53 protein-coding genes, 1 tRNA gene and 1 pseudogene (1 of these 55 running past the window's edge) are annotated in these 56,357 nt (G+C 65.2%); 9 read left to right on the top strand and 46 right to left on the bottom strand.

The window, feature by feature from the left end:
* Together N5D91_RS06050 and N5D91_RS06045 are read right to left on the bottom strand one after the other, a co-directional pair.
* On the bottom strand, positions 1-204 hold the 5' portion of the coding sequence (locus N5D91_RS06050; RefSeq protein WP_003050225.1) for a TIGR03758 family integrating conjugative element protein. 30 nt of this gene lie to the left of the window's left edge; 204 of the gene's 234 nt are visible here — the first part of the coding sequence; its start codon is at positions 202-204; the stop codon falls past the left edge of the window.
* Entirely contained in the window at positions 201-581 is a 381-nt protein-coding gene (locus tag N5D91_RS06045) for an RAQPRD family integrative conjugative element protein (protein ID WP_003158637.1), read from the bottom strand. The genes N5D91_RS06050 and N5D91_RS06045 overlap by 4 nt, the downstream gene beginning before the upstream one ends.
* A gap of 161 nt (positions 582-742) precedes the next feature.
* Between N5D91_RS06045 and N5D91_RS06040 the strand changes: the two genes are divergently transcribed.
* Positions 743-2,113, top strand: coding sequence for a hypothetical protein (locus N5D91_RS06040; RefSeq protein WP_003158636.1), 1,371 nt, complete (start codon positions 743-745; stop codon positions 2,111-2,113).
* Here N5D91_RS06040 and N5D91_RS06035 read toward each other — a convergent pair whose 3' ends face one another.
* From N5D91_RS06035 to N5D91_RS05870, 34 genes and pseudogenes are all read right to left on the bottom strand, one after another.
* The gene (locus N5D91_RS06035; protein ID WP_003158635.1) at positions 2,114-2,863 is read right to left on the bottom strand and encodes a TIGR03747 family integrating conjugative element membrane protein; all 750 of its coding nucleotides are present in this window, start codon (positions 2,861-2,863) and stop codon (positions 2,114-2,116) included.
* On the bottom strand, positions 2,860-5,046 hold the full coding sequence (traD, locus tag N5D91_RS06030; RefSeq protein WP_003158634.1) for a type IV conjugative transfer system coupling protein TraD: 2,187 nt from the start codon (positions 5,044-5,046) through the stop codon (positions 2,860-2,862). The genes N5D91_RS06035 and traD overlap by 4 nt, the downstream gene beginning before the upstream one ends.
* A gap of 4 nt (positions 5,047-5,050) precedes the next feature.
* Positions 5,051-5,599, bottom strand: coding sequence for an integrating conjugative element protein (locus N5D91_RS06025; RefSeq protein WP_003158633.1), 549 nt, complete (start codon positions 5,597-5,599; stop codon positions 5,051-5,053).
* Positions 5,596-6,201: a transglycosylase SLT domain-containing protein gene (locus tag N5D91_RS06020; RefSeq protein WP_003158632.1), complete on the bottom strand. Its 606-nt coding sequence runs from the start codon at positions 6,199-6,201 to the stop codon at positions 5,596-5,598. The genes N5D91_RS06025 and N5D91_RS06020 overlap by 4 nt, the downstream gene beginning before the upstream one ends.
* Positions 6,183-6,920, bottom strand: coding sequence for a TIGR03759 family integrating conjugative element protein (locus N5D91_RS06015; RefSeq protein WP_003158631.1), 738 nt, complete (start codon positions 6,918-6,920; stop codon positions 6,183-6,185). Before N5D91_RS06015 ends, N5D91_RS06020 begins: the two co-directional genes overlap by 19 nt.
* A 14-nt stretch (positions 6,921-6,934) precedes the next feature.
* Complete coding sequence (locus N5D91_RS06010; protein WP_003158630.1) at positions 6,935-7,576, bottom strand: hypothetical protein; 642 nt, start codon at positions 7,574-7,576, stop codon at positions 6,935-6,937.
* Positions 7,573-8,151, bottom strand: coding sequence for a PilL N-terminal domain-containing protein (locus N5D91_RS06005; protein WP_003158629.1), 579 nt, complete (start codon positions 8,149-8,151; stop codon positions 7,573-7,575). Before N5D91_RS06005 ends, N5D91_RS06010 begins: the two co-directional genes overlap by 4 nt.
* Before the next feature lie 233 nt (positions 8,152-8,384).
* On the bottom strand, positions 8,385-10,664 hold the full coding sequence (locus N5D91_RS06000) for a helicase-related protein (protein WP_003158628.1): 2,280 nt from the start codon (positions 10,662-10,664) through the stop codon (positions 8,385-8,387).
* A gap of 137 nt (positions 10,665-10,801) precedes the next feature.
* Complete coding sequence (locus N5D91_RS05995; RefSeq protein ID WP_003158627.1) at positions 10,802-11,113, bottom strand: hypothetical protein; 312 nt, start codon at positions 11,111-11,113, stop codon at positions 10,802-10,804.
* A gap of 100 nt (positions 11,114-11,213) precedes the next feature.
* The gene (locus N5D91_RS05990; RefSeq protein WP_254920059.1) at positions 11,214-12,359 is read right to left on the bottom strand and encodes a DUF6094 domain-containing protein; all 1,146 of its coding nucleotides are present in this window, start codon (positions 12,357-12,359) and stop codon (positions 11,214-11,216) included.
* 40 nt (positions 12,360-12,399) lie between these two features.
* Complete coding sequence (locus N5D91_RS05985; RefSeq protein WP_003158625.1) at positions 12,400-13,050, bottom strand: hypothetical protein; 651 nt, start codon at positions 13,048-13,050, stop codon at positions 12,400-12,402.
* Positions 13,051-13,132: 82 nt separating this feature from the next.
* Positions 13,133-13,534, bottom strand: coding sequence for a hypothetical protein (locus tag N5D91_RS05980; protein ID WP_003158624.1), 402 nt, complete (start codon positions 13,532-13,534; stop codon positions 13,133-13,135).
* 94 nt (positions 13,535-13,628) lie between these two features.
* On the bottom strand, positions 13,629-14,327 hold the full coding sequence (locus N5D91_RS05975; protein WP_003158623.1) for a DUF3275 family protein: 699 nt from the start codon (positions 14,325-14,327) through the stop codon (positions 13,629-13,631).
* A 54-nt stretch (positions 14,328-14,381) separates the two neighbouring features.
* Entirely contained in the window at positions 14,382-15,296 is a 915-nt protein-coding gene (locus N5D91_RS05970) for a DUF3577 domain-containing protein (protein WP_003158622.1), read from the bottom strand.
* 376 nt (positions 15,297-15,672) lie between these two features.
* Positions 15,673-16,485, bottom strand: a complete 813-nt coding sequence (locus tag N5D91_RS05965) for a hypothetical protein (RefSeq protein ID WP_003158621.1) — start codon at positions 16,483-16,485, stop codon at positions 15,673-15,675.
* A 279-nt stretch (positions 16,486-16,764) separates the two neighbouring features.
* Positions 16,765-17,043: a hypothetical protein gene (locus N5D91_RS05960; protein WP_003158620.1), complete on the bottom strand. Its 279-nt coding sequence runs from the start codon at positions 17,041-17,043 to the stop codon at positions 16,765-16,767.
* A 94-nt stretch (positions 17,044-17,137) separates the two neighbouring features.
* A complete protein-coding gene (locus N5D91_RS05955; protein WP_003158619.1) occupies positions 17,138-17,875 on the bottom strand; it encodes a hypothetical protein in 738 nt (245 codons plus the stop codon).
* A gap of 212 nt (positions 17,876-18,087) precedes the next feature.
* Entirely contained in the window at positions 18,088-18,480 is a 393-nt protein-coding gene (locus N5D91_RS05950) for a hypothetical protein (RefSeq protein ID WP_003158618.1), read from the bottom strand.
* 21 nt (positions 18,481-18,501) lie between these two features.
* Entirely contained in the window at positions 18,502-18,714 is a 213-nt protein-coding gene (locus N5D91_RS05945) for a hypothetical protein (RefSeq protein ID WP_003158617.1), read from the bottom strand.
* Positions 18,715-19,042: 328 nt separating this feature from the next.
* A pseudogene (locus tag N5D91_RS05940) lies at positions 19,043-19,273 on the bottom strand (hypothetical protein); the annotation flags it as partial.
* 539 nt (positions 19,274-19,812) lie between these two features.
* Positions 19,813-21,837, bottom strand: coding sequence for a DNA topoisomerase III (locus N5D91_RS05935; protein WP_003158613.1), 2,025 nt, complete (start codon positions 21,835-21,837; stop codon positions 19,813-19,815).
* A 269-nt stretch (positions 21,838-22,106) separates the two neighbouring features.
* Positions 22,107-22,547, bottom strand: a complete 441-nt coding sequence (locus N5D91_RS05930) for a single-stranded DNA-binding protein (RefSeq protein WP_003158612.1) — start codon at positions 22,545-22,547, stop codon at positions 22,107-22,109.
* A gap of 73 nt (positions 22,548-22,620) precedes the next feature.
* A complete protein-coding gene (locus N5D91_RS05925; RefSeq protein ID WP_003158611.1) occupies positions 22,621-23,148 on the bottom strand; it encodes a DUF3158 family protein in 528 nt (175 codons plus the stop codon).
* Positions 23,145-23,930, bottom strand: coding sequence for a PFL_4669 family integrating conjugative element protein (locus N5D91_RS05920; RefSeq protein ID WP_003158610.1), 786 nt, complete (start codon positions 23,928-23,930; stop codon positions 23,145-23,147). Before N5D91_RS05920 ends, N5D91_RS05925 begins: the two co-directional genes overlap by 4 nt.
* A gap of 317 nt (positions 23,931-24,247) precedes the next feature.
* Positions 24,248-25,492 (bottom strand): STY4528 family pathogenicity island replication protein, encoded by a 1,245-nt coding sequence (locus N5D91_RS05915; protein WP_003158609.1) that lies wholly within the window; start codon positions 25,490-25,492, stop codon positions 24,248-24,250.
* A 3-nt stretch (positions 25,493-25,495) separates the two neighbouring features.
* Positions 25,496-26,056, bottom strand: a complete 561-nt coding sequence (locus N5D91_RS05910; RefSeq protein WP_003158608.1) for a DUF2857 domain-containing protein — start codon at positions 26,054-26,056, stop codon at positions 25,496-25,498.
* 15 nt (positions 26,057-26,071) lie between these two features.
* Positions 26,072-27,700, bottom strand: a complete 1,629-nt coding sequence (locus N5D91_RS05905; protein ID WP_279907096.1) for a ParB family protein — start codon at positions 27,698-27,700, stop codon at positions 26,072-26,074.
* Positions 27,693-27,941 carry a hypothetical protein gene (locus N5D91_RS05900; protein WP_003158606.1) on the bottom strand — a complete coding sequence of 83 codons (249 nt, stop codon included), beginning with the start codon at positions 27,939-27,941 and terminating at the stop codon, positions 27,693-27,695. The genes N5D91_RS05905 and N5D91_RS05900 overlap by 8 nt, the downstream gene beginning before the upstream one ends.
* Positions 27,925-28,800, bottom strand: a complete 876-nt coding sequence (locus tag N5D91_RS05895; protein ID WP_003158605.1) for a ParA family protein — start codon at positions 28,798-28,800, stop codon at positions 27,925-27,927. The genes N5D91_RS05900 and N5D91_RS05895 overlap by 17 nt, the downstream gene beginning before the upstream one ends.
* Positions 28,801-28,842: 42 nt before the next feature.
* Positions 28,843-29,055 carry an AlpA family transcriptional regulator gene (locus tag N5D91_RS05890; protein WP_003158604.1) on the bottom strand — a complete coding sequence of 71 codons (213 nt, stop codon included), beginning with the start codon at positions 29,053-29,055 and terminating at the stop codon, positions 28,843-28,845.
* 118 nt (positions 29,056-29,173) lie between these two features.
* Positions 29,174-29,929, bottom strand: coding sequence for a hypothetical protein (locus tag N5D91_RS05885; protein WP_003158603.1), 756 nt, complete (start codon positions 29,927-29,929; stop codon positions 29,174-29,176).
* Positions 29,930-30,480: 551 nt separating this feature from the next.
* On the bottom strand, positions 30,481-32,409 hold the full coding sequence (locus tag N5D91_RS05880) for a tyrosine-type recombinase/integrase (RefSeq protein WP_003158602.1): 1,929 nt from the start codon (positions 32,407-32,409) through the stop codon (positions 30,481-30,483).
* Between the two features lie 241 nt (positions 32,410-32,650).
* Positions 32,651-32,724: transfer RNA gene (locus N5D91_RS05875), tRNA-Gly, on the bottom strand.
* Positions 32,725-32,839: 115 nt separating this feature from the next.
* Positions 32,840-34,675: an autotransporter domain-containing protein gene (locus tag N5D91_RS05870; protein WP_180854241.1), complete on the bottom strand. Its 1,836-nt coding sequence runs from the start codon at positions 34,673-34,675 to the stop codon at positions 32,840-32,842.
* 207 nt (positions 34,676-34,882) lie between these two features.
* Here N5D91_RS05870 and thiS point away from each other — a divergent pair, with 207 nt between their 5' ends.
* From thiS to N5D91_RS05850, 4 genes are all read left to right on the top strand, one after another.
* Positions 34,883-35,083, top strand: a complete 201-nt coding sequence (thiS, locus tag N5D91_RS05865) for a sulfur carrier protein ThiS (protein WP_180854242.1) — start codon at positions 34,883-34,885, stop codon at positions 35,081-35,083.
* A 117-nt stretch (positions 35,084-35,200) separates the two neighbouring features.
* The gene (locus N5D91_RS05860) at positions 35,201-35,995 is read left to right on the top strand and encodes a thiazole synthase (protein ID WP_010481470.1); all 795 of its coding nucleotides are present in this window, start codon (positions 35,201-35,203) and stop codon (positions 35,993-35,995) included.
* On the top strand, positions 35,995-36,729 hold the full coding sequence (gene trmB / locus N5D91_RS05855) for a tRNA (guanosine(46)-N7)-methyltransferase TrmB (protein WP_010481468.1): 735 nt from the start codon (positions 35,995-35,997) through the stop codon (positions 36,727-36,729). Before N5D91_RS05860 ends, trmB begins: the two co-directional genes overlap by 1 nt.
* Before the next feature lie 27 nt (positions 36,730-36,756).
* Positions 36,757-38,604, top strand: coding sequence for an SLC13 family permease (locus N5D91_RS05850; protein WP_110713387.1), 1,848 nt, complete (start codon positions 36,757-36,759; stop codon positions 38,602-38,604).
* 523 nt (positions 38,605-39,127) lie between these two features.
* Here the strand turns inward: N5D91_RS05850 and N5D91_RS05845 are convergent.
* On the bottom strand, positions 39,128-39,463 hold the full coding sequence (locus tag N5D91_RS05845) for a Rieske (2Fe-2S) protein (protein ID WP_012511947.1): 336 nt from the start codon (positions 39,461-39,463) through the stop codon (positions 39,128-39,130).
* A 178-nt stretch (positions 39,464-39,641) separates the two neighbouring features.
* On the opposite strand from N5D91_RS05845, the gene N5D91_RS05840 reads away from it, so the two are divergent.
* From N5D91_RS05840 to N5D91_RS05825, 4 genes are all read left to right on the top strand, one after another.
* On the top strand, positions 39,642-39,923 hold the full coding sequence (locus N5D91_RS05840) for a hypothetical protein (RefSeq protein WP_005410817.1): 282 nt from the start codon (positions 39,642-39,644) through the stop codon (positions 39,921-39,923).
* Positions 39,924-39,998: 75 nt separating this feature from the next.
* The gene (locus N5D91_RS05835) at positions 39,999-40,715 is read left to right on the top strand and encodes a fumarylacetoacetate hydrolase family protein (RefSeq protein ID WP_110713389.1); all 717 of its coding nucleotides are present in this window, start codon (positions 39,999-40,001) and stop codon (positions 40,713-40,715) included.
* Between the two features lie 55 nt (positions 40,716-40,770).
* Entirely contained in the window at positions 40,771-41,175 is a 405-nt protein-coding gene (gene mscL, locus N5D91_RS05830; RefSeq protein WP_153855661.1) for a large-conductance mechanosensitive channel protein MscL, read from the top strand.
* Positions 41,176-41,401: 226 nt separating this feature from the next.
* Positions 41,402-42,823: a M28 family peptidase gene (locus tag N5D91_RS05825; protein ID WP_180854243.1), complete on the top strand. Its 1,422-nt coding sequence runs from the start codon at positions 41,402-41,404 to the stop codon at positions 42,821-42,823.
* A gap of 146 nt (positions 42,824-42,969) precedes the next feature.
* Here the strand turns inward: N5D91_RS05825 and N5D91_RS05820 are convergent, their stop codons facing one another.
* From N5D91_RS05820 to N5D91_RS05780, 9 genes are all read right to left on the bottom strand, one after another.
* Complete coding sequence (locus N5D91_RS05820) at positions 42,970-44,421, bottom strand: alanine/glycine:cation symporter family protein (RefSeq protein WP_093999603.1); 1,452 nt, start codon at positions 44,419-44,421, stop codon at positions 42,970-42,972.
* A 10-nt stretch (positions 44,422-44,431) separates the two neighbouring features.
* A complete protein-coding gene (locus N5D91_RS05815; protein WP_180846454.1) occupies positions 44,432-45,424 on the bottom strand; it encodes a hypothetical protein in 993 nt (330 codons plus the stop codon).
* Between the two features lie 237 nt (positions 45,425-45,661).
* Positions 45,662-46,498, bottom strand: coding sequence for a TrmH family RNA methyltransferase (locus N5D91_RS05810; RefSeq protein ID WP_110713395.1), 837 nt, complete (start codon positions 46,496-46,498; stop codon positions 45,662-45,664).
* Complete coding sequence (locus N5D91_RS05805; RefSeq protein ID WP_164162783.1) at positions 46,499-48,010, bottom strand: alanine/glycine:cation symporter family protein; 1,512 nt, start codon at positions 48,008-48,010, stop codon at positions 46,499-46,501.
* Between the two features lie 206 nt (positions 48,011-48,216).
* Entirely contained in the window at positions 48,217-48,801 is a 585-nt protein-coding gene (locus tag N5D91_RS05800) for a GNAT family protein (protein WP_164162784.1), read from the bottom strand.
* Complete coding sequence (locus N5D91_RS05795) at positions 48,794-51,919, bottom strand: efflux RND transporter permease subunit (RefSeq protein ID WP_164162785.1); 3,126 nt, start codon at positions 51,917-51,919, stop codon at positions 48,794-48,796. Before N5D91_RS05795 ends, N5D91_RS05800 begins: the two co-directional genes overlap by 8 nt.
* Positions 51,916-53,022 carry an efflux RND transporter periplasmic adaptor subunit gene (locus N5D91_RS05790; protein WP_110713401.1) on the bottom strand — a complete coding sequence of 369 codons (1,107 nt, stop codon included), beginning with the start codon at positions 53,020-53,022 and terminating at the stop codon, positions 51,916-51,918. The genes N5D91_RS05795 and N5D91_RS05790 overlap by 4 nt, the downstream gene beginning before the upstream one ends.
* Positions 53,023-53,295: 273 nt before the next feature.
* The gene (locus N5D91_RS05785) at positions 53,296-55,359 is read right to left on the bottom strand and encodes a TonB-dependent copper receptor (RefSeq protein WP_180854244.1); all 2,064 of its coding nucleotides are present in this window, start codon (positions 55,357-55,359) and stop codon (positions 53,296-53,298) included.
* A 72-nt stretch (positions 55,360-55,431) separates the two neighbouring features.
* Complete coding sequence (locus N5D91_RS05780; protein ID WP_110713404.1) at positions 55,432-55,863, bottom strand: DUF2946 domain-containing protein; 432 nt, start codon at positions 55,861-55,863, stop codon at positions 55,432-55,434.
* Positions 55,864-56,357 lie beyond the last annotated feature (494 nt).

Raw genomic sequence — 56,357 nt, 5'->3', positions numbered from 1 at the left:
GTACATCGCGACGAAGCGGATGCAGACGCCGAGGAACTGGCGCTGGTTGAGGCGGCTCTCGGACCACCCTACGTAAGCCGTTCGGATGGCCCAGACGCCCCAGACGAGCAGGACCGCGAACACGACGCCGACCAGGACGGTCGCCATCGCGGAAGGCGCGATGCCGCTGTTGGCTTGAAATGCCGAGACTTGGGCGCCGTTCATGGCTTGGCCTCCGCGGTCGTCGGCGATGGCTCGACGGCCCGCTCGGTGCGGTAGTCGCCGGCCAGCTCGGCGGGGTCGCGCGGCTGAGCACGCGAAGGAGAGAGGTGCGCCTGGATGCCGGCGCGCACGCGCGCTAGGTCAGCCAGCAGCCGCGGGTAATCGAAGTGGTAGCGCTCGCCCGGCTGGACGGGAGCATGCGCGGCGCTGTCGGCGACGGTGCGCTCCAGCGCGTCGAGCTGGCGCAGCGCCGCGACCAATTCCTGACGCTGCGCGGGGGGCTCGGCCAACGCCATCGGGGACTGGCCCAGCAGGAGGGCCGTCACGAGAAAAGTGGGCACGCCGCGATGCGCGGCACGCAGCCAGGTTGAAGCCACCATCGCGCCATTCCTGTGTGATCAGCAATGGCTCGATCGTGGAGATCAGGGCTGCTTTAGGCCGCAAACAATAGGAACCCGCGGATGACCGGATTGATGGATGCCGAGGCTGTTGGTGTCAGCCTGGGCTATCCTGCGGTCAGAAGTAGATCGAGGAGGAATTTATGGGGCTAAAGACCGAGCTGAAAGCTCTGGTGGATGAGTTAGATCGCGTGCACAAGGGGGCCACTCCATGGTCCGAAGAGGCCGGCATTCCTGATTTCATCACCGCTGAGAACGGTATGCAGCGGTACTTCACCAAGAAGGCAAGAGAGGCGCTTGGGCAGTTCTCCAGCACCCTCCATCAGAATCGGACTCTGAACTCAGTGAAGATCGAACCCGAGGCCTTTCAGAAAATTGCCCGCCAAGCCGTTGCCGATATGCACGCCTCGGGTGAGCTTTCGGGGTTTGATGAATGCGATCAGGGCGGGCTGCTTCCCAAACTGAAATTGCTTATCGAGGAACGACTCGCAAGCATCACCAACGAACACACGCACTATTTCCCTGCCTGGACCCTGGGCATGGAGAGGAAGTCTCCGTTCTCCCTCGGCCCGGTGACATTCTTGAATAGGTCGGACTGGATAGATTCTGTAGATTTCCCTCAGCAGGGAAAGGATCACTATCTGAACCAACCAGAGGCGAACCACCGCTGGAAGGAAATTCTCAAGGATGCCTTGCAGAAGGCCAATGATGGCTCCTCCATCGAAGGGCTGGCCAACGCCGTCTACAGTGCGATAGTCGGATGTCCAGCCTTGGTCAAGGTAACAGTCCGTGGCTATGAGCGTGAATTCTCACGCAAGCTGGCGAGATTGGTTGGCAAGACAGCGCTTGACGCTATCTCTCTGGGCTTTGGAGCCCCCGAGTGCTTCCTGCAACAGGCGCTTCAAGACGAGCGCCTACCGCCTGCGGGTAGCGATCGCCTGGTCGAAACCAAAGGGTTTCTGTGGTTGCCTGGAAGCTCGCTCGGGAAGCGGATTCCTTCGCAACCTCCTGAACGAGTAAGGCAAGCGTTGGATGACATGACATCTATTCTTCCGGCATTCGCGGCGATCCTTGATGGGCTGCTTGATCCATCGAGTCACCCGCATCCCAAGCTTGCCAATCGATGGGCTACTGCGCTGGATTGGTTCGGCGAAGGAAACCGTGAGTTAAGCGATGCTATAGCGTTGGCGAAGCTCGGAACCTGCCTGGATGTACTGAGCTGCGGCGGCAGGAACGGCGGTATCTGTAAAATGGTCGTGCATCTGACCGGAACGAGTGACGACACGCAGGTAATACGAGGCAACCGTCCTCGCACGCTGAAGCAATTGGTCAAGGACATCTATGACCATGGTCGATCGCAGATACTGCATGGCACGCACTACGACAGACTGGAATCATTCGCGGCAGAGCGGCAGTATGCAGCCTACCTCGCACGGATCGTATTGATTGAGTGCGCAGTGCGACTACAGCGTTATGGTGGTCCAGATGATGACGGGGCGTTCAGCACAATATAGCTAGAGGTACTTTTTGAAGCTCCCCGCAGTCAGGGATATACCCAGTCCAAGCAAGGCGGTGCTCGGCAGCAGGATCAGCAGCGGATGCACCGATACCGGCAGCGCCAGGTACGTCACCCAAGGCAGCACGGCCAGCGGCATCAGGCTCGCCTTTGCGCGGTGGTAGATGAAGCCGGATTCCCGGCCCGCGCCGAAGCGCCGCACGTCACGGCGCACCAGGCCATCGATCAGACCTACGAATGCCGCCGTGAAGATCAGTGGCAGGGTGAGCACCAGGACCAACAGACGCACGAGAAAGGTCAGCGTCGTGAACGCTGCCGCAATCAGGTAGCTCTCGGTCCAAACATAGACTTGGCTGATGAAATAGCGGAAGTTGCGCGTCTGGCCCTGGCTCGACGCACGGGCGCGCTCGGCGGTCTGGCTCATGCGCTCCAGCAGCCCCGAACGCACGAACACCCATTCGTAGCCGGTATCTACCAACTCGTGCGCTGTGCGCCCCGGCTCCTGCACGATCACGCTGCGCGTGAAATGGCTAGACAGGTGCCCCAGCTCGTACTGCAGCATCTGCTGGGAGTGCCGCCAGCTTTGATCCTTCCAGAACAAGTGCATGCCCACGCACTCCATGACGATGGAGAACAGCAGCGAGCCGATCAGTACCCCAAGCAGCCGAAAAGGCAGCGTGATCGTGCCGATGACCAGACCCTGGCGGCGGCCTTGCTCCCTTCGTGTGGTGCCGGCGGCATCGCTCATGGTGCGGCCTCGTCTCTGGCCATATCGCCCGTGCCGGAGGCAGGAGCGTCGGCGGTGGCCACCTCATCGAGCAGGTCATCGGGCAAGGCCGTGTCCTGCAAGACCGGGGAACTGGTGAACTCCCACCACTGCGTGGCCTCACTGTAGCTCTGGCGCATGTAGCCCGCGAGTTGTTGCAGATCCTGCGGCATGACCTCATCGGGGTCCGGTGCCGGCAGCGGCATGCGAACCTTCCAAAGCTGGCCGCCCTGCAACAACGCGAAACACTGACCCTTGGGTAAGGCGACGACGTGCGACGGCTCGATCATCGGCACGCTGGACATGCTGATGCGGTCCTGCGTGTTGCTGGTGAAATCCGTCGCCCCGCGGATGTCGGAGCTGTCGGTCGCGCCGGAGACGATGGTGGTCGTATAGACCTCGACCTTCGGCAATTGCCGGGTCAGCAGTTCAGCGGTGGCCGTCTCGCGCACGCGCAGCATGAACAGGTTGTTGAAGTTGCCGATCACCTGACCGGCCTTCGCGCGGTTGCCGATGCGAGCCTCGATGTCCGAAAGGGTCTGGGTGTACGCGGTGACTTGCAGACCGGCGCCGCCGCCTTTGTTGATCAGCGGCACGAACTCGTCACCCATGAGTTCATTGAATTCATCCGCGTGGACGTTGATCGGCACGCGCGTGCCAGCCGATGCGCCCGGCAGGCCGTCATCGATCCCGTGCTTGTAGATATGGCCTGCCACCGAAACGAGATCGCTGAACATCGAGTTGCCGACCGCTGCGGCGACCTCGGCATCGGATAGCGCGTCCAGGCCCACATAGACGACGGCGCGCTTTCGGATGACCTGCATCCAATCGAAGATCGGGCGGGGGTCGGCCAGGTCGGAATAGTTCGGCGCCAGAAGCTGGGAAATCTTCCCGCTGGTGAGTTTCTCCAGCAGCGGCAGCAGCGATGCGACGATCTTGTCGAAATACGTCTTGTCGTAGCGAACCGCCGAGCGCAGGCCGTCGAGCACCGGGTCATAGTTACGGGCCTGGGAGAGGTACTGCTCCAGCGCCACCACGCGCTTCTCGCGCCCAATCATGTTGCGCGGGATGTTCTTCTCGTTGAGCTTGGCCTCGATCTGGACGATCACCTCCCAGGCCTTGGGCTCGGTCTTGGCGAAGTAGTGCTGGGCGTACTCGATGAACAGCGCGTCGATGTTGATGACGTGGCGCTGGATCAGCATGTAGTCCGGGCGCTGGCCCAGTTCCACCAGGGCGCGGGCGATGATATTGACGAAGCGCCACGCAAACTCGCGAAATGCCGCGCTGTTGCCTTCCCCGGAGAGCTGCCCTGCAACACGGGTGGCCACCTCGCTGATGCGCCCAAAGCGGCCCACAGCGTTGTAGCGCGCGGAAATGTCGGGCCAGCCCAAATGGAAGACATAGAACTCACCCTCACGACCCGCGCGTTTGGCCTCGACGTACACCCGCTTCAAAAGATCGGCATCGCCCTTGGGGTCTATGACGATGACGACCTCGTGCTCGCCGTCGGCGTTCTTGCGCCGAATGTCCTGGGTCACAAACAACTCGGCCAACCGCGTCTTGCCCACGCGCGTGGTGCCCAGCACCAGCGAATGCCCGACGCGCTCACCCAGCGGCAGGCTGACGTCCACCTCATCGGGTTCGATGCCGTGCAGGCGCGGCAGGCCGCCCACAGGCGGCAGCGGGCGCACCGGGTTGAAAGACACATCCCAGCCCGTGAGCGCGGGCAGCCGAGACAGCGGGAACGGCGCGAACTCCAGCCGTTCCTCCAGCCTGCGCGCCAGCCGGTAGGCCGGCGTCAACTCGACGTAGCGGCGAAATTCCGGTCGGTACGTCTGCATGAGCCGATGGGTGTGTTTCTGCTCCCACAGAAACCCGCGCCCCACGAACAGACGCTGCTGGCTGACCGGTACGTCCTTGCTGGTCATCACGTAGCGCGGCAAGCGGCGAATGTTGCGCCGGTAGCGCAGGATGACGCGGGCATCGCGGTAGCGGATGGCACCGTAGGCGCAGAACGCCAGCGCACTGCCGACGCCCATGGCCGGACTCAGCGCGAGCGACCACGGGGCCACCAGGGACAGAAACGCGGCGCCTGCACACGCCGCGACGGTATAGAACTCCACCGCTGGGCGCAGCAAAACCTCGACCGGCTGTTTCCCCGACATGGCTTCATTGCTCGATGCCGGTGGCTGTGATCAGCACCGGGTAATGTCGCAGAGCCAGGCGCTCGGCCAGGTCGTCACCGGCCACAGGCGCGAGGGCTACGCCCGGCACCAGGGCGCGCAGCCGTGCCAGGCCCTGCACGGTCTCGACGTTAACCACCAGGCCCACCGCGCCGCGCTGGCGCAGCGAGGCCGCCTGACGACGAAGCCAGGCGCGGGACGCCTCGTCGTCGCCGATGACCACAAAGGGCCGCAGGCCCGGCGCCTCTATCACCCGCCGCGCGACGGTGCCAGGTGTGAGCTTGGCACTGCGCACCGGCAACATCGCGGCCTCGTCCATGGGCGTGGCGGGCACCGGGAGCATTGGGATGGGCGGTCGGGCCGGCGCATCGGCGCGCGGCTGAAGGTTCAGAGCCTCGTAGTACGGCAGCGCCGACGCGCCGCCACGGTCTTCGACCACGATCAGCGGCTCGCCGGCACGCGAGGCCAGCGGCAGAGCCGCCAGCAGCACGAGCAGACCCTTCAGCGTGAAGTTGCTCAGAGGGAGGTTCGTCATGGGGATGTCTCCTGGCGCGCAGCGAGGGCCGCGGTGGTTGGGTGCGTGCCCTGCACACGGGCAAGGTGGCGCGACACGCTCCGCCTGTAACGGGCGGCAGGTTCTCCGCCCGCAGGACGGTGGTAGCGACCGATTGCCAGCAACCAGTCCTCGCCAGTGGTGTGCTGCTCTTTCAGGATTTCAGCGGCGATGGAAAGATTGCGGTACGGGTCGAGCAGGTCGCACGCGCTGGCGTAGCGCTGTTGGTGGTAGCCGAGGTTGATCTGGCCAAGGCCCGCGTCGATGCGCGTGTGCGGCGTGGCGCGCATCGCCTGCTGCAAACCGGCGCAGGCGTCGGCGCGTGTTGCGTAACGACGCGACTGGCCAGCGACGTTGAGCGACCACGGCCACGGGACGATGCGTCCATTGCGTCGGATGCCGCTCTCTTGCAAGGCTACGGCGTAGAGCACCGTCGAGGGGATGCCTGCGCGCTGTGCGGCAAGCTGGTAAGCCGGTGGCGGAAGCTCCTGGGCATGGGCGGCGCAGGCGCACAGGCCCGCCGCGATCACCAGTGCGCGCAAGCACTGCGAAACGGAGGTGGCCACTATGGCTGGCGCTGCCATTGACCGTTCACCTCGCGCACGACCGCAGGAAGGTCTCCGGGCAAGCTCAGCGACAGCCACCGCCCGCCATCATGGTTGAGCGTGATGCCACCGCTGCGCACGCGCGCCGGATCGACGTTCGCCCGCTTGGCCCAGTCGCGGATACGTGTGTCGTCCTGGCGGCTGCCGACCATGTACAGGTCGAACTCGGTACCAGAGGATTGCAGGCGCTGCACGAGCTGCCCGCAGGCCGCGCAGCCGTCCTTGATGAACACTGCCGTGCGGCCTGAACCGCGCAAGGGATTGGCGCTTGTGCCGGTGTCGGGCTTGTCGTCAGGCAGGTTCACCCGCTGCATGCCGGGATTCAGGCGCTGCCAGGCCTCGTCGTAGGCACGCTGGTAGGCGAGCAGCTTCTCGACACGGCGTGCCTCGATCTGTACCTGCAGCTCTGCGTAGCGGAGCCGTTCCTCGTCGGTGCGCGCCTCGATGCCCAGGGCGGACAGCGGGTCCAGGTTGGGTGAGTAGATACCCAGCGGCCCATCCATCAGTTCGCGATAGCGCGCCCACTCCTGCGGTTGCAAGCCCCAGTCGCTTGCCACCCGGTCGTCCAAGGCGCGAGTGACCAGCGGACGCTCCTGGCTCTGGGCATTGCCGGCGGGGGCCGTGGTCGGTTGCTGCGCCCAAGCGGACAACTGGGCAGACACCAGCAGAAGCGCGGAAAGGATAATGGCAGGCTTCATGTCATGTCCTCAGCTCAAGGGATCGCCACGCGACGGGTCTGGTCGCCGGCCTGAAACACGGCGGAGTTGCCCTCGACCGCCTGAAAGCGCCATGGGCCGAGCGAATCGCCGGGCAGCAGTACCTCAAGCTGGTCGGGCGTGAAGTCCCCGCTGCTCGGCGCGACGGACAGGCTGCGCTGGCCGGCGCGAAGTTCGGCGCCGACGATGCGGAACGGCAGTGGCAGCGGTTCCGGCTTGGCGTTAGGCCTGCGCGGTGTGCGCGGCTGAGCGGGTGCTGCGGTGCGCGCAACGGTCTGGCGCGTCTTGATTTGCTCGACCTCCGTGCGCAGCGCCTGAAGGTCGTCAGCAGCGGCATAGCCGCTCAGCGTTGTCTCGACCTGGGCAGCGCGTGCTTCCAGGAGTTCGCGGGTGTCTTTAAGGTCTGCCGCCGTTGCGACGGTTGGACGCTGCTGGATGGCCTCAATGGCCTCGGCCAGACCTACCGCCTGCGCTTCGAGACGTTGCAGGCGGGAATTAAGCAGCTCCTGGTCGACCTGCTCGTTCACCGCCTGGTAGCCGAGAGCGACGAAAACGCTGAGGCCGATCAGCCAGAGCCACATCAGGCTCTGCAACATCATGGCGGTGATCGGGCGACGGGGAGACTGCGCGGCATTCATGGCTGGCCTCCCGAAACCGAAGGCATCAGCGGAAACGTCTGCACCGCCTCGGCAGCAGGCGGTTCGTGTTCGTGCTCGGCGGTCGCACTGCCTCCAGCCTGCTCAAAGCAAATCTGCCGTGCCCGGTCATTCGCGTGCAGTTCCCAGGCCGGGCCAGCCAGGGTAAGCAGCGCATCGCGCAAGGTCATGGGGCCAAGATGCAGGTGCGCCGCCGGCAGCGGCAGCGCATACAACTCGGTCACGGCGTGGGCCATCTCGCAAAGCTGGTAACCACTGCGTTTGAGCACATGCCGCAGGCCATCGCCCACCGTGGCACGGGCATCCTCCGGCATGGACACATCGATGGTCTGCAACAGCAAGTCACGCTGCGCTGCCGAGGGTGCCAGCTCAACCAGCGTGTAGCGGCCATAGCGCACGACGGGAATGAACTCGGGTGCCTCGGGTTGGGGAACGGAGGCGATTTCCTCTATGGCGTCTGGTGCCAGTGGCGCGGTCGTGGTGGCGCAGCCGCTGGCCAGGGCAGCGGCCAGGAGACCAGCGCCGACCAGACGCCGGGATACATGGATGGCGGGCATGGCATCGGCTCTTCTGTTGCGATGCCGATACATTGGCGGCGCGATGCCGTGCGGTCAGCCAGGAATGCGAACTGGGTGGTGCCCGGTTTGCTGCCTTGGGCAAGCGCTCGGCCTTCACGGGAACACTTTGGAATGAGAGAAAAACGCAGCCCCGCCCACGAAGAACGCGGACGGGGCTGCAAGGTGGGAAGAACAGAAAGCCGGCGGCGCTAGGCCGGCTTGTGGCGTGGAAATCAGGCGGTGACCAATTGCCGGGCCAGCGCCACTTCGACGGAATCACCGTCCTGGTTCAGGACATCCAGCCCCGATTCGGGCACATCGCCCGAGGTGGACTGCGAGACCATGATCTTCTTGGCCATCAGTTCCAGGCAGGTCATCTGCGAGGAACCGGCATAGCCGAGGTAGATCACGCGCACGGGTTGCTTCTGCCCGATGCGCCAGGAGCGGCGTGCTGCCTGTTGGAGCGAGTACACGTTGTAGCCACTTTGCATGAACACAATCGTCGGGAACTCCAGCAGGTCCAGCCCCGTCTTGACCAGCTCGGGATTGGTGACGAGCACGTCGATGCCACGGTCCAGTTGCTCGGCGATCCAGTCTTCTCTGCGGCTGGCATCCACGCTTGCGCGCAGCACCGCCACCTTGAAGCCTTCCTGCTCCAGCAGCCCCTTCAGGCGCGACGTGGTATCGCGCGTGCCGGTATAGACCGTGTAGGCCAGAACCTTGCGGCCCTGTGTCTTCTCCTGCCTGCAGATCTCGATCAGCTCACGCTCCTTGGGGCTGATCTCGAACTCATTGAACTGAGCCGGGACAAACGCCAAGGTGTTGCGCGTGCGTGGATGCACCACGGTCTCCGACCGGAAGCAGCAATCCGGCCAGGCCAGCAGCACGTTGAGCACCACCCCCAGCAAGGTCGTATCGCGTCGCGCCAGAGCCTGTTTCAGCTCTGCGGTCAGCCGACCCGCCAAATCGCGGTAGGCCGCAGCTTGCGCCACGTCCATCTGGACTTCACGAAACTCCTCGTCATACGGTGGCAGGACGTTGCCACCGATGTCCTTGAGCTTGAGAAATATGGTGAACGGCAGGATGCAACGCAAGACCCCTTTCGGGCCGAAGCCGGGAGCCTTGACCGTGCGCACCGATACCTTGGTGCCCTTGGCCGTCTTGTGCGCCGTGCCGGCGCTCTCGGAGTAGATGTCCTTGAGGACGCCGTGATCGCGCATGAACGCCATCGCAGCCGAGGTCATGCTGCCGCTCGTGGTCGGGCGGTAGCCGTCTTCGATCATCCGCCCTGGCAGTGCCCGGAACAGCAGGTAGAACAGATCATCGCCGTAGCCGCCCATCAGCGTGCCGGTCAGCAGCAAGGTCTTGCGAGCCTTCGCCGCCAGCACGCCCATGGCCTGGCCCTGGGCACTGCCACCGTTCTTGTACTCGTGCGCCTCGTCGGCGATGAGCAGGTCGAACGTGCCTTGCGGCAGGTAGCGTTTGATGAACTCGGACGGTTGGTAGCCGCCCTCGCCAAAGCCAAACTCCATGTTGGCCATCGCACGTTCCATGCGCGTGGCCTGACGGTCGGAAAACACCAGCTCGCCATTGCCGTCCATCAGGTTGATGAACTCGTGGATGTTGTCACCCAGCATCGAGGCCAGGAAGCCGTCACCAAACTTCTGCATCAACTTCTGCGCGGTGACTTCCCCGATGGTCGGGATGCGCTTCAAGGCTTTGAGGACGACAGAGGACTGGTCACTGCCGGACAGACTACGCGGGCGGATCAGCGTCCACAGGGGCGCGGCGCAGTGGCTGCACTTCCTGCGGGACTCCTCGGCTTCGAGCGAGATCGGGTTGACCGGTTCGCCGTCGAGGTCCGTAATGACCGTGCCGCAGTTCGGGCATGCTGCCACGTCGCCGTGGCGGGTGCGCCGCTGGGTGAAGACCGGCTTCCAGTGGAACCCCATCCGCATCCGCACGCGCCCCAGGACGAAAAACTCCTGGCCCGTGGGCTGCACACCCAACTGCTCGCGCAGCTTGATGAGCTTGACCAGCGTATCCGGGCCATTGAGCACCCAGACCTTGGCGCCGGCCACCGTCTCCTGGATCTCGCGCCGCCACTTGTAGACCAGGTGGGGAGGCGAAAGTACCAGCGTGCGGCGGTAGCCTTCGGCGTTGAGCACCGCGGCCGTGGCGATGCCGACGGTCGTTTTGCCGCAGCCCATTTCGCCATTGACGATCGCAGCGCGTTCGCCTTGATCGACCAGCAGCTCGGCGGCAGCATGGACAACGTCGGCCTGGGCCTGGAACAGCTTGCGCTTGAGGCTGGCAACGACGAGTTGCCGCTGTGCTTGCGCTTGGCCGGTATAGACCGGCGGGTTGGCGCGGTTGAGAGAATCAAGCAGTTCGTCGCCGAACTCGCCGACAAAATCCTGAAGGCTCAGGGTCAGAGGGGATGATTCCGCTTCGAGCAGTTCGCCCGGTACGGGCGCTGCATTGCTGGCGGTGGTGTCGAGATCAACGGGCATGGTGATGCTCCATAAAAAGAATGGGGCATGCACCACCCCAGCGGGGCGATGACATGCCCCGTGGTGGGAAGAGAGACGGCGAACCGTCGGTGGTTGGACAGTACAGGCACTCCTTGGCCTGCGGTGACAACTCGCGGTCAGTACTCGTTGGGCAGCAACAGCGTGGTGACGCTGCGATCCCATTCGGTGATGATCCAAATCTTCAGGCCGGGTGTGACCTCGTAAGAAGAAAACAGACGATCCTCGCCGGACTTCAGCGCGGCATCGTTCTGCCGCCTGTCGCTGTCGTCGAGGTCGCCCCAATCGCCGCCGAGGTGGCGACGCAGGTAGGGAGTCGGGTTGAGCCGGCCCTGTCGGACCAGGTCATCGACGCCGCAGGTCATGACCACCTGGCCTGGCGAGAAGCGCAGGCTCGGTGTTTGGCTGATGGAAAGTGCTTGGGCTGCCATGGAAGGCTCCTGGATATGGAGGGGCCACGGCACCCCATCGGGGCGACTGGACCCCGGTAGGTGGAAAAATCGACGGCGAACCGTCGGCGGTGAAAAACAATCAGCGAATGGTCAACACCTCGCCCCGTGTCGGGGAATCAGGCGTCATGTCCCACGCGCGGATGACGGGAACAAACTTGTCGGTGAGGATGCGCGTCTCGGCGATCGAGCCGTCTTCGCGCTCGGTGAATTCCCGCTGGAGCGTCTTGTCCTTGTGGGTGTCACCTTTGACGACGAGCACGCGCCCCGTCTTGGATTGCACGACTCCCGAGATCGCGCCTGCGGCCAGAGCCAGGGCGAGATGCCAGTGGGACAAGGCCCGCGCCGGTGGACGTAGCGTCTGCTGCGCGGCCCCCAACTGCGTATCCCGCGACGGCCAGAGGCCTTGCAGTCTGCCAACCTCATCGGCGAACTGCTCCGGCTCCATCGTCACGCGGAAGAAATGCCCCGGCTCCGCCGGGCTGGCGGGGACGATGTACGGCAGGAACGGCCATTCGCTCGGCAGCTCCTCGGCTTCGATTTCGCCAAGCCCAATCTGCAGCAACAGACTGCGCACGGCCTTGACGGCATCGGGTGTCTGCTCACGCTGACGCACCCGTCGCCCGAAGATCACCACCTGCTTAAACTGCGTTTCCACCGCTCGATAGATCCGCAGGTCGGTGTAGTGGCGTGTCAGCCAGCCGACCAGCTCGGCATCGAGCACGTAGCCGGGGACGATGAAGACCAGCACGCCGCCGTACTGCAACAGGGGCAGCGTGCGCTGGTAGAACAGCTTTTCGAGGCGGGCTCGGCCCTGACCTTGATAGCCAATGTTGCCGTTGACGTCCTTGGACAGGTCGCCATACGGCGGATTGAGCCAGAGCAGACCGAAGGACTGCTTGGAGATCATCGTGTCCATCAGGTCCGCGTGCAGACAGTGATCGACCAGACCACGGGCATGGCGCGCCCGCTCTGCGTCGAACTCGACGGCGAACGCCTTGGCATGCTCGCGCCCCAGGGCATGAGCCGCTTCAGCGATTGCCACGCCTTCGCCGGCGCAGGGATCGAGGATGCACATCGGCCCATTGGATTCAGAGTTACTGGGCATCAATGCGTTGAGCGCTCTTTCGAGCGTGGGTTCGTCGGTCGGGAAGTACCCGTTTTTCACGAAATTGCGGGCGAGCCGCGGGAACATGAGAGCCATGGAAGTCTCCTGGTTGGCGGGGATGATTGGCGCAGGCACGCCTTGGCGTGCCTGCGCAGGTGGGTCAAGCCGCTACCGTTTCCGGCGTCCAAATCTTGGCCGGATAGGGATAGGCGGTGAGCACGTCACTGCGGATCAGCGAGCCGAGCGCCTGGGTCAGCGCCGGCACGTCGATGGCGAGCCGATGGCCCACCAAAGGCCCGAGGGCGAACGGCAGGCGGGTCAGCATCTCGCGGCTTTGCAGCAGTTCCAGCACGGTTTCGCGCCAGTGGTCGAGCAATGGCAGTGGGCAGGTGTCCTGCACCAACGTCCACAGGCGGTCAAGCCGGTGGTCGCTATCGCGGGGCAGCAATGCCAGTGCGCTGGCGTTGGCCTTGTCGGGCTTGACGCAGCGCCGATCGAACAGCCACACGTTGGACAGCGAACCGAACAGCGTTCGCCGGTAGGCGCGGGTCATGCGCTTTTCCAGGCGATCGACGTTGCCGACGAACACCGGGACGCTGCCGCCCTGGTCGGTGATGACGTGGAACTGCTCCAGGCCTTGCTCGTCACGCCCGAGGGTCAGGCGAGCAAGGAACTGCTGGACGGCGGTGTCCCGCGCCCAGATCGACAGGAAGATCAGATTGCCCTGGTCATCGCCGACGCAAGCGTCGGCCATCACGTCCGGGCATTCGTCGATGCGATACAGCGTGGTGGAAGAAGGGTTTGCGGGCATAGTGGTGTCCTCGGATAAGCGGGAACAGCAGCGCCGCTGGGGCAAGTGCTGCCCCTTGGGGTGGTAGGGCAAACGCCCTGGCTCAGGCCGTCAGCGTCGTAGCCGGGGCTGCTTTGGGTATGCGCCTCTGCGCGTGGTAGGCGCGAACGCCTGCACGCCAGTCGGCGGATTGCTCCGGTGCGAGATCCAGATAGGACAGCGGGCACGAGTAGTAGTACGGGTGCATGGATTCGTCCAGCGGCTTGTAGCCCCACTGGCCGCCGCTGCGTTGCAGCAGATCGCAGCGGATATAGCGCAGGGACTGACCTGGCGCGAGATCACGATGTACGCCGTCGGCTTTGGCCGTCACTTGCGTAACAGACCAGAGGACGTTGCCACGCAGTGCGTGGGCGATGACCTTCACGCTGGTGCGCTCGGTCTCTTGCGGTGTGATCAGTTCCGCGATCAGTTCAGACCGCGATTGGGGGGAGAAATACCAGCCCATGAGAGGCCTCCGGGAGAAATGAAGCCGGAGGCTTCCCCCGAGGGGAAGGCCCCCGGCGGGTGGGTGAGGAACACCGCAGATGCAGCGTTCCGTACTACGCGGGTTGCAGTTCGGCCTGGCGGCTCCACTCTTGCGTCTTGAAGTCCAGCGCATAACCCAGTTCGCTCAAGCGAGCGATCTGCGCGCGCAGGGTGCGGCGGTCGATGGTCGAATCCAGTTTCACGGACTCATCCAGCGGCCACAGCAGGCCGAACAGCGCGGCATCGCCCTCTTCGGTACTGCCGGAGGCAGTCGCCGTAGCGGGCGTCGGCGCATCCACACCAAAGGGGGTGGTATCGACCAGCGGGTCTGCGGATGCCTGCACAGGTGCGGGCTTGGCGGGCCTGGACGTTTTGGCTGGTTTGGCTGGTTTGGCCGGCGTTACCGCAGGCTGTTCGCCCAGCTCTTCATCAAGTGGATCGAGGTCCTGAGTGGCGAAGCTGCGTGCCTCGTCACGGCTCAGTTTGTCGATGTCGTAGAGCGTCATTCCGTCCAGACTGGCGCGGATTTCGAAACGCATGCCACCACCGACCGGGTAGGACTTCGGGAAGATGTACCTGATGATGAACTCCCCGTCGTACTTGCCTTCGGGGTATTGCTCCAGCTCCGGGTCCTTGACCTCGAACGTACCGAGGTGCGTGGCGAGGCGACCGACGGTGAAGGGGCCGTTCTTGCCGCGAATGGTGCGCAGCGTGAGTTGGCCGGGGACGACAATGGGCGAAACCGATTTATCGGATGCCGATGTGGCTGCCATGATGGTTCTCCTTAGCGATTGGGAAAACGACAAGGCCCGCGAGGGCCTTGCCGATCAGAACGAATCAGCCAATGCCGGCTCCTGCTTCTCGACTTCACCTTCGGGCTCGCGCTCGGCGGGCTCGGCAGGCTGATCGGCAGCGGGGCCGGCGTCCTCGGCTTCGGACGCGGATGCGTCCTGGGCTGGCGGCGTCTCGGCTTGCGCGGGGCTCGTCGGATAGACCTTGGTGCCGTCGATCTTGATCAGGCCGATGTGGATCAGCGTCGATTCCAGGCTTGCGGCCGGTTCCCCAGCGCGTTCACCCTTGGTGCGGATGTACGGATCGATCTTCATGTCGTTGAGACGGAAGGCGATCAGCACCTTGCAGTCCCCTTCGATGGCCTGCACGCACCGGCGAACCAGATGCTCGGCTTCAGGGGTGGTAACGATGGTGTCGAAGTACCGATACTCCGGTTCATCGACAGGCCCGGCCAGCGCGGCGACGGTGCAAGAGAGGAACGGGTCGCCATCTTTGGGCGTGACGTCCTTCGGACGGCTGAGGTAGCCGATGCCGCGGGTGATCAGCTCGTGATGCCTGATCGAAGCCAGTTCGGCTCGGTCAAGTGGCTCGGCCTTGAGCAGTCGCGCCTTGAGGGACGCGGCGGCTTGGCCTTTCTGCTCGCCCTTGTCGCGGATGTACGCATCGCCCCACAGGTCGCCGAGGCGAAAGCGCACCAGCGGGCGCTGCTTGGGATCGTCAACGCCGATGCAGCGCTCGACCAGCTTCTTGGCCTCGGCACCCGAGACCTTGACATCGAAATAGCGATAGCTGGGGTCCTTTGCGGAACCGACCAGCGCGGCGATGGTGCATGCCAGAAAAGGCTGCGCACGGCGGCCGCCCCGAACAGGCACTTCACGGACACGCTGGATGTAACCGATGCCCGAGGTGTGGAGGTCGAAATACGATTTCTCGTTGGACGTGGTGCTCATGGTGAATCTCCATAGGGATGAAGCGGAGACACGCCAGTCCCACGCTGCGGGGAAAGGTGCGTAACCCCGCGATGGGTTGATAAGGCGAAAGCATCCACCACCAGAGACTGGTGGCCGCTCGCGGATGGATGCGGTGCGAGCTGGCTCGGTCACGCAGTGGGAGCTGCGCCGCAACCTCGAAGACCGATGGTTGCCTGGCATGTCGCTGACAACGTCAGCAGGCATGGGCTCAGCATGGCCTCGCCTCGCGCGCGAGGCAGCCATCAATCGGCATCCGGGCGATTCCCTTTGATGAATCTCCCAGGCAGAAAAAAGGCCCTCCTTCCGAATGGAGGGAGAGCCTGTGGGGGCATGTCGCCTGGTTTTTTTCGTGGTGTCACGCAGGTACAGCGCGGCGCCGTCGGGACGTCTCCGCGCCGATCACGCTCACATCGATCAGACGCCAGCGTCCGTCGTCGATGAGCCGCTCCAGCACTTCGCCGAGCATGTCGAAGTACACCTCGTCGTGCCGATCGACCAACTCGCCGTCGCGGCGCAGCTCCACCGCATAGGTATCGCTGCCGCGCTGGTAGAGGATCGTCACCTGGCCGGCGAACTTCGCGGTCGAAACCGTGAAACTGATCGCCGGGGGCGTTTCGATGATCCTGGACGGCTTCGGATCGACCCAGGTGAAGTCGTGGGCGCCCGCATCGACCAGCATGTGGGTGATGCGCCGGAACCTGTCGGGCGCCGGCATTTCCTCCAACTGCTCGATGAGCTGACCCAGTTCCATGCACTGCGGCTCGGGAATGGGCAGCTTGGCCGGCGCGGAGCCGAGGATGTGTGTCTTGACGGTGTAGGGAGTGCCGTCGGACATCATCTCGGTGCGCTCTTCTGGCGTGTCCGCACGCAGGCCGTCGAAACGGCGACGGGCATAGGGTTGGACATGCACCTTGGTGCCCTCGCTGGGAACGGTGGTCACCAGGTTGGGATCGAGTACCGCGAACTCGCTGGGCTTGAGCTTGACGACGATGGCGTCTTTGCTGGCTGCTACCACCTTGCCGTCGAAGGGCTGGGGATCAATGACGAAGCCCAGTGTCGAGGACTGTGGTTGATCATCGAACACGCGGTACTTGAACGATCGCACGTTGCGCGGCACATGGCCTGCGACCAGCGAAGGCATCAGGGTCTTGATGAGAGAGCGATCCATGTGAATCTCCTTGAGGAAGAACAAGGGATTCCCGCCCGCAAGGGAGAGGTCCCTTGTGGGTGAATGGGCGCGATGCGTCCGTAGGAAGAAACAACCAGCACGGTTTCCCGCGCTTGCAGCCTTGAAGGTCTTGGCTGCCTGGGCATGTGTCGGCAACGCCGACGAACATGGGGTAAGGATGGCCCTTGAGTGAGCGGCCTGCGCTCAGCAAACCGCACCGCGCCGCACCCGCTTTCCTGCGCCGGGACAAGAAAAGGCCCCTCGAAAGGGGCTGGGTGGTCAGGCTTGGTACACGAAGTAGTGTTCGCGCTGACGTGGAAAGAACACGTGCTTCCACGTGTCGCCGCCGGTGTTGCCACCGTCGAAAACGACCATTTCGTAGTCGTCAATGTCGGTGTCGGCCAGATCGGCGCTGGCGATATGGCGCATGTGCAGCGTGCCACTCAAGCGCTCGAATACCAGGATCTGGCCGATGGCGTCGTCCTGGCCCATGGCGTTGACGCAGGCTCCAAGCTGATGCTCGAAGTCGCGTGCGGGCGAGATGAGGTCGGGGAACATAAAGTGCTCCTATGAAATTGGACCAGCCCGGCTCCTAGAAAGGAGACGGGCTGGCATGGAGGGCAAAGAGGAAGGTGGGCTCGTGGTGTGTTTGCTAGGACTCGGCCAGCGGCAAGCCCGGCAACACGGGCGCGTCGGCGTCGAGGATGAGGATGCGCACATCGGCCTGGCCAGCCAGTTCCAGGATGTTCGCCAGGTCGTCTGGCATGCCCTTGCTGCGGTGCTCCTGCCGAAGCTGCTCGGCGGTGATGCCATCGGCGTGCTCCAGGTTCTGGTCCGTCCAGGGCGTTGAGATCAGCTTGACGCCGATCGCCGGGCTGTACGGAACCCGAAAGGCGATGAACAAAAAGGCCTCCGGCGTGGCGAGGTCCGCCAGATTGGCGAGGTACTGGCCGGTTTCCTGGCTGATGTGCGCGCTGCTGATTTCCCAGCAGCGGCTGTAGTAGCCGGTCTCGAAACTCAGGCGCTGCACGATTTCCCGCGCGGCCTCGACCGAATAGCTGTCACCGACGTGGATCAGGCGATCGTCGAAGTCCTCGCCATGAATGGCATAGACCACGGCACCGATCACGCCTTCGCCGTTAACGCCCTCATCGGCATCGCATTCGGCCAGCACCTCGGCGCTTATAGGTTCAGAGCCGTTCGTGACCACCGCGAAATCGCTGGTGACGATGCAGGAAGATGAAATCAGTTCCTGGTCGGAAAGATGTTGCTGGCTCGGGTGGATATTTCGCCAGACATGCGGGCTTCCGTCCTCGTAGCTGATGGACAGCGTGCGGACGATTTTCAAGTTCCAGTAGCCGCGAACAAAGGGATTGGGATTCTGAGACATGGGAACGCTCCAGATTGAATAATGGAGCCAATTCCCGCCACCGGGAATTGGACCCAGTGGGTTGAAAAGGGAAAATGCGTCAGTCGGCGCTGATCGTTGGCTTTGATTCAGCCGCTTTACGCTGGGCTACGGAAAGGAAATCGAGGGACATGGCCGTGTGGACGCATGTCCCTCGTGGGGAACGAAAAGACGGGGGTGTGCCCGAAACGGGCTCACCAGCCGCTGTAGTTCACCATCAAGTCGGCGATGACCTTGCGGCGTTGCAGATCGAGGCCGTCGAAGTCCGACAGCCCGTCGAAGTGGCAGCGCTTGAGCATGGCACCGCCCTCGCGCGCGTTGTAGAAGCTGACCATGGCGGACAGGAACATGCGTTCGCCGCTGCTCAGGACGCCGAGGGCATCATTGAGCAGCAGCATGTTGGGACGCAGATCCCACTTGCTCTTGGCCTGGTTCAGACCTTCACGGGTGCCGTCGCCGAACCATTCGGGGCCAGCGATCTCGGCACCACGCTTCCATGCCTCGAAGAAGGCTTGGGGCGCGGCAGCGAAATGCTGCTCTTCCCGCATGATCTGATCGACGACTTCCTGCGGCAGCAGTTGATTCATGGCGTGATTCCTCCAGTTGGATCAGGGAATGGCGAGCTGGGACCAGCCGCCTCTTTCGAGGGCACGTTGAGCCGCCGCATGGCTGCGGAAGTACTCGTGCGATTCCCGCGAAACGGGACCTTCGGTATCGCGCGTGCCGATGTAGTGGCCGGCGGCGCTTTGCAGGACTTCGAGCGGCAGGAACTTGCCGCAATAGGTCAAGGCCAACTGGCCGAAAGAGGCTTTGTGGGACATGGGTAGGCTCCTTGGAAAAGCGAGGCCTTGTCCCTCACGGGATGGCAGCTCCCGCACGTGGTGGATAAAAAGCATCGGCGTCACGGGGACGCGCGTCCGCAGACTTGATGCGATACGGACTGGCGGGTTACGCGGGAAGAACCCACGGCAGCCTGGAACCCATGGCTGCTGGCATGTGCTGACGAATCAGCGAACATGCGGGCAGCTTCGTCCGGGAGCCTCGCTGCGTCAGTTGGAAAACGGCAATCGGCCCAGCCCGGATTGATGGCGCGGAGACAGAAAACCCGCATCGAGTGCGGGCTGTCAGGGGGGGCGTGGGTGCGTTGGCTCACTCGGTCTTGTCGCCCAGGACATACTGCTTCCACAGGGCGAATGCCTCGTCCTGTCCCAGTTCGGCCAGGACCACAATGGGTTGCGTTTGCCGCGCACGCAGCGAAGCGAAATACGCCTTACGGTCGGCGATGGCCTTGAGGTTGATGCCATCGATAAACAGCAGCTTGCCGTCCTTGATGAACAGCACCTTGTTGCCAAGGTCGCGCTCGAACGCGGCTCGTACTTTCTCCGGTTGTTGCATGCGTCGGTTTCCTGTTGCTGTGGCCGGCCCTTGGGTCGGAACGTTGATCGACGAGACAAAGGAGCCGAAGGCTCGCTGACCTTCGGCTCGGGAGGAAATAACCACCCGTGGGCTGTTGCAGGCCCGGTCGTCGCTCGAACCGTCTGCTCATCAGCAATCACACCCGGCCCATGTCGTGGCTGGGGCCGGCATCGTCTGGCGCACATCCGCGCACAAAGGGAGCCCGTTTTTGCGCCGGTGGGCACCGGCACTGAATACCGCTGACCACAAAGGGTCTCCGGGTGGCTCGCGCTGCCAGGCAAGCCATCGGGGGACCACTTCGCAGTGGGCGGGAGAAACACAGACCAGCAGAACACGCGGGAGGCGGTTCGCGGAAAAACTACCTTCAGGTCCCGCAGCCGGGGACGGCTCGACGGGACGCGCACACGGACAAGAAGGCGTTGCGCGCTGGGCGACCCGCAGGGGCGTGCGGGACACGGGCCACGCCTTTGAAACAGGGTGCGGCCCACGGGAAACGGAGTCGGTTAGGCGCCTTTGCGGCCGCTGCTACGCGAGCGCGAAGCGCCACGCTTGGGCGGACCAGATTCGACCGGCAGCGTGCCTTTGCAGTCGGGGTAGCGACTGCACGACCAGAATGGACCGCTCTTGCCGGTGCGTTGGCGCGTCGATGCGCCGCACTGCGGGCATGCTGGTCCATGGGCAAGCTTGATGGACAGGGACATGCTGCCGTACTGCGCGATCAACTGCGAAATCCAGGCGGCCTGCTTGCCAATGAACACGTCCAGCGTGAGCTGACCAGCCTCGATCATGTCGAGTGCCTGTTCCCACACGGCGGTGGTGCCGGGGTCAGCAATCGCCGCAGGCACGGCATCGATCAGCGTGAACGCCGCATCCGATGCACGGATGGAGCGTCCCTTTTTCACGATGTAGCCGCGAGTGATCAACCCGCTGATGATGTTGGCCCGCGTCGCCTCGGTGCCGATGCCCGTCGTGTCCTTCAGCTTCTGCTTCAGGCGCGGGTCGGTCACGAAACGCGCAACACCCTTCATCGCCTTGACCAGTTCGCCCTGCGTATAGGGCTTGGGTGGCATCGTTTTGAGTGCCTTGATGTCGGCCCCAGCGATCTGACATGCCATCGCTTCGCGCAACGCGGGTAGCACCTGGCTGCGTGCAGAGGCGTCGGCGTCCTCATCAGCGCTGCCTTCACGTTCGGGCTCGTCCAGCACCAGGCGCCAGCCCTTGACGACGACCTGCTTGCCCGTAGCCACCAGCTTCTGCTGGCCGCAGGAAAGCTCGGCCACGGTGCGGTCGAACTCGTGGTGAGGGAGGAACTGGGCCAGGTAATGCGCCCGGATTAGCCGGTACACGGCCCGTTCCTTCTCGCTCATGACGGAAAGATTCGCCGGTTCGAGCGTCGGGATGATGCCGTGGTGCGCTGTGACCTTGCCGTCGTTCCATGCACGCGAACGCTGGGTGCGGTCGAGCTGACCCATGATCGGGCGCAGCGACGGGTCGGTCTTGAGCAGGCTGTCCAGGACGGTGGGCACCTCGGCGAACATGCTTTCGGGCAGGTAGCCGGAGTCCGAGCGCGGGTAGGTTGTGGCCTTGTGCGTCTCGTACAGGGCCTGGGCTATCTGCAATGTCTCCTGTACGTCCAGCCCGAGCTGCCTGGAACAGACCTCCTGAAGCGTCCCCAGGTCGAACAGCAGGGGCGGGCCTTCGCGCACGCGCTCGGTCTCGACCGACACCACCTGGGCGCTGCCCGCAGCGCGAATCTGCTGCGCCGCCTGCTGGGCGACCGGCTGTTGCAGGCAACGACCGGCGTCGTCGGTGCAGCCGTCGGGCGCAACCCACTGCGCGGAGAAAGCCTGACCCTCTGTGGACAAAGACACGTCGATGGCCCAGAACGGCGCCGACTTGAAAGCCGCGATTTCGCGGTCGCGATCAACGACCAGCTTCAGGGTCGGGGTCTGGACACGTCCGACCGACAGCACGCCGTCGTAGCCCGCCTGCCGCCCGAGCAGCGTGAACAGACGGCTGAGGTTCATGCCGACGAGCCAGTCTGCCCGCGAACGCGCCAGCGCCGAGTAGTACATCGGCAGCGTATCGGATGATGGTCGCAGCTTGCCGAGCGCAGTGCGGATCGACGCATCGTTGAGCGCCGACAGCCACAAGCGCTCGATGGGGCCACGGTAGCCGCACAGGTCGATGATCTCGCGGGCGATCAGCTCGCCCTCGCGGTCGGCATCGGTGGCGATGACGAGATGGGTCGCCTTCGCCAGAAGCGCCTTGACGACCTTGAATTGCGTGGCGGTCTTGGGTTTGACCTCGACCCGCCACTGCTGGGGAATGATGGGCAACTGCTCCAGCGACCAGCGCTTGAGCGCCGCGTCATAGACCTCGGGTGCTGCCGCTTCTACGAGATGGCCGATGCACCAGGTAATCGTGACGCCGGAGCCGTTGAGGCAGCCTTCACCGCGCTGTGTCGCGCCGAGAATCCGACCAATATCCTTGCCCTGGGAGGGCTTCTCGCACAAGAACAGCCGCATATCCGTCCATCCGATTTCCGTGGTTCATTGAGTTGCTGGAATCGAGGATGCCGGTCCCCACCAGGGGCAACAGCAAACAAGTCGCAAGCGGTGGCGACCACTTTCACGGGATGGAATGGCTGGGGCGGAGATGGTATGCAGCCGGGGTGTGCGGGCCGGGAGCCGCGATTTTCGGGAGCACGTGGAATCCGGTGGACGTAGATGGAGCTATCCCCTGGGGATAGCTCGCGGGTGCATGGAGCGGCGAACAGTGGCCGACCCATGCCGGGTCACTTCCTACGCCGCGGCTCTTTTGGCGCAGCCGGTTCCTGGGCGGCCTGGGGCTTTGCCTCCGCATCCTGCGGCTTCGGGCTGAGGGTCACGGACTCGATGCGAAACGGCAGGATGCCGACGCTGCGCGCGTTGATCTGCCAGGTTTCGCGCGGCTGATCTTCGTTGTCCGTCCAGGGCTCGCGCTCCATGCGGCCGACGACCAGGATGCGCATGCCTTTCTGGTAGAGGCTTTTCCAGTGCGCGGCGTCGCGGTGCCAGATTTCCACGGGCGCCCAGAAGCCGCCGCGATCCTCGAAGTCGCCGCCTTTGGTGGGAACGGGGTTGTCGAAATACACGTTCAGCCGCAGCAAGCGCCGCGGCTCGTCGTTGCCGTTGGGGAACTCCCGGTATTCGGGCGGGGAGCCAATGTTGCCTTCGCCCCAAAAGTGCGTGCTCATGTTGCAATCTCCATGGTGGTTGAAATACCCGTGCCGCGTCGGCGTCGGGTGTGTGCTGGGGTGTCCGGTGCCATCACCGATCACGCATTCCAGGTGGGATGGACTTGAGCCGGCGCAGGTAGGCGTCTTCCGCCACAGCCGCCTTGCTGGCGCATTCCTGGGCCTGCCTGCCCAGGGTGTGCAACAGGCTGATCTGCATGTTCAGCGTGATGCGCTGAAGCTCGATCGCGTGCAGCTCGGCCAGTAAGTTGACCGGCGTGCCGGTGCTCGCCATCAATTCCTGCCACAGGGCTACGCCCATGGCTGAGCGGTCGTGCTTGCGCCAGCGCAAAAACGCCGTTCCTGCGCCAGTGGTTTGTTGGGCCAACTCCACGGGCAGCAGGTGGAAGGGATGCCCGACTGCCTGTTGCAGCACCTGCCGCTGAGCCAAGCCAATCAACTCGTCGCGCATGGCGAAGCACTGGCTGGCCCAGGCCTCAAGATCCCCCTTACCCTTAAAAGGCTTTAAAAGGCCTTTTAGAGAGGCCGCGTGTTCCAGCTTCACGAAGGCAGCCTGTTGCAGGCCCTGGAAGTAGCGGGGTTCGCGGTTCGGATCGCTCATGCCTGCTCGCCCTTGATCTCGCCGACGCCGACCTCGGGCACCGCGCCGGTGGCGGCCTCGTCGTTGGGGGCAGGCGCTGCAGCAGGACTCTCGACACGCTGTTGCAGGCCACGGCGCACGATGGGCGGCGCGAACTTCGAGCGGTGCGTGCCTTCCAGCACGTCCTGCGGCAGTTCGCCGAATTTCTCCAGCGCCGCCCGTGCTGCGGCGTTCTTTGACACGAAGTCGTCGCGCGTACAGCCCGAATAGCGGTATTGCTGGGCCAGCGAGAACAGGCTGCGCAGTGCATGGGCGCCCTCGTTGAGCCAGCGCTCCAAGGTGCTGCGGTCGATGAGCGCCGTGTGATGGGCGAGGATCAGTTTGCGGGCGATGTCGTCGTAGTCGGCCAGCAGATAGACGGCGGCAAAGCCGAGCTGCGCATTGACGAACAGCGGCAACTTGACGGGTTGCACGTTGAGGTTCTCGCCCAGGCTGAGTGCCGGCGGTACGCTTGCCAGCGCCTGATCCACCTGCTCGCGCAGCGCTTGCAGCGTGGTCTTGGTCTGGTCGAGCTTGACCTCGATGCGCAGCATCCACCAATCCGAGTACGGGTCGTCCTGCTCCGAACCGCGCCGCATCTTGTTCATTTGGGCGATGTAGCCGTTCAGGCCGACGATGCCCGGTCGCCCCTCGGCGGCGGCACGGCCATGCCAGATGCGCGAAGCGTGGTGGGTGTGAAGCGTCAGCGACATCGCGCTGCGCAGGGAGCCGAGATTCAGTTGCAGAGATTCATTGGTTGCCATGGTGTCCGCTCGTTGTGGGGAAAGGAGCGGTCAGCTTCGGCAGGAAGCGGAAGGCCGTCAGTCAACAAACCGAAACCTGCCAGACCCCGGTTCAGCGCGTGGTGGCCGCCTGCGGCGCGAGCTATCCCCAGGGGATAGCTCCAAGGAGCGCCAGCGAACGCTGCACGTCAGGATCAGGACGGACAAGGCCGATGCTGCGGCAGATGTTCGAGGCGAGGCCTGCGACTGCACGGCATCCGCCCCAACGGTGGAACTATCCCCAGGGGATAGCTCTACTGGCATCCATGGGCGTCCACTTCACCGCCTTGCCGGCCTGCTCACTTGCTGGCGAGCAGATTTCGCAGCCGCTCGATGTGCTGCCTGGCGACTTCTGGTGGCACCGGCTTACCCTGCGTTTGGGTCGGCGGTGCGGGTGGTGGCCGTTCGTTTGGTTGAGTGGGTGCCGGTGGCGGGTCTTTCTTTGCCCAGGCATTGAACTCACCGTGGATGGCCCGCTGGATGATGCCGAACAGATACCCTGCGGGATTGCGGATGCCGGGGTTGCTACAACGCGCGGCCCATTCGTCCAGCACGTCCTGCCTCAGCGAGGGATCAACTTGCTGCAATGCCACCTTGGCACCCGCCTGCTGTTCCGCCTTCAGTTGTGCAAAGCGCTTGGGCCATTGCAGATCGCCCAGCGCGCGCGCCTGCGCAGTAGTACGTATTTCATTAATACAACTACTACGTACTGTACGGGCCTGCTTCGGATTCCGAAGAGAGACGTCTGGCGCGGGTTTCAGCCCTGCTTCGGAATCCGTAGCGGGTCGTTCACGATTCCGAAGAAGGCTCGGAGCCCCTTCTTCGGAATCGTGAATGGCGTCTTCCTGTGGATAACTTTCGCAGGCCGTGGGGTTCTGGTTGGCGAGACGTTCGGCCATCACCTGCAACCGTGACGGGAGGGTGCGTCCGGCCAGTAATGGGTCTTCGCCGATTTCCTTGAGCGTGTGCAGGCCCACGATCTGCACGGCCTTGGCAGAATGGCCGAGCGCCTGGCTGACGAGTTGCAGGTAGTCCGGGTCGAGCTGCATGGCCTCGAACGGTGTCAGGGGTTCGTCGTGCAGCACGTACAGATTGCCGAGGATGCGGCCGGTCTTGGGGTCGCGCCGTCGCCGAACCAGGCTCAGCCAGCGGGTCAGGCGCATCAGTGTCAGCGCCCGTGCCACGGTTTCATGCGAGGCCTGGCCTGCGCAGGGCATGGACGCTAGCCAGGGGCGCAACTGCTCGTAGGTGGGAAATGCGGTCACGCCATCGTCGTTGAGCATCAGTCGGAACACTTGCCAGGCGTTTCGTTCCAGCGGCGTCAGGCGGCGGTCGAGGAACAACTTGCGTGGCACCGTCTCGTGCCGGTTGCCACTGAACAGGAAAGCATCGCCGGAGGTGGGCGTGGGCGACTGTGCAGGTGTAGACGCAGGTGCGCTGGGGGCGGGCTTGGGCGCAAGGTCTTTCAGCGCAGCATCGAACAGTTCTGCCAGTGCGATGGGGCCTTGGCGTAGGGCTCGTGGTGCGGTGTCGTCCACGGCCATGACTCACGCCAATCCCTGATCGACCCAGCTCTTGATCGAGGCCCAGACCACCGACAGAGGCAGCGACATTCCTTCGGCCAAGTCCATGGCGGCATCGAGGATGGAAGTGTCATCTTCGAGATCGACGGTTCTGCTGTTGGTCACGGCCTTCCATTGCCGCCACAGCTCCGTGTCCTGCTCCTCGTCCAGCACGGGGTGCCGGCCCTTGCGCTTGGGCAGACCGAGGATTTCACGGCGAAGCGCTACTTCCTGATGCGTCAAGCCATAGAACTTGCTGACCATCTCCGTGCTCGCGCCCAGCCTGAGCATGCGATCGACCGTGGCGATTTCCTTCTCCACGTCCTGCGCCTGCTGGAGCAGCCGCCGCAGCACTTCGCGGTTGACCGTCACTGAGCACCAGGAGACGTTGGCGTTGGCCAGCACGCTGATCAGCGCAGGATGCTTGAGGGCGTCCAGCTCTGCCTCGCCAAACCCCATCAGTTTGCAGCGGCGCAGTTGCCCATTGCGCAGGTCATAGAGGGCCTGGGCGATGACAGCCTGGTTGAGCGGGTGTGCTGTGGACATGCTGGCCTCCCTCGCTTAGGTTCCAGAGTCCGCAGCGCCGGCTTCGAGATCGAGCAGGCGGCGGGCCAGTCGCAGCAGGCGGAACAGCTTGACCAGCGCGGTGTCGCTCAATCGTCGGGTTACGTCGCCCTGGCCGTGCAGCAGCGCCGGCAGGTCGATGACGAGTTGCCCGTTGTCCAGACCGACGTCGGCGGGCTGCTGACCGGCCAGGCAAGCCAACAGCGCATGGACGGCACGGCCCTTTGGCGCCAGGCTTGAGGTATGGGCACGGCAGGCGAAGCCGATGCCTTCTGGACGGTCATCGATGCACTCGCCCAGGTGTGCCTCGCCCGCAATCTCGCGGGCAAACTGCGCGACGTGGATGCGCAGGTGCTCGGGTGTGTCCAGGCCGGGGGCGATGTACCAGACATCCGAGATCGGATAGAGCCCACCAGCCTGCACCGGGATGGACTGCAAGACATTCGCCGAGAAGTCGTGCGGCAGTGCATCGCCCAACTGGTCGGCGACCATGCGCTGGATGGACTCAAGCCGTTCCGTTGTCGGCGCCGGCGAGACGATGTGCTCCTGAAGCCGGTCGCCATCTGTCGCCGGGCTGACCGCGTCCGAATGACTGGCTTCCGCGTCGCTCTCGCCCGTCGAGGGAGTTGCCGTCGGCCTCGCAGCAGGTGGCGCAGTATCGGCAGGTGGGCGCGCAATGGCCTCTGGCTCTGGCAGGGCAGGCGGCGTCGAGGGCGGCGTCGGCTCGCTGACCAAGGCGCGCTGGCGGCTCTCGGATTCGGTCATGTCCAGAGCGAGCACGTCGTAATCAACACCCAGCAATTCGGTCATCTGGCCGATCAGCTCGTCCTGTATGCGCTGCGCAGAGAGCTCGTCGGCCTGGACATCGAATTGCGACAGCACTTCCTGAAAGAACTCGTCGAAGTCCTGAACCAGTGAGCGGCCTTTGGCGTAATGCGCCCAGGTGCGCTCGCAGGCCTTGCGCATGACCGACAACCGCTCGACCTGGTGACGCCCCAGGCCGGCGTAGAGCACGGTCGGGATTGCGGGCAGCAGGTAGCGTACTGCGTCGGCCATCCGGCTGATGTGCGACTGCTGCACGGGGTATCCGTCGGCGGCCAGGCGGCGGGCCAGCTCGGACTGGCTCAGGGTGGAGCCGCTTTCCAGTTCGTAGAATTCGCGCGCTTTCTCGACGCCCAAAGCCCGCTCGATGAAGGTGAGGCCACCGCGCAGTTCGTTTTCCGCAAGATGCCCGGTGAGCGCGACGATCTCGCCACGCTCGGGCCACGGGCGGAACAGGCATGAGACCCGAAAAAATCGTTCGTCCTTGGTCTCCGACCAGAGTTCGCGCAGGATTGCCAGTCGCGTGTTGCCGCCATTACGGATGATGTAGTGATCGTCGCCGGGCCGCCGGGTGATGGCCGGAGCCGCGTCCAGACCACGCTCGCGGATGGATGCCTTGATTTCCTCGTACACCGGATTGCGCTTCTTGCGCGGGTCGTGGTCGTAGGGGCGCAATTGGTCGAGCGTCACGACCATGGGCGTGTCGGCGATCGGGTCGCTCAAGGTCGTTGCTGACGGGCCGCTGCGCTCGAACCCGGACGCAAGCAGTTTGCCGGCCATCTGCTGGGAAGTGATCTCAGTCATGGCCGCCCCCCTGCGCTTGGGATCGGGTCTCGCGCTCGGCGCGACGGATCTGCGCACGGGCGTTGAGGGCTGCCCGGTGATCGCTGGCCGTCGAACTGGTGTAGATCGCGGCGCAGCCTGACTTGGTGAACTTGAGGTGACCGCCCGCCGTGCGCTTGACGTGCCAGCCTTCGCCCACGGCGAACTCGATCAGGGCGCGCAGCCGGCTGTGACCTCGGGCCAGTTCATGTGCGTTGGCCATGGGGCCTCCTGGTATCAAGAGGCTGTGGCGGACGGCCGGACACTGCGGCAAATCGATCCTGCCACTGCGGGAGCAATTCGCCGGCAAGATCGCGCATGGTGGCGAGCGCGGCGGGAGCGACTCTGCCCACTGGCTGGCGGTACTCGACCCGATGCACCGGCAGGCCGCGCGTAGCAGCACGCGGATAAGCCTCAATGGCCGGCACGTCGGTAGCCAACACACGGATGTCAGCATGGTCCTGGAACAGATCGCGCAGCGCCTGCTGGATCAGGCGGGCGTTGGCGGACACCGGATGGACGCGGTTGATGAGCAGATGCAGCGGCGGCGGCGCGATGCCCAGCTGCCGGTACGGTGCAATGTCCTCCAGCAACTGCATGGTGCCGCGCCGCAGCTCGCGGGCGGCGAGAATTTCCGGGGTCACGGGTGACAGTGCGAGGTCGGAGGCCAGCACCGCCATCTCCAGCAGCACCGAGCGCGCGCCCTGGGTGTCGATCAGCACCAGGTCGTAGAGGGGATTGAGCGCCGGAAGCAGATGCCGCAGCCGCAAGCGCCCGTCCGGCGCGTGCAGCAGCAAAGTGTTCAGTTCGCCTCGGTGGTCGTTGGAGAGCACCAAGTCCAGGCCCGCGATGATCGTGCGGGACACAAGCTGGTCGAGGTCGCGCTCGTTGAAGGCCAGCAATTCATAGATACCGCCCGGCGCGCGGTGAGCCAGCTCATAGTATGAGGACAAGGTGGGCTGCACATCGAGGTCGAGCAGCAGCACGCGCAGTCCGGCGTCCGCAGCGAGACCGCCGAGGTTCGCAGCGGTGGTAGTCTTGCCGACCCCACCTTTGGTTGAAATGATGGATACGACCTGCATGGCGTTCTCCGTGTCAAGATGAAAAGTCCGCGGGAGAACGGGTCAGGCCCGGTTGTTGACGCGCTCGTCGATCCACTGATCGATTTCGATGGAGTCCCAGCCCACGGCGCGCACGCCCAGACGCAGGGCCTGCGGGAACTGGCGTTTCTTCATCAGGTTGTAGATGTGGGCGCGCTTGAAACCTGATTTCGCTTCGACTTCTTCCAAGCGCAGGATGCGGCGCTCGTTTGGCTGCAGTACAGATGTTTGCGACATGGCAGTCACTCCTGAACGCTCAGCGGCGTTTGTTGGCGTGACCTCTATTCAATAGACACGGCTGCGAAAAGACATTGCAAATGCAATCTCCGCGACTGCACATACAAGCTGGCAAATCTCAGCGGGAGGCGCTACGCAGCCGGCGCCTGGCGGTGGCAAACTTACCGTTCAATGTCCGCTCCGCGATGCCCATGGCGCCGCTGTGATGGGCGACCAGCGCGCTGACCACGGCCTCCTGCGTCTTGAAGCTGGAGTACGGCGTGCCCGATGGCGACTGGCCGAGCATCAGCTCCAACAGGCCGCCAACGATGTTCAGGTAGGTGGCCTCGGCTCGATCACTGATCGGACACTGCGCGCATGCCGGAATCACCGTGGGCTGCTTGAGCAGCGCGTCATGCTTGTCCTGCAACTCGCGAAGCTGACGTTTGGTCTGTTCCAGGACGGATTTCAAAGCCTGGCGTTCGACCAGCATGGCTTGCCCTGTTTCCAGAGAGATGAAGGGATGGGTGATGCGCTCGCTGCGGGAGAAGAGAAAGCCGGGCCGCTGCTCGGGGTAGTGCTGGCGCATCCAGCACTTCAGATCGACATGGCGCACCGTCAGATCAGGCGATTCGATCAACGTGGTGTCGCGCGTCGTGATGCCGTGCTGCCCGAAGGGCAGTTCCCCGTTGAGGATGCCGTCATAGATGCGGTCGGTGTACAGCCGCAGTTCGCCCAAACGTGGGCAGTCCAGCGACTGCGGCAGATTCATCGGCGACGAGACCGAAGCCAGAATCACCTGCTCGTATCGCAGCAGTCCGGCCCAGCGGATGGACGCTTCGAGCGGGCGGTAGAACACCTTTGATGTTGGTGCATCATTTTTGTTCTCGTGCATGCTCCGTCTCCTTCCAGGAGAAGAACTACAGGGCCGACTGCTTTTGCAGCCGTCCCCATGGTCGGCCTGTTGTCCGCGCAAGACGCGAGTGATGACGCCCGCTTTTGATTACTTCTGATCAGTTCGCGCAACGAGTAGGCGTTGTGTGCTCGATGTACAAAAATCCATTGAGCACAAGAAAAGCGAGCGTCCGTCGCGGCTCGACAGTGACGCTTGCGCTATCAGGATCGTGAGAAGTGGCGGTTCACGCAAAACCGTATCGGTATGGTCTGATACGGCAGCGGTTTGAAAAAGCTGCGAGCGGTCGGAATCTATTGATCGGGGCTTGGGATTGGCTGCGGAAATCCGCTGGCGTCATATCCGATCAGGATACTGATATAGCGAGATAGCATCACAGAGAAGTCGCCTATGGTGACTGCCAAGCGCAGATTCGACGCTAAACACTGCCTGCCAATACTTGGAAATCGCGAGTTGGCGGGTGGTCATGCAACGATCGACCTATTGGTTCCCTGCTTGGACCTTGACCGGACGGGCTGCCGTCCGGCCTCAGCTCAACGGGCGACCAGATCTTCGGGCGTATCAACCAACATTGCCGTTTTTACCAGGCGCTCTACAGTCTGCCTGGCCAGCACCGGAGATACTTCCGATTGCTCTGCAAGCTCATCGGTTTCTATGGCATGTGCGGCGACCAGTCGAGCTGCAAGATGCAGGTTGGTCGGATCGACTGCCTCGATGACTGGACACTTGCCCAGGGCATCGTATGGCCGCAGCAGTGCGTGATAGATGTGCCAGGTGTCGATGCCGCGCGGCACCAGCTTCAGGACAGCCTGAATCAGCTTGCGTTTGATGGGGTCGAGTTGCCAGTCCGGGACGCGCTGTCCACGGTGACCCAGATGGATCGACAGGAGATTGCCAGCCTGAATCTCGTAAGTGATCCAGCGGCGGGACTTGCCAACCAGCTTGGCGTAGTCGGCCACCGACAGGTTGTGGGATGCCTCGAACATCTCCAGCAATTGCAAGCGCTCGCGCTGCACCTCTGACAGCGTGGGTCGCGCGTACTCGGGCAGATGCACCGCCGAAAGTCGATAGACGGAAGCTGGAACCGCTGGCGCATCCGGTGCAGGCGCAACGATCAACTGAGGGGCGTTTGGATTCAGGGCGGGCGGCTGCGCTGCCGCCTGTCCGGCAATCGTGGGCAGACCCTGCAGCGTGATGGTCAGGTGCGTGCTGGCAACTTCGAGCTGATTCTGCTCGAACAAGTCCAGGCGGTCGGCCCAGTCTTGCATCATGACGCGGCGCTGCTCGACGTACTCGGCGTGGTTGTAGGTCGCGCTGATCCGATCCGGATCGGCATGCGAGAGTTGGGCGTCTACCCACTTGGGCGGATAGCCCAATTCATTGAGCGCGGTCGATACGGTGGCGCGAACGCCGTGCCCAGTGAGCTGATCTTCATAGCCCATGCGCTTGAGCGCGCCATTGAGCGTGTTCTCGCTGAGAGGTTTTTTCAGGCACCAATCACCGGGGATGAGATAGACCTGCGCTGGCTTCAGATTTCCCAGCAGATGACGAACGACTTCTTGTGCCTGCAACGACAGTGGCACGATGTACGGCGGGATGTCGGCGAAACGCTGGCGCTTCTTCTTGGTGAGCTGCTTGCGTTGCTTGAGCCTGACAACCGGGATGATCCACAGACCGCGCTCCAGATCGAACTGATCGGGCGTGGCGTAGCGCAATTCACCGGTGCGCACGCCCGTGAGCAGCAGCAGACGTAGACCCAGTTGCGTATTCAGGCGGCCGCTGTACTTGCGCAACGTCTGCAGCATGGCCGGCAGTTCGGGCATGCGCAAAAAGGGGTTGTTCTCCACCGGCGGCAGCGGCATCGCCACCACATCCAAATCCTTGGCCGGGTTGTCGCCCATGTTGGGCACCACCACCGAGGCGTAGGTGAATAGCTGGCTGAACCAGGTGCGCAGCTTCTCGGCGACCGACAGCGAGCCACGTTTTTCCACTCTGCCGATGATGTCCAGCAGGTGGGCGCGAGTGACGTCGTAGACGGTCAGGTGGCGCAATACGGGAAACACATCCTTGGCGAAGACGCGCCCGATCTGTTTGGGCGTGCTCTGGCGGCCCTCATTTTCCAGAGAGAGGCTGCGGTGGGCCAGCCATTTGTCGTAGATGGCCTGGAAGGTGTGCTCGCCCGCCAGGACAATCACGTGGCGTTTGCGCTTGCGTTCCGAATGCGGGTTGATGTCCTTGGCCAGCATGGCCCGGGCCTCGTCGCGCAGATGACGGGCATCTTTCAGGGAAAGCGCGGGATAGCCGCCGAAGGACATGCGCTCGCGCTTGCCGCCCCAAGTGAAGCGGAAGTGCCAGGCCTTGAAGCCGGTGGCTGAGATATGGAAGTAGAGACCGTCGAAATCGACAAGCGAATACGCCTTGCCGGTCACCTTGGCCTGTCGAACCTGGAGGTCTGAAAGCATGAGCCCAACTCCTGCGAAACGAGTTGGATGCCATGTTCCCGACGGAACCCCGGCTCCTCCAGCAACAATACGGTTTTGGGAACCTCCGCATTGCCAATGTACCACTCAACGTACCAGTTGGAACCGGCTGTGAGTGGATTTCGCTGGATGTCAGTGGATCGATATTGGGTGAAAATCCTCAATCCTGACAATGACTTACGACGTTCCCTGGCGTTCGGCGGAAGACCCTGGAAAGTCGAAGTGGAGCGGGCGATGGGAATCGAACCCACGTCAGTAGCTTGGGAAGCTACAGCTCTACCATTGAGCTACGCCCGCAGCGCGGATGAAAGTCTATGCGGAGGGACCGGTACAGCGCAATGGTGGCCACCGCATCCGCGAGGGGTCAGAGCCCTTTCCTTGAGGAAAGGGATCCGACCCCGGCGGTTGCTGCTTAGAAGCTGCCGCTGAAGTTGGCGAACAGCGTCGCGTCCTGGGCACGCTTCTGCCCGGCCGATGCGCTCAGGCCGAAGTTGCTCTGCAGGCCGAACAGCTCGGTACGGGCACCCAGCACCACGGTGGCGTAGTTCTTGTCGAAGTTCAGGCCCGGCACGCGGTAGCTGCCCAGTTCCGGCAGGGTCTGCAGCCAGGCACTGGCCTGCTTGGTGTCTTCGAACTCGTGGTCGTAGGTCACCTGCGCGTACGGCTTGACGGTGCCGCCATCGAAGCGGGCCTGCCAACCGATGCGGCCGACGGTCGAGTCGACGTTCTGGCGGTCATAGCCCAGTGCGGTGGCCAGGGTGCCGGCCGCAGCACTTTCGGTGTAACCGTCGATCTTCACCTTCTGCCAGATCACCGAAGCGATCGGGCCGTGGCGGAAACCGCCCTCGGTGCCGAACTCGTAACCAGCGTTCAGGGCAGCGGTCAGGTTGCTGCCGTCCGGCGAACCACCGTGCTCGCGGGTGGCCGGGCCCAGCTGGACCTTGCGGTTCACGTCATAGGACAACCAGGTGTAGCTGACCTGGCCATTGACCCAGATGCGGTCGTGGTACCAGCCCGCGAACAGACCGGCGGTGGTGTCCTTCTGGGTGAAGTCACCACGGCTGTTGCCGAAGTCGGCATTGAGGCGGCCAAAGCCGGCGAAGCCGCCGAACACCATGCCGTCGCGCGCCCAGTCGATACCGAACAGGCCGGCCGGCGCCAGGCCGTCGTACAGGTCGGCGTGGTCATAGCGCTGCAGGTCACCGCGCACGCCGCCCCACCAGGACAGGCCGTCGGCCGGACGACCACCCAGATGCATGCTGACCTGGTCGGCGCGCGAGCGGCCGATGGTCTGCGCCGAGTGGCTCAGCACCTGCTGCAGACGCGGGCCTTCCAGCACCGAAACCGCGTACTGGCCCAGCAGCTGGTGGCCGGCGGTGGTCGGATGCACGCCGTCGGCGAACAGGTAGGTGTTGGCCGCATCCGGGCTGACGTAGCTGGTCGGGTTGCAGGTCAGGATGCTCTGCGTCGAGTTGGCCGGGTCGATCTTGCAGGCGGTGCTGGTGACGTTGGTGAAACCGTACATGCCCGGGTTGGCAGCCACTTCGCCCAGCACGGTGAAGGTATCGAGCGGGATGAACTCGATGCCGGCCTGCTTCAGGCCGCCGTACAGGGCCTTGTTGTAACCGGCCGACAGCGCGGTGGCGGCTGCGGCATTCGGGCCACGGAAGGCCGGGGTCAGGCCCACGTTCGGCAGGTTCGGCACCAGCACGTACTGCGCACCAGCCTGCTTCAGCGCGCCGACCAGGGCGATCTGGTCGGTGACGGCCGCACCAATGATGGCCTGCGCCTGCGCCGGCGCAGCGGCCGCGGCGAACAGGTCGTTGGCACCGCCCCACACCGTATACAGGACATTGGCGTCAGCCTTGCCGCCGTTCGCGGCCAGGTAGCGGGCCGCCTGCGACTTCAGCGACGGGATGGTTCCCATCGCGCTCGGAACGTCCACGCCGACGCGGGCACCACCCACCGCATAGTTGTCGCCGCTCTGGCCGTTGCCGTTGGCGGCGCCGTTGAGACCGTAGTAGTTGGCCACCTGCTGCGACCACACCCAGCCCGGGTTGGTGGTGAACTGGCCGGTGACCGGCTGCACGCCAGGCGGCAGCAACGGCCGGAAGTAGCCGGCATCGGTGAGGCTGTCACCGAAGAACACGGCCTTGGAATACGGGGATTCGCCTGCCATGGCCGGAAGCGCGGCCAGCGCGATCGCGGCCGCCATCAGGGAGCGGATCGGGCGTTTGCTGAGCAGCATGTAAAGAACTCCTGTGGGGATATCGTTGAGGACCCGGCGGACGTACGCCGGCGCACGGTGAATGGTTTCACTGCGCCGCCGTTTGCTCACGCTGCGCCGCCGCATGGATTGTCGCCTGACCGCGTGAAAACCCGTTGTGCCGGAGCTGGCGCCCGGTTCAATTTGCAAACGTTCCGATCCCACCGGGCTATCGGCGACAATGCGCGGATGAACATCCAGCTCAACGGCGAACCCCGTACCCTGCCCGCTCTGGCGACCCTCCACGACCTGCTCGAAGCCGAGCAGCTGCTGCAGCGCCGGGTGGCGGTGGAGGTCAATGGCGAGATCGTCAGCCGCAGCCGCCATGGCGGGCATGTCCTTGCCGAAGGCGACGTGGTGGAGATCGTGCACGCGCTGGGCGGGGGCTGAGGCTGCTCGGGTCTTCAGGGGTCAGATCCCTTTGCCACAGGCAAAGGGATCTGACCCCACGCTCGACCCCGCCCGCTGCGTGACCCCATCTTCAGGCGGATAAGCGATAATCGCGCCATGAACGTTCATGTCTCCCCCGATTCGCTGGTGATCGCCGGCAAGACCTATGGCTCGCGGCTGCTGACCGGCACCGGCAAGTTCAAGGATCTGGAAGAAACCCGCCTGGCCACCGAGGCTGCAGGCGCCCAGATCGTCACCGTGGCCATCCGCCGCACCAACATCGGGCAGAACCCGGGCGAGCCGAACCTGCTCGACGTGCTGCCGCCGGAGCGCTACACCATCCTGCCCAACACTGCGGGCTGCTACACCGCCGAAGACGCGGTGCGTACCTGCCGGCTGGCCCGTGAGCTGCTGGACGGCCACAACCTGACCAAGCTGGAAGTGCTGGGCGACCAGAAGTCGCTGTACCCGGACGTGGTGCAGACCCTCAAGGCCGCCGAACAGCTGGTCAAGGACGGCTTCGAAGTGATGGTCTACACCTCCGACGACCCGATCCTGGCCAAGCGCCTGGAAGAAATCGGCTGCGCTGCGGTGATGCCGCTGGCCGCGCCGATCGGCTCGGGCCTGGGCATCCAGAACAAGTACAACCTGCTGCAGATCATCGAAGACGCCAAGGTGCCGATCATCGTCGACGCCGGCGTGGGCACCGCGTCGGATGCGGCGATCGCGATGGAGCTGGGCTGCGACGGCGTGCTGATGAACACCGCCATTGCAGGTGCACGCAGCCCGGTGCTGATGGCCAGTGCCATGCGCAAGGCCGTCGAAGCCGGCCGCGAGGCCTTCCTGGCCGGGCGCATCCCGCGCAAGCGCTACGCCAGCGCCTCCTCCCCGGTGGATGGGTTGATCGGCTGATGACCAATCCCTTCGACAGCGCCGGTTCCAAGGCCCCGCCCAAGCCCTTCACCGTGAGCGAGGGCCGCCGCGAGGTGCGCAGCTTCGTGTTGCGCCAGGGCCGCTTCACGCCTGCCCAGCAGCGCGCGTTCGACGAACGCTGGCCGCGCTTCGGCATCGACTACAACGGCCAGCCGCGTGACCTGGACGCCACCTTCGGGCGCCCGGCGCACAAGGTGCTGGAAATCGGCTTCGGCAATGGTGCCGCGCTGCGCTTCGCTGCCCAGCACGACCCGTCGCGCGACTACATCGGCATCGAGGTGCACGCCCCCGGCGTGGGCCGGCTGCTGAACGCGCTGGCCGACGACAACGCCGACCATGTGCGCCTGTACCACCACGATGCGGTGGAAGTACTGCAGAACGAGATCGCCGATGGCGCGCTGGATGAAGTGCGCATCTACTTCCCGGACCCGTGGCACAAGAAGCGCCACAACAAGCGCCGCCTGCTGCAGCCTGCATTTGCCGAGCTGCTGGTGCGCAAGCTGCGCCCGGGTGGCCGCCTGCACTGCGCCACCGACTGGGAGGACTACGCCGAGCAGATGTGGGACGTGCTCGATGCCACCGCCGGCCTGGTCAACCGCGCCGGCCCGCGTGGCAGCGTGCCGCGCCCGGACTGGCGTCCGCAGACCCACTTCGAGACCCGCGGCCAGAAGCTCGGCCATGGCGTCTGGGACCTGCTGTACGACCGCACCTGACGATCGCCTGAGGACACCGCTCCCCACATGGATACCGCGCTGACGCTGACCAACGACATGAAGCTCGTGCTCGGGCTGGTCGGCTTCACGATGGCGATGTTCCTGTTCGAGCGCATCCGCGCCGACGTGGTCGCGCTGGTGGTCCTGGTGGTTCTCGGTGTCACCGGCCTGATCGCGCCGGAGGAGATCTTCGGCGGTTTCTCCGGTAACGCGGTGATGAGCATCATCGCCACCACCATCCTCGGTGCGGGCCTGGACCGCACCGGGGCGCTGAACCGGCTGGCCGCGTGGCTGCTGCGGCGTGGCCATGGCGTCGAGCAGCGGCTGTTGATGATGACCACGGCCATTGCCGGCCTGAATTCCTCTTTCATGCAGAACCCGTCGGTGATGGCGCTGTACCTGCCGGTCGCCTCGCGACTGGCCGCGCGCACCGGGTTGACCCTGCAGCGCCTGCTGCTGCCCATTTCGGCGGCAATCGTGATGGGTGGTGCGCTGACCATGGTCGGCAATTCACCGCTGATCCTGCTGAACGATCTGCTGGCCTCGGCCAACAACAACCTGCCTTCCGGCCTGGCCACCATCGAGCCGCTGCGCATGTTCGCGCCACTGCCGATCGGCGTGGCACTGCTGATCGCCTCGCTGCTGTACTTCCGCTATTACGGCGACCGCAAGCTGGTGGAAGAGGAAAGCCTGGTCAACGACGGGGTCACCCCGGCACGCACCGAGAGTTACTTCGCCAAGACCTACGGCATCGAAGGCGATGTGTTCGAGCTGGTGGTCAGTGCCGAAAGCCCGCTGGTCGGCATGACCCTGGGCGAGGCGGAGAACCTGCACGATGCCCCGCTGCTGCTTGCCTTGAAGACCGGCAACGACACCCGCCTGGCACCGCCGGCGGAGATGCGCATCTGGGTCGGCAGCGTGCTCGGCGCGATGGGCCCGCGCGAGCAGATCAGCGACTTCGCGCAGAACCAGTTCCTGCGCATGTCCTCTCGCCTGAAGCATCTGGGCGACCTGTTCAACCCCAGCCGCGCCGGCATTTCCGAGGCCGTGGTGCCGCCGACCTCGAACGTGATCGGCAAGAGCGCGGCCGACCTGCGCCTGCGCAAGGAGCGCGGTATCAGCCTGCTGGCGATCAACCGAGACAAGCAGGTGATCCGCGAGGACGTGCGCGACGTGCAGCTGCGCGCCGGCGACATGCTGGTGTTCCACAGCATCTGGACCGACCTGGCGCAGGCCGCCCGCAGCCGTGACTTCGTGGTGGTGACCGACTACCCGACCGGCGAGCAGCGCCCGCACAAGTTCAAGATCGCGATGGCGATCTTCGCGCTGACCATCCTGATCGCGCTGACCAGCAAGCTGCCGGTGGCGCTGACGCTGATGACCGGCGTGGCCGGCATGCTGCTGACCGGCGTGCTGCGCATGGACGAGGCCTATGCCTCGATCAACTGGAAGACGGTGTTCATGATGGCCGGGCTGATTCCACTCGGCTGGGCGATGGACTCCAGTGGCGCGGCGGCCTGGGTGGCCGGCCACACCATCGACAAGCTGCCGACCGGCATTCCGGTGTGGGTGCTGGAGGTGGCGCTGGCGCTGCTGACCACGGCGTTCTCGCTGGTGATCAGCCATGTGGGCGCGACCATCGTGATGGTGCCCATTGCAGTGAACCTGGCGTTGGCGGCGGGCGGCAATCCGACGGCGTTCGCGCTGATCGTGGCGCTGTCGGCGTCCAACAACCTGATGACGGCCTCCAATCCGGTGATCTCGATGATCACGGGGCCGGCCAACTACACACCGCGTGAGATGTGGCGGGTCGGCGGCCCGCTGTCGCTGATCTACACGCTGGTGGTGGTGTTGATGATCAACCTGATGTTCTGAGGTTGGGGTTTGTTGGCAGGGCTGCGCCCTGCACCCCGGTAGTGCCGGCCGCTGGCCGGCAACCTCAACAGCAAAAACGTGCATTTCGTGGGATGGCGGGGTGGGTCCGGTTGCGGGGGACGCTGCAAGTCCCCCTCCGGGGCCCGGCCCAGCCGCTGGCGGCTGTGCGTTCGGGCGCTTGCGAAGCAGTGCTTCGCAAGCAAAGCGCCCTCACCCATGTAAGCTCGGTCGCCGCTTGCTCGTGTGCGCTGTCCTGCGCACACGGCAAGACCGGGGTTGGGCGTCCTGCCCAACCCGCCCGAGGCATGCCTCGGGCCCATGCGGCTCACGCCCCCGCAACCGGACCCACCCCGCCTTCGACAGATTCATGCGAGCTGTCGAAACGGCATTCCGTGCTGCTGTTGGTAGGTGTCGACCTTGGTCGACACGGCTTTTGTAGCGTCGAGCCATGCTCGACTGCTCCTGGCTTGATGGGGTAAGAGCCGCTTTCCTGCGGAAAACGGATCCGACCCCTGGCCTGGACTCAGGCGAGATAAACCTGCCCGTCGCGCACGTCCACCGGCACCGCGCGCAGGCGGTCGCCCTTGCAGGGGCCAGCGATGCAGTCGCCGCTGTCCAGCGCGAACGAGGCACCGTGGGCGGCACACACCAGGTGGCCCTCGCGGCTCTTCAGGAACTGGCCCGGGGCCCAGTCCAGGCGACGGCCCGCGTGCGGGCAGATGTTCAGGAACGCACGCACCTGCGCGCCATCGCGGTACAGCACCAGCGATTCGGCATCGCCATCGACCACCGCTTCGACCTCGGCAAACGCGCCATCGGCAATGGCATCAAGGGCGATCAGGGCAGCGGCGGCAGTCATGGCGAAGGCTCGGACAGTAAACCTGCATTGTCGCACGCCCACTCAGGTGACTGGCTGCGACATGAACACAAGTCATTGATCCGTAATAAGCATAGGCTATATTTAACGAGTTTTTCACTCAATGACAGTGGCGCGTCCCGATACTCTGGTTTCGCTGATCCCAGCCTATCGAGCCGCCATGTTCAATCGCGCATCCGCCTTCAACCAGTTCCGCACCCTGTTCGCGCCGCGCAAGCCGCGTCACCCGTTGGTGCGCGTTGCCGTGGGCCTGCTCGGCCTGGCGATCCTGGCCGCGATGGTGTTCATCGGCGTGTTCGTCGGTGCGGCGATGATCCTGGTCGGCCTGGCGTGGAAGCTGCTGGCCTCGCGCAAGCCGGGCGTTGCCCGTCCGGTCGATCCGACCGTGGTCGAAGGCGAGTACCGCGTGGTGCGCAAGCCGGTGCTGCCGGCCTCGCGTTGATCCACGCCCTCCGCGCCCGCTGACGGCGGGCGCCATGCGTTCTAGACTGCGGGCACGCCCTTCCTGGATGCCCGCATGTCCGATGTCTCCGATGTGATCCCTGCCGTAGCCCTGCCGCGTGTGCCGGTAGCCGGTGGCGGCAGCTTCCCCGTGCACCGTATCTACTGCGTCGGCCGCAACTTCGCCGACCATGCCCGCGAAATGGGCGCAGCAGTGCCGGCGACCGACGATCGCGGCCGTCCGATGTTCTTCAGCAAGCCGGCCGATGCGATCGTGGTCGGCCACGACGATGCCATTCCCTATCCCCCGGCAACCGCCAACCTGCACCACGAAGTGGAGCTGGTGGTGGCGATCGGCCGTGATGCGCCAGCCGGCGAACTGGCCGTGGCCGATGCCGACGCTCTGGTCTACGGCTATGCCGTCGGACTGGACCTGACCCGCCGCGACCTGCAGGCCGCCGCCAAGGACAAGGGCCATCCGTGGGATGCAGCCAAGGGCTTCGATGCCTCGGCACCGATCAGCGAGATTGTCCATGCCGCTGAAGTGGGCGACCTGGCCGCGCTGAACCTGTCGCTGGAGGTCAACGGCGAAGTGCGCCAACAGGCGCTGCTGGACCAGATGATCTGGAACGTGCCGGAGATCCTGCACGAGCTGTCCAAGCTGTGGCAGCTGCGTGCCGGCGACCTGGTGTTCATGGGCACCCCGTCCGGGGTGGCTGCGCTGAAACCCGGCGACCGCTTCAGTGCCCGACTGGAAAACGTGGCCGAGCGCCACGGCGTGATCGCCGGCTGACATCACCTGCGCTACCCTGCGCGCTGTCCACTTCCCCCACCGGAGAAAAACAACAATGGGAATGCTCACCGAGTTCAAGGAATTCGCGATGCGCGGCAACGTCATCGACCTCGCCGTCGGCGTGGTGATCGGCGCGGCCTTCGGCAAGATCGTGACCGCCCTGGTCGAGAAGATCATCATGCCGCCGCTGGGCATGCTGATCGGCAAGGTGGATTTCTCGCAGCTGGCCTGGACGTTGTCACCGGCCAGCGTCGGCGCCGATGGCAAGGAGATCCCGGCCGTGGTGATCGGCTACGGTGACTTCATCAATACGCTGATCCAGTTCGTGATCGTGGCCTTCGCCATCTTCCTGGTGGTCAAGACGATCAACCGCCTGTCGCGAAAGCAGGAAGCCGCACCGGCCGCACCGGCCGAGGAAGTGGTGCTGCTGCGCGAGATCCGCGACAGCCTGAAGAAATAAGGCGGCCTACCGGTAGTGCCGGCCGCTGGCCGGCAAGGTCGGAACAAGCGGGGAGCCGGCCAGCGGCCGGCACTACCGCGACTGCACGAAAGCCCCGCCCCGGCGGGGCTTTCGCTTTGCCGGACGTGGCGGAAAACAGCGTTCGCGGCAGCCATGACCTCCCGCCCATGCGCCGGGCTGAACGACTGTTAAGCTCCAAGGCTTAGGTCCCTTCCCGGAGTTGTCCATGCGTCGCCGCGTCCTTGCCATCGCATCCTCCCTCGCCCTGCTGGCCGCCCCGGCCTTCGCGGCGCCGCGTACCACCACCCTGCCCCCGGCGTCGCTGGCCACCGCCGCACAGCTGCGCGACCAAGCGCTGGCCGATGACACCGGCTGGAAGGTGGTCGAATCGCTCACCACCGAGATCGGTCCGCGCATCGCCGGCAGCGAGGCCGACGCCCGCGCCGTGGCCTGGGCCGAAGCCAAGTTCAAGGCCCTCGGCTTCGACAAGGTGTGGAAGGAACCGGTGACGTTCCCGAAGTGGGAGCGACGCAGTGAACACGCCGCGGTGACCGGCAAGAACCCGCAGCCACTGCAGATCACCGCGCTGGGCGGCAGCCCGGGCGGCACCGTTGAAGCCGAAGTGGTCCGCTTCGCCGACCTGGCCGCGCTGCAGGCGGCACCGGCCGGTTCGCTGAAGGGCAAGATCGCCTTCGTTGATTACCAGATGCTGCCGTTCCGCGATGGCCGCGACTACGGCCGTGGCGGCGCGATCCGCAGCAAGGGCCCGTCCGAAGCGATCCGCAAGGGCGCGGTCGGCTTCCTGATGCGCTCGGCCGGTACCGACTCGCACCGCGTGCCGCACACCGGCATCACCCGTTTCGATGAAGGCCTGACCCCGGTGCCGTCGGCGGCGCTGTCGGTGCCCGATGCCGACCAGCTGGCGCGCCTGCTGGCACGTGGCAGCACCACGGTGAAGGTGGCGCTGGACTGCGGTTGGGATGGCACCGCCACCTCGTACAACGTGATCGGTGAGATCACCGGCCGCAGCCTGCCGAAGGAAGTGGTGGTGATCGGTGGTCATCTGGATTCGTGGGACCTGGGCACCGGCGCGGTGGATGACGGCGCAGGCGTGGGCATCACCATGGCCGCCGGCCACCTGATCGGCCAGCTCAAGCAGGCGCCGAAGCGCACCATCCGCGTGGTCGCGTTCGCCAACGAGGAACAGGGGCTGTACGGCGGCAAGGCCTACGCCGAAGCGCACGCCAAGGATGTGGCCCTGCACCAGCTGGCTGCCGAGAGTGACTTCGGTGCCGGCCGCATCTATGCCTTCAATACCGGTTCGCCGAACCCGGAAGGCTCGCGCGAAGCGACGAAGCAGATTGCCGAGGTGATGAAGCCGCTGGGCATCGAGTACCAGGCCGACAAGGGTGGCCCGGGCCCGGACGTCGGTCCGCTGGCTGCCAAGGGCGGTGCGTGGGCATGGCTGGCGCAGGACGGCTCGGATTACTTCCACCTGCACCACACCGCCGACGACACACTGGACAAGATCGACCCGAAGGCGCTGGCGCAGAACGTGGCTGCCTACACCGTGTTCGCGTACCTGGCGGCGGAAGCCGATGGCAGCTTCGGCAGCGAGGCCAAGGCGACCACGCCGCCGAACGAGTGATGCGGTAGTGCCGGGCCATGCCCGGCGAACGCAGCGGCGGGAGCGGTGCGAACCAAGGTTCGCACCCACCGGGCGATGGCGCGCCCACCGGGTAATGGCGTGCGGTCAGAGCCCTCGCCTTGGCGAGGGATCTGCCCCCGGTCCTGTCAGCCCTCCCACACGCTGGTGTTGCGTACACCCAGCAGCTTCGGATTGAACAGCGGATCCTTGCCCGCCTGGCGGTGCTGTTCGTAGTCGCGCAGCGCCGCCAGCGCCGGCTTCTGCAGCAGCAGGATGGCGATGATGTTCAACCAGCTCATCAGGCCGACGCCGATGTCGCCCAGCGACCACGCGATCGTTGCACTGTTCACCGCCGAGTAGCCGGTCGCGGCCAGGAACAGCAGCTGGAACCCGCCCATCACCCACGGCGCGGGACGATCACGGCACAGGTAGCTGATGTTGGTCTCGGCCATGTAGTACAGCGCCAGGATGGTGGTGAACGCGAACGGCAGGATCGCCAGCGCCACGAACGAGCGGCCGAATCCCGGCAACGCGGATTCCACCGCATGCTGCACGAAGCGCGGCCCGGCCTCGACGCCGGGCAGATTGCCCAGCAGCAGGCGCGCCTCATCCGGAATGCCATTCACTGCCGGGTCGTAGACGTTGTACAGCCCCGTGGACAGGATCAGGAACGCGGTGGCACTGCACACCACCATCGTGTCGATGTAGACCGAGAACGACTGCACCAGGCCCTGCTTGACCGGATGCGAAACTTCGGCGGCAGCGGCCGGATGCGCACCGCTGCCCATGCCGGCCTCGTTGGACAGCACGCCACGGCGCACGCCCCACTGGATGGCGGTACCGATCATTGCACCGAACGCGGCATCCACACCGAATGCGCTGCGCAGCACCAGCATGATCACCTCCGGTACTTTCTCTGCATTGAGCACCATCACCAGCGCCGCCACCAGCAGATACGCCACTGCCATCAGCGGCACCACCCATTCGGCAACCCGCGCGATGCGGCGCACGCCACCGATCAGGATCGCGCCCAGCACCACCAGCAGTACCGCCGTAGTGGTCATCACCGGCACGTTCCAGGCTTCGTTCACTGCACTGGTAATTGCGTTGGACTGGGTGCCGGCCAGCATCGCGCCGGCCAGTACGGTCACCAGTGCGAACAGCACCGCGTACCAGCGCTGGCCCAGGCCTTTTTCGATGTAGTAGGCGGGCCCACCGCGATACTGGCCCTTGGCATCGCGGTCCTTGTAGATCTGCGCCAGCGTGGATTCGATGAAGGCACTGGACGCGCCGAGGAAGGCGACGATCCACATCCAGAAGATCGCGCCCGGGCCGCCAAAGGCGATCGCCATCGCCACGCCGGCGATGTTGCCGACCCCGACCCGGCTGGACAACGACAGCGACAGGGCCTGGAACGGTGACACGCCGGATTCGGAGCGCTCATGACGGAACATCAGGCGCAGCATGTCCGGCAGCGCACGCAACTGGATGAAGCGGGTGCGCACGCTGAAGTACAGGCCAGCGAGCAGGCACAGCACCACCAGGTACGGGCTCCAGACGACGCCGAGGATCGTGTTGACGATGGATTCGATGTTCATCGGCCGCCCCTCAGAAGAACATGCCCAGGGCGACCTGGGGGCTGATGATGCGGCCGGCGTTGCGCCCGGCCACGGTGAATTCGACGCCGGCGATCAGGCCCAGTGACGGACTGAAGTGGTACTCCACGGCCGGCGCCAGGCTGACGTTGCGGCTGGCCGGACGGTGCTCTTCAATCCGTTCGATCACACCACTGCTGTTGCGTGCGAAGCCGCTCAGGCGCTGGCCGGTCTCGCGGCTTGCGGCCATTTCCATCACGCCCACCCAGCGTGAGTTGAAGCTGTACTCGGCGCCCACCGACAGGCCCAGTACCGAGCCGCGCGAAATGTGCCCCTGGAAGCTGTCGTCGGTGCCATACACGCTGGTGCCGGAAATGGCGGTGCGCGATGGGGCAGGACCGGCGCTGAGCTGGGCGCGCCAGCGCACGGGGCGATCGTTGCCCAGCCACACCACCTGCTGCACGCCCAGCGCGGCGGTGGTGCGCTGCACGCCATCGCCCTGCGCATCCAGCGGATTGCCGGTGATGCGGTCGTGGCTGCCGGTGCTGAAGCGCTGCACCAGCGCGACCGAGATGGCCGGACGGGTGCCATCGGCATTCGGCGCCTGCAGCAGGTACTGCAGGCGTGCCGTGGTGTCGCCGGCACGGAAGCCGCTGCTGCGCGCACTGCCGGATTCCGAGCGTGAGGCGCTGAGATTGACCTGGCCCATCACCCGGTCGCTGAAGCCGTAGATGATCGGCACCACGGTCGCCCACGCACCACTGCGCTCGGCGCTGCGGCGGCGATCCCCGTTGTTGTCGTAGTGGTCGCGGCTGTCGACCCGCACCAGATAGGGCTCGATGTACCAGTTGCCCTGCGGCAGGCCGGCCGGATTCGGCGTGATCAACGGGCCGGTGAAATTGACCCCGTCCAGGCTGCGCTCTCCGGCCTGCACCGCGGGTGACGCAAGCGCAGCGAGTGCCAGCACCAGGCAAGTGCGGCGTGTGCGGCGTTGGATTCGATGCATGGAACCACTCCTGTACGACGTTGGAAGGATCTCCACCGTGCGGCGCGGGAAACGGCCCAGCAATGAGATAAGTTCTAAAATTGCCTGTCGTTCGGTCAAGCGTGCTTGAAACAACGTGAGCTGACGCAGATGACCCAATTCTCCTGGCATGCACCGCTTGCGCTCTTGCACCGCGCAAAAAAAAACCCGGCCACAAGGGCCGGGTCCGGGCATCAGCACGGCATTGAAACCGCGGGATCAGCCGTTGCGTCGGCTCGCCCACTGCGCCAGCAGCACCGCCGTGGCTGAGGCCACGTTCAGGCTCTCCACCGCGCCACTGCCGGGAATCGAGACCTGAAGGTCGCACTGGCCGGCCAGGCTGCGGTCCATGCCCTCGCCCTCTGCGCCCATCACGTACACCAACCGTTCCGGCAGCGATGCGCGGAATACGTCGTCACCGCCATCGACCAGGGTTGCCGCCAGGCCAAAACCGGCCGCACGCAGCTGCGACATTGCCTGCGCGGTCTCCGGCAGCTGTACCAGCGGGACGGCTTCGGCACCGCCCTCAGCCACACGTGCGGCGGCACCGGACAACGCCAGCGTGCTGGCGGCCGGCAGCAGCAGTGCCTTGGCACCGAAGTGCGCGGCCGAGCGCAGGATCGCGCCCAAGTTGTGCGGGTTGCCCACGCCATCCAGCCACAGCGCCAGCGCCGGGCCGTCGCCGACCTGCTCCAGCCACTGCGCCAGCGGCAGTGCCGGTGCACGCAACACATCGGCCACCACGCCTTCGTGATGGGTGGTGCCGGCGAGCTTGTTCAGATCGCCGTCTTCAACCACGCGGTACCCCACGCGGTTGGCCACGCACCACTTCAGCAGCGGCTGGAGGCGCGCAATGCGTGCCTCCAGCAGGTACAGCTTGCGCAGCGCCTGCGGTCGCGCCTCGAACGCGGCCAGCACGGCATTCAGGCCGTACAGGCGCAGCTCCTCGCTGCCACCGCGCCCGCCACCGCCCGTGGCCGGCACCTCCGGGCGCGGCAACGGCGTTGCGCGCGGCGGACGGGCGGACGGGCGGCGGTTGTTCCAAGGGTTGTTCACTTACACACTCTCCTGCTTGCGCTGGCGCCAGAAATCAGCGTTCTTGATGCCCAGGGCATCAGGGTCGAACACCGGATCCAGGCCGAGCTTCTTCTGTCGTTCGTAGTCACGCAGGGCCAGCATTGCCGGCTTCTGGATGATGAGGATGGCAATGATGTTCAGCCAGGCCATCAGGCCCACGCCGATGTCACCCAGCGCCCAGGCCAGGGTTGCATTATGGAACGCGCCGAACACCACCATGGCGATGATGCCCAGGCGCAGCACCAGCACGGTCAGCGGGCGCTTCTTGTTGTGGTTCACATAGCTGAGATTGGTCTCGGCCATGTAGTAGTACGCCATGATGGTGGTGAAGGCGAAGAAGAAGATGGCGATGGACACGAACGCCGAACCCCAGCCCGGCAGCACCGCTTCCACGCCGGCCTGGGCGTAGCCCGCGCCTTCCGGAATGCCGGCCAGGCCCTGGAAGATCGGCGGGGCGCCGGCACCTGCTGGCGAATACACGTTGTAGGTACCGCTGGCCAGGATCAGGAACGCGGTGGCGGTGCACACCATCATGGTGTCGAAGTAGATGGCGAAGGCCTGCACGTAGCCCTGCTTGGCCGGGTGCGAGACTTCCGAGGCCGCTGCCGCGTGCGGGCCCGAGCCCTGGCCGGCCTCGTTGGCATAGATGCCGCGCTTGATGCCCCACTCCACCGCCAGGCCCATCATCGCGCCGAACGCGGCGTGGGTGCCGAAGGCGCTGCTGAAGATGATGTTGAACATCTCCGGCACGCGGTCGTAGTTGATGATCATGATGACGATGGCCATCAGGATGAAGCCGGCGGCCATGAACGGCACCACCACTTCGGCGAAGTTGGCGATGCGCTTGACGCCACCGAAGATCACCACGCCCAGCAGCAGCGCGACCACGATGCCGATGCCCAGCTTCAGCGCCTGCACCGATTCCATGCCGAAGGCCTGGCCATCGAGCGGACCGCACAGCGCAGTGCCGCGGCAGGCGTTGATGATGCTGTCGGCGATGGCGTTCGCCTGCACACCGGGCATCAGGAAACCGGCGGCAATGATCGTGGCGATGGCAAAGGCCAGCGCGTACCACTTCAGGCCCATGGCCTTTTCGATGTAGTACGCCGGGCCACCGCGGTAGCGGCCTTCAGCGTCCTTGGTCTTGTAGATCTGCGCCAGGGTGCATTCCACGTACGAGGTGGACGCGCCGAGGAAGCCCATCACCCACATCCAGAAGATGGCGCCGGGGCCGCCGAAGGCGATGGCGGTGGCCACGCCGGCGATGTTGCCGATCCCCATGCGCCCGGCCATCGACATGGCCAGGGCCTGGAAGGACGACACACCGGCGTCTGATTTCTCACCCTTGACGGTGAGGCGGCACATCTCGAGGAAGCCGCGGATCTGCATGAAGCGCGTGCGCAGGCTGAAGAACAGGCCGGCGCCCAGGCACACGAAGATCAGTGCCTTGCTCCAGATGATGCTGTTGATGAAATGTACGGTTGCTTCCACGCGCGCTCTCTCCAGTCGGCGGGTTGTAAGGACGTCCCGTCGGCTGGAAGGGACCTGACCGATTCTCCCTGATCGAAGGCCGCTGCGGTAGCGCCAGAAGGATGGGGTCGGATCCCTTGCGCAGCGCGCAGGGGCTCTGACCCCCGATATCCGTGAAATGGGGTCAGAGCCCTTTTCTGCGAAAAGGGATCCGACCCCACGCCTGTTCAGGGCAGCTGCGTGCGCACCCGGGCGAAACGGCGCAGGTCGTGCAGCACGCCGCGCTTGTAGACCGCGCAGCGGTCCACGCCTTCTTCCCGGAAACCGTTCTTTTCCAGCACCCGGGCCGAGCCGAGGTTGAAGTCGACCACCCCGGCCTGCAGCCTGAACAGGCGAAGTTCGTCCATCACCCAGGGGGCGAACAGGCCGACCACACGGGTCATCACTCCTTGGCCCCAGTAGGCCTGGCCCAACCAGTAGCCCAGCTCGGCCATGTGCCCGCGCTCGGCACTGCCCTGCTGGGCCCCGACGCTGCCGCAGGCTTGGCCGTCGATCTCGATGGCCAGGTTCAGGGTACCGGGGGCCAGCACGCGGCCGGCGAGGAAAGCTTCGCCATCCTCGCGCGTGTACGGGTACGGGAAGCGGTCGCGCAGGCCCCGCGACACCTCGGCGTCGTTGGCGTGGCGCAGCAGGGATTCGAGGTCTTCATTGCGCCAGGGGCGCAGCAGGAAGCCCTCGCCCTGCAGGTGTGGGGGCAGAGCCCTTTCCCCTTGGGAAAGGGATCCGACCCCGTTGGCGGTCGGATCAGGCATGGCCACCCACCACGGGCGATTCCGCTTCCTGCTTCTCCAGCTCGCGCTTCACCGCTTCCGGCGAGCGGGTGTACGGGGCCAGCCGCGCGTAGAACGCCGGCACCACGAACAGCGACAGGAAGGTCGAGAGGGTCACGCCGAAGATGATCACGATGCCGATCGTGCCACGGCTGGCCGAACCAGGGCCACCGGCCACCACCAGCGGAATCGCGCCGACCACGGTGGCGATCGAGGTCATCAGGATCGGGCGCAGGCGCACCATCGCCGATTCGATGATCGCCTCGCGCACGGTTCTTCCGTCGTCACGCAGCTGGTTGGCGAATTCGACGATGAGGATGCCGTTCTTCGCGGCCAGGCCGACCAGCATGACGATGCCGATCTGGCTGAACAGGTTCACCGTGCCGCCGCTCACCCACAACCCGACCAGCGCGCCGAGCACGCCCAGCGGCACGGTCAGCATGATGGTGAGCGGGTGGATGAAGCTCTCGAACTGCGCGGCCAGCACCAGGTAGACCACCAGCAGGGCCATCGCGAAGGTCAGCAGCACGGCACCACCGGCGCTCTGGTACTCACGCGATTCGCCCTTCCAGTTCACCTGTGCATACTGCGGCAGCTCCTCGCGAGCCACGTTCTGCGCCCAGGCAATGGCCTCGCCCAGCGGATAGCCCGGCGCCAGGCCGGCGTTGATGGTGATCGAGCGCAGGCGGTTGAAGCGGTTCAGGGTGCCGGCCTCGGCCACTTCGCTCAGCGTGACCAGGTTGGACAGCGGCACCAGTTCGCCGGAAGTCGCGCGCACGCGGATCGCCGCCAGGTCGGCTGGGCTGGCACGGCCATCGCGGCCGGCCTGCACCAGCACGTCGTACTCCTCGCCGTTGTCGACGAAGGTGGTGACGCGGCGCGAGCCCATCATGGTTTCCAGCGCCGAACCGATCGCGGTGACCGGCACGCCGAGGTCGGCCGCACGCTGGCGGTCGATGTTGACCCGCATCTGCGGCCGGGTCTCCTTGTAGTCCGAGTCCGGGCCGACCAGGCCGGGATTGTCGGCCATGCGCAGCAGGATGCGGTCGCGCCACTGCGCGATCTCGGCATATTCCGGACCACCCAATACGATCTGGAACGGCTGGCCGCCGCTGCGCACCAGGCCACCGCCCACCTGCGTGCGTACCCGCACGCCACGGATGGTATCCAGCTCCTTCTGCAGCTCGTTGGCCACTTCCGGCGTCCCTTCGCTGCGCTGGCGCCACGGCTGCAGGAAGATGCTGACGCGGCCGGTGTGCATTTCCTCGCTGGCGCCCCAGCCACCCGGCACGCGCGGGTTGGCGCGCACGATTGGCTTGTCCGGGCCGACATGCGGTGCCAGCATCGCTTCCACCTGCTGCACCTGCTGCACGGTGTAGTCGTAGCCGGCGCCTTCCGGGCCGTCGATCATGATCTGGAACGAACCGCGGTCTTCGGCCGGCGCCAGTTCCGACGGCAGCAGCTTGAGCAGGCCCCAGCTGGCAGCCAGTGCGGCCACCATCACCAGCAGGTAGATCCAGGTGCGGTCCACGTGATGGTCGAGCACCCGCCCATAGGCCCCTGCCAGGCGCTCCAGGTTGCGGTTGACGAAGCCATGCAGGCCACGCGGCGCGTGCCCGGTGTGCGGCTTGAGCAGCTTGGAGGCCATCATCGGCGTCAGCGTCAGCGCCACGAAGGCGGACAATGCCACCGCGGCGGCCAGTGCCACCGCCAGCTCGCGGAACAGGCGCCCGGTGTTGCCTTCCAGGAAACCGACCGGCAGGAACACCGCCACCAGCACCGCGGTGGTAGCAATCACCGCGAAGGCGACCTGCGCGGTGCCGCGCTTTGACGCCACCAGCGGGGGTTCGCCCAGATCGATGCGGCGCTGCACGTTCTCCACCACCACGATCGCATCGTCCACCACCAGGCCGATGCACAGCACCAGCGCCAACAGGGTCAGCAGGTTGATCGAGAAATCAAACGCATACAGTGCGATGAACGCCGCGACCAGGCAGACCGGCACGGTCACCGCCGGAATCAGCGCGGCGCGGAAGCTGCCGAGGAACAGCCAGATCACCGCCAGCACCAGGATCATCGCCTCCACCAGCGTGGCGTAGACGCGGTCCACCGCGGCTTCGATGAAGGTGGTGTTGTCGAAGGCAACGAAGATCTGCGTGCCCTTCGGCAGGGTCAGTGCGACCCGCTCCGCCTCGGCACGCGCGACACGGGCCACGTCCAGCGAGTTGGCGGTGGAGGTCTTGACGATGCCCAGGCCGATGCCCGGCTCGCCGTTGCTGCGGTAGTAGGCGCGGCGCTCGGCCGAGGCCAGCTCGATCTTCGCCACGTCGCCCATGCGCACCACGTAGCCATCGCGTCCCTTGCCCAGCGGGATGGTCGCGAAGTCTTCCGGCTTGATGTAGTTGCGCTCCACGCGAAGGGTGAAATCGCGGTCGGTCGACTCGATGCGGCCGGCCGGCAGTTCCACGTTCTCGTTGCGCAGCGCGGTTTCGACGTCGCCGGTGGTCAGCCCGCGCGCCGCCAGCTGGTCGCGGTCCAGCCAGATCCGCATCGCGTAACGCTGGCGGCCGCCGATGCGGACCTGGGCCACGCCGTCGAGGCTGGAGAAACGATCGACCACGTAGCGGTCGGCGTAGTCGCTCAGCTCCAGCGTGTCCATGGTCGAGGAGACCATGTTGAACCAGATGATCGGGTCGGCATCGCTCTCGACCTTGGCGATCTCCGGCGGACGCGCTTCCTCCGGCATGCGGTCGGCGACGCGGCTGACCGCATCGCGCACGTCATTGGCCGCCGCTTCGATATCGCGGTTGGAGGTGAATTCGATGCTGACCTGCGAGCGGCCATTGGTGCTGCGCGCATTGATCGTATCGATGCCTTCGATGCCGGCCAGCGCGTCTTCCAGTACCTGGGTGATACGGCTTTCGATGACCGCGGCCGAGGCGCCGGTGTAGTCCACCGACACCGAGACGATCGGCGGATCGATGGCCGGCAGCTCACGCAGGGTCAGGCGGGTGAAGGACATCACGCCCAGCACCAGCAGCAACAGGCTCATCACCACGGCAAACACCGGCCGCTGGATGGAGATGTCGGACAGCTTCATCCGCCGTGGCCCTCGGCCGCGACCGGCGCTGCAGCGTCAGCGGGCTTCGCACCGCTGGCCGGGGCCGCGTCCTTGGCCGCGACCTTCAGGCCCGGGCGCAGCTTGCCGGTGCCATCGACCACGATGCGCTGGCCCGCTTCCAGGCCCTGCCTGATCTCGACCACGCCGGCACGGCGCGCGCCGGTGACCACGTCCACGCGCTCGACGCTGTCGTCGGCCTTGATGCGGTACATGAAGGTATCGCGGCCGACCTGCACCACGGCGATCTCCGGCACCACCAGCGCCGGGCGCTCGGGCCGGAACAGGCGCACGTCCAGCAACATGCCCGGACGCAGCGCATGGTCGCCGTTGGCGAAATCGGCGCGCACGGTCACCGCACGGGTGGCCGGGTCGATGCGCGCATCGATGGTGCTGACCACACCCTCGAAGGTGCGGCCGGGCCACGCCACGCTGGTGGCACTGACCTTGTCACCGACGCCCAGTGCGGCCAGTTCCACTTCCGGCACCTGGAAATCGATGTGCATGTGCTCGATGTCGTCGAGCGTGGCGATCACCGTGGTCGGCGTCAGCAGCGTGCCCGGGCTGACCTGGCGGATACCCAGGACGCCAGCGAACGGCGCACGCACGCGACGGTCGCCGATATCCGACTGCATCTGCGCCACACGCGCCTCGGCGGCATCGCGGATCGACTTCTGCGTATCCAGCGTGGCGCTGGACACCAGCCGCTGGGTGGCCAGCTCGCGCTGGCGCTTGTACAGCTGGTCGGCCTCGTGGAAGGTGGCCTGCGCCTGCACCAGCGCAGCCTCCTGGGCCTGGCCGCGCAGGGTCACGATCGGCGCCCCGGCAGCGACGTGCTGGCCGCTTTCGAAATGCACTTTCTCGACGATCTCGCTGACCTTGGCGGTCACGCTGATGGATTCGCGTGCCTTGGCCGTGCCCAGTGCCTGCAGGGTGTCGTTCCACTGCGTGGACTGCACGACCTGCGCGGTGACCGGCACCGCTTCTCCCTGCCGACGGGCGGCGGCCTCCTGTTTGCCTGCGCACCCGGCCAGCACGGCCAGGCTGAGGCCAAGGGCCAGGGTCGAAGCGATACGAGCCAACATGAACGGTCCTGAGTGATCCACGGCCGCCGAGTGTAGGCAAGGGCCCGCAAAAGCGGTATGTGCCAAGCGTTTACCGGCGTGGAACCAGGGCTGCGATAGCGCCTTGAACCCGTTCCGTGCAAGGCTGATATCAGCGGTGTCGGCGTGTGTCGAGGTGTATCCAGCCGCCCACTGTGGCCGCTGCCATCGTAGAGTCGAAGCTGCCCGACGGAGGGCGTCGGGCGGGGACGGATCCTGGCGGGGATCCGGCCCCGTTTTTTTGCATCCGACGGATCAATACCGGTAGTTCACCTTCATCCACAAGCTGCGGCCCGGCTCGTTGATGCGCACCGGATCGGCCGGGAAGCCGAAGTCGGCGCTGCCGGCAAGGTTCAGGTGCTCGCTGTAGGCACGGTCGAACAGGTTGTCGACGCCCGCGCTGAGCTGCAGCTGCGAACTGAAGCGGTACGCCGCGTTGAGCGCGAAAGTGGCGAAGCCGGCACTCGGCCCGAGATCCTGGGCGACGACGTTGCCTTGGCCATCTGCGACACGATGCTGGTGGGTCACCGCGCGCAGCAGCGCACCGGCACTCCAGCGCTGGCCCTCCCAGTTCGCGCTCAGGCGTGCTTCCAGCGGTGGCATCTGCGGCAATGGGCGGTGCTGGTCGCGGTTCTCGCCCCACGCATAGGCCAGCGTGCCGCCCAGCGTCCATTGTTCGGCCACGCTCACTTCCAGGCCCGCCTCGGCACCAGCGATACGCGCATCAACGTTGCTGGCTTGGCTCATGCCCATCATGCCGCTGCCGTGGTAGGTGAACAGGATGTAGTCCTGGATCTGCCCGGCGTACGCCGAAACCCACGCCTGCACGCGCGGTCCCTTGTACTGCAGGCCGACATCGAGCTGGGTGGTGCGCTCCGGCTGGATACCAGCAAACGCGTTCACCGCACCGGCCGGGCCGTGGTTGGGCGAGAACAGCTCCCAGTAGTCGGGCATGCGTTCACTGTGACCGAGGCCGGCATACCAGGTCAGGCCGTCGGCCAGGTCCTGCTCGTAGCGCAGGAAGCCACTGCCGAGCCATTCCTTGCGACGCTGGCCCGCGGTCGGATTGGGCATGTTGCCCATCATTCCGCGGATCGACTGCCGCTCGTCGCGCACGCTGGCACGGTCGATGCGCAGGCCGCTGATCCAGCGCTGATCGGTGCCGGCACCGAGGGTCAACTCGGTGAACACACCATAGCGACGGAAGTTGGCATCGGTCTCCCACGCCGCCTGCCGGTAGGTGTCGCGGCCCATGCCCATGCGCCCACGATGGCGGCTGTCTTCGCCATCCACACCCGCCACCAGCTGCACGTCCTGCCAGCGCCACTCGGAACTGACCCGACCGCCCTGGGTTCGGCGATCCACGTTCGATGCCATCGGCATCGGCATCATGCTGTGCGGGTTCGGCGTGCGCAGCGTGTAGTTGTCCATCACGTGGTCGGCGTTGTTGTAGTACACGTTGGCCTGCAACGTGTCCCATGCCCCCGGCAGGTTGCGCTTCTCGAAACGCGCGGCGTAGCTGGTGCGTTCGAACGCGGCACCGTCCATGCCACGGCCCGCGTAGCGTGCGATGGCATCACCGGCACCGGCGGAAATCTCCAGCAGCGTGTCGGCATCCGGCGTCCAGCCGATGGCCACGTCACCGTTCCACTTGCGCCACTTCGACGGCACCACGTCACCGTTGCCATCCTTGTAGTCATCGGCTTCGGAACGGTTGCCACTGGCGCGCACGTAGCCGGTCGGGTTGCCCAGGGTCAGGTCCAGCACCTGGTCGTTGCGGTTGCGCGAACCGACCAGCGCACTGGCATCGGCACGCACGCCCGGTTCCTCGAAACGCGGGGTATCGCGCTCGAAACGCACGGTGCCGGCCGACGCCCCGGCCCCCCAGCGCACGCTCTGCGGGCCCTTGATGATGGTCAGCCGGTCGAAGCTTTCCGGTGCGATGTAGGACAGCGGATTGTCCATGCGCGATGGGCAGGCGCCGATCAGGTTGCCGTCATTGCTGAGGATGTTCAGGCGCGAACCGAACATGCCGCGCAGCACCGGGTCGCCGTTGGTGCCGCCGTTGCGGATGGCGGAGAAGCCGGGGACGGTCTTCAGGTAATCAGCGCCATCACTGGCAGGCACGGGCTGCCGCGGCAGGCGCGGATCGGTCACCCAGTGCAACGGGGACGACGGCGCGGCGGCGGTGACCACCATCGTGTCGAGGGTACGCGCCTCTTCGGCAGGCGCAGCGTGGGCCAGTGACGCGGCCACGGCCAGGCCAAGGGCAACCGGCAGGCGCGCGCAGGCGCCCGCGGGGCGGGAAGTCATTTTCATCGGAACAGCTCCAAAGTACGCACGCGCGCACGGCGCCCGGTCAGGCGTCGTGCGGCAGATTCGATAGGGACATCAGCGAACGATGGAGAAACGCGGCGGCCCGCGCGCGGCATGTGCCGGCCAGCGCAGCGCGGGCAGCACCTGCTGCGACCACGGGAACACCAGCCGCGGGCGCCACAGCAGCGGCAACAGCAGCACCAGCACCGCCAGCCACGGCAGCAGGCGCATCGCCAGCACGCAGTATTCGCAGGCTTCGCCGTGCATGGCGTGGGGGTCGGGCGGACGGCTGGGCGCGGCCGGCGCGGCGCCGTGCTGATCGTGCCCGGGCATGGCCATGGCGTGCATGTCATGGCCCATCGCGGCATGGTCCATGCCCGCCATCGCCGCGTGCTCCATCGGCGATGCCTGCAGCGCGCGGCTGACCAGCGGCGCGAGCACCATCAGCAGCGTCGCCAGGACGGCGAGCTGGAGCAGGAGACGCTGCGGGCGGGACAGGCGGGTCACCCCGCTAGTTTAGAGCCGGGTCCAGGGTTGCCCTGTGCGACGAACCGTCGCAGGCATTTGCGACACCCCGTCGCGGGGGTGTTCGGCAGGGCTGCGCCCTGCACCTGCAGATGCCACGTCCACGGCAAGAGCCGAAGCAACAGCAAAAGCAAAAGCAAAAGCAAAAGCAAAAGCAAAAGCTGGCTTCCCGTGGGATGGCGGGGCGGGTCCGGTTGCGGGAGACGCCGTAAACCCGTCCCTGGGGGCTTGGCCGCGGCATCCATGCCGCGGACACTCCCGCAACCGGACCCACCCCGCCTTCGACAGTTTGCTGCGGTCTGTTGGAACGGCTCTTGGGGTCAGATCCGTTTTCCGCAGGAAAACGGATCTGACCCCAGATGTATTTCGATATCTGACAGTTTTCATCCACGCATGGCGTGGATCAACCGTGTCGACCAAGGTCGACACCTACCAACAGCCGCCGGAATCTGTCAGAGGTGGGGCGGTGTGGGCGG

This window comes from Stenotrophomonas sp. GD03794 (genome assembly GCF_029842145.1).
Classification (GTDB): Bacteria; Pseudomonadota; Gammaproteobacteria; order Xanthomonadales; family Xanthomonadaceae; genus Stenotrophomonas; species Stenotrophomonas riyadhensis.
Note: the sequence above shows the minus strand (reverse complement) of the source record. Positions and strands in the feature narration are given on the sequence as shown.

Coding starts and splice junctions, on each gene's coding strand:
- N5D91_RS06045 (WP_003158637.1), bottom strand. CDS start 581: ATGGTGGCTTCAACCTGGCTGCGTGCCGCGCATCGCGGCGTGCCCACT.
- N5D91_RS06040 (WP_003158636.1), top strand. CDS start 743: ATGGGGCTAAAGACCGAGCTGAAAGCTCTGGTGGATGAGTTAGATCGC.
- N5D91_RS06035 (WP_003158635.1), bottom strand. CDS start 2,863: ATGAGCGATGCCGCCGGCACCACACGAAGGGAGCAAGGCCGCCGCCAG.
- traD (WP_003158634.1), bottom strand. CDS start 5,046: ATGTCGGGGAAACAGCCGGTCGAGGTTTTGCTGCGCCCAGCGGTGGAG.
- N5D91_RS06025 (WP_003158633.1), bottom strand. CDS start 5,599: ATGACGAACCTCCCTCTGAGCAACTTCACGCTGAAGGGTCTGCTCGTG.
- N5D91_RS06020 (WP_003158632.1), bottom strand. CDS start 6,201: ATGGCAGCGCCAGCCATAGTGGCCACCTCCGTTTCGCAGTGCTTGCGC.
- N5D91_RS06015 (WP_003158631.1), bottom strand. CDS start 6,920: ATGAAGCCTGCCATTATCCTTTCCGCGCTTCTGCTGGTGTCTGCCCAG.
- N5D91_RS06010 (WP_003158630.1), bottom strand. CDS start 7,576: ATGAATGCCGCGCAGTCTCCCCGTCGCCCGATCACCGCCATGATGTTG.
- N5D91_RS06005 (WP_003158629.1), bottom strand. CDS start 8,151: ATGCCCGCCATCCATGTATCCCGGCGTCTGGTCGGCGCTGGTCTCCTG.
- N5D91_RS06000 (WP_003158628.1), bottom strand. CDS start 10,664: ATGCCCGTTGATCTCGACACCACCGCCAGCAATGCAGCGCCCGTACCG.
- N5D91_RS05995 (WP_003158627.1), bottom strand. CDS start 11,113: ATGGCAGCCCAAGCACTTTCCATCAGCCAAACACCGAGCCTGCGCTTC.
- N5D91_RS05985 (WP_003158625.1), bottom strand. CDS start 13,050: ATGCCCGCAAACCCTTCTTCCACCACGCTGTATCGCATCGACGAATGC.
- N5D91_RS05980 (WP_003158624.1), bottom strand. CDS start 13,534: ATGGGCTGGTATTTCTCCCCCCAATCGCGGTCTGAACTGATCGCGGAA.
- N5D91_RS05975 (WP_003158623.1), bottom strand. CDS start 14,327: ATGGCAGCCACATCGGCATCCGATAAATCGGTTTCGCCCATTGTCGTC.
- N5D91_RS05970 (WP_003158622.1), bottom strand. CDS start 15,296: ATGAGCACCACGTCCAACGAGAAATCGTATTTCGACCTCCACACCTCG.
- N5D91_RS05965 (WP_003158621.1), bottom strand. CDS start 16,485: ATGGATCGCTCTCTCATCAAGACCCTGATGCCTTCGCTGGTCGCAGGC.
- N5D91_RS05960 (WP_003158620.1), bottom strand. CDS start 17,043: ATGTTCCCCGACCTCATCTCGCCCGCACGCGACTTCGAGCATCAGCTT.
- N5D91_RS05955 (WP_003158619.1), bottom strand. CDS start 17,875: ATGTCTCAGAATCCCAATCCCTTTGTTCGCGGCTACTGGAACTTGAAA.
- N5D91_RS05950 (WP_003158618.1), bottom strand. CDS start 18,480: ATGAATCAACTGCTGCCGCAGGAAGTCGTCGATCAGATCATGCGGGAA.
- N5D91_RS05945 (WP_003158617.1), bottom strand. CDS start 18,714: ATGTCCCACAAAGCCTCTTTCGGCCAGTTGGCCTTGACCTATTGCGGC.
- N5D91_RS05935 (WP_003158613.1), bottom strand. CDS start 21,837: ATGCGGCTGTTCTTGTGCGAGAAGCCCTCCCAGGGCAAGGATATTGGT.
- N5D91_RS05930 (WP_003158612.1), bottom strand. CDS start 22,547: ATGAGCACGCACTTTTGGGGCGAAGGCAACATTGGCTCCCCGCCCGAA.
- N5D91_RS05925 (WP_003158611.1), bottom strand. CDS start 23,148: ATGAGCGATCCGAACCGCGAACCCCGCTACTTCCAGGGCCTGCAACAG.
- N5D91_RS05920 (WP_003158610.1), bottom strand. CDS start 23,930: ATGGCAACCAATGAATCTCTGCAACTGAATCTCGGCTCCCTGCGCAGC.
- N5D91_RS05915 (WP_003158609.1), bottom strand. CDS start 25,492: ATGGCCGTGGACGACACCGCACCACGAGCCCTACGCCAAGGCCCCATC.
- N5D91_RS05910 (WP_003158608.1), bottom strand. CDS start 26,056: ATGTCCACAGCACACCCGCTCAACCAGGCTGTCATCGCCCAGGCCCTC.
- N5D91_RS05905 (WP_279907096.1), bottom strand. CDS start 27,700: ATGACTGAGATCACTTCCCAGCAGATGGCCGGCAAACTGCTTGCGTCC.
- N5D91_RS05900 (WP_003158606.1), bottom strand. CDS start 27,941: ATGGCCAACGCACATGAACTGGCCCGAGGTCACAGCCGGCTGCGCGCC.
- N5D91_RS05895 (WP_003158605.1), bottom strand. CDS start 28,800: ATGCAGGTCGTATCCATCATTTCAACCAAAGGTGGGGTCGGCAAGACT.
- N5D91_RS05890 (WP_003158604.1), bottom strand. CDS start 29,055: ATGTCGCAAACATCTGTACTGCAGCCAAACGAGCGCCGCATCCTGCGC.
- N5D91_RS05885 (WP_003158603.1), bottom strand. CDS start 29,929: ATGCACGAGAACAAAAATGATGCACCAACATCAAAGGTGTTCTACCGC.
- N5D91_RS05880 (WP_003158602.1), bottom strand. CDS start 32,409: ATGCTTTCAGACCTCCAGGTTCGACAGGCCAAGGTGACCGGCAAGGCG.
- N5D91_RS05870 (WP_180854241.1), bottom strand. CDS start 34,675: ATGCTGCTCAGCAAACGCCCGATCCGCTCCCTGATGGCGGCCGCGATC.
- thiS (WP_180854242.1), top strand. CDS start 34,883: ATGAACATCCAGCTCAACGGCGAACCCCGTACCCTGCCCGCTCTGGCG.
- N5D91_RS05860 (WP_010481470.1), top strand. CDS start 35,201: ATGAACGTTCATGTCTCCCCCGATTCGCTGGTGATCGCCGGCAAGACC.
- trmB (WP_010481468.1), top strand. CDS start 35,995: ATGACCAATCCCTTCGACAGCGCCGGTTCCAAGGCCCCGCCCAAGCCC.
- N5D91_RS05850 (WP_110713387.1), top strand. CDS start 36,757: ATGGATACCGCGCTGACGCTGACCAACGACATGAAGCTCGTGCTCGGG.
- N5D91_RS05845 (WP_012511947.1), bottom strand. CDS start 39,463: ATGACTGCCGCCGCTGCCCTGATCGCCCTTGATGCCATTGCCGATGGC.
- N5D91_RS05840 (WP_005410817.1), top strand. CDS start 39,642: ATGTTCAATCGCGCATCCGCCTTCAACCAGTTCCGCACCCTGTTCGCG.
- N5D91_RS05835 (WP_110713389.1), top strand. CDS start 39,999: ATGTCCGATGTCTCCGATGTGATCCCTGCCGTAGCCCTGCCGCGTGTG.
- mscL (WP_153855661.1), top strand. CDS start 40,771: ATGGGAATGCTCACCGAGTTCAAGGAATTCGCGATGCGCGGCAACGTC.
- N5D91_RS05825 (WP_180854243.1), top strand. CDS start 41,402: ATGCGTCGCCGCGTCCTTGCCATCGCATCCTCCCTCGCCCTGCTGGCC.
- N5D91_RS05820 (WP_093999603.1), bottom strand. CDS start 44,421: ATGAACATCGAATCCATCGTCAACACGATCCTCGGCGTCGTCTGGAGC.
- N5D91_RS05815 (WP_180846454.1), bottom strand. CDS start 45,424: ATGCATCGAATCCAACGCCGCACACGCCGCACTTGCCTGGTGCTGGCA.
- N5D91_RS05800 (WP_164162784.1), bottom strand. CDS start 48,801: ATGCCTGATCCGACCGCCAACGGGGTCGGATCCCTTTCCCAAGGGGAA.
- N5D91_RS05795 (WP_164162785.1), bottom strand. CDS start 51,919: ATGAAGCTGTCCGACATCTCCATCCAGCGGCCGGTGTTTGCCGTGGTG.
- N5D91_RS05790 (WP_110713401.1), bottom strand. CDS start 53,022: ATGTTGGCTCGTATCGCTTCGACCCTGGCCCTTGGCCTCAGCCTGGCC.
- N5D91_RS05785 (WP_180854244.1), bottom strand. CDS start 55,359: ATGAAAATGACTTCCCGCCCCGCGGGCGCCTGCGCGCGCCTGCCGGTT.